This is a genomic window from Streptomyces sp. NPDC048255, assembly GCF_040652415.1.
Classification (GTDB): Bacteria; Actinomycetota; Actinomycetes; order Streptomycetales; family Streptomycetaceae; genus Streptomyces.
In genome coordinates this window covers 1-57,284 of record NZ_JBEZMA010000015.1, presented here as the reverse complement: position 1 = coordinate 57,284, position 57,284 = coordinate 1, and the positions used below count along the sequence as shown (strand labels likewise).

The 57,284-nt window shown below is 71.9% G+C and carries 47 protein-coding genes and 1 pseudogene (1 of these 48 running past the window's edge); 28 read left to right on the top strand and 20 right to left on the bottom strand.

What is annotated here, in order from left to right; genetic code table 11:
• The 3 genes from AB0D94_RS15035 to AB0D94_RS15025 form a co-directional block, all read left to right on the top strand.
• Nucleotides 1-1,720, top strand: partial view of a DUF3516 domain-containing protein gene (locus AB0D94_RS15035; protein WP_362051228.1) — the 3' portion only. The gene continues 803 nt to the left of window position 1, outside the view; the window shows 1,720 of its 2,523 coding nt (coding positions 804-2,523); its start codon lies off the left edge, out of view; its stop codon occupies nt 1,718-1,720.
• A 70-nt stretch (nt 1,721-1,790) separates the two neighbouring features.
• Nucleotides 1,791-2,699: an acyl-CoA thioesterase II gene (locus tag AB0D94_RS15030; protein ID WP_362051226.1), complete on the top strand. Its 909-nt coding sequence runs from the start codon at nt 1,791-1,793 to the stop codon at nt 2,697-2,699.
• 8 nt (nt 2,700-2,707) lie between these two features.
• Nucleotides 2,708-3,121, top strand: coding sequence for a YchJ family metal-binding protein (locus tag AB0D94_RS15025; protein ID WP_362051224.1), 414 nt, complete (start codon nt 2,708-2,710; stop codon nt 3,119-3,121).
• On the opposite strand, the gene AB0D94_RS15020 is transcribed toward AB0D94_RS15025, so the two are convergent.
• The 7 genes from AB0D94_RS15020 to AB0D94_RS14990 all read right to left on the bottom strand — a co-directional run bounded on the left by AB0D94_RS15020 (nt 3,085) and on the right by AB0D94_RS14990 (nt 9,648).
• Complete coding sequence (locus AB0D94_RS15020) at nt 3,085-3,933, bottom strand: DUF6397 family protein (protein WP_362051222.1); 849 nt, start codon at nt 3,931-3,933, stop codon at nt 3,085-3,087. The genes AB0D94_RS15025 and AB0D94_RS15020 overlap by 37 nt on opposite strands.
• A 113-nt stretch (nt 3,934-4,046) precedes the next feature.
• Complete coding sequence (locus AB0D94_RS15015) at nt 4,047-4,445, bottom strand: roadblock/LC7 domain-containing protein (RefSeq protein WP_266938345.1); 399 nt, start codon at nt 4,443-4,445, stop codon at nt 4,047-4,049.
• 161 nt (nt 4,446-4,606) lie between these two features.
• Nucleotides 4,607-5,227: an ATP/GTP-binding protein gene (locus AB0D94_RS15010; protein WP_362051219.1), complete on the bottom strand. Its 621-nt coding sequence runs from the start codon at nt 5,225-5,227 to the stop codon at nt 4,607-4,609.
• On the bottom strand, nt 5,227-5,616 hold the full coding sequence (locus AB0D94_RS15005; protein ID WP_362051217.1) for a DUF742 domain-containing protein: 390 nt from the start codon (nt 5,614-5,616) through the stop codon (nt 5,227-5,229). Before AB0D94_RS15005 ends, AB0D94_RS15010 begins: the two co-directional genes overlap by 1 nt.
• A 17-nt stretch (nt 5,617-5,633) precedes the next feature.
• Nucleotides 5,634-6,077, bottom strand: coding sequence for a roadblock/LC7 domain-containing protein (locus tag AB0D94_RS15000; RefSeq protein ID WP_266938340.1), 444 nt, complete (start codon nt 6,075-6,077; stop codon nt 5,634-5,636).
• On the bottom strand, nt 6,077-8,755 hold the full coding sequence (locus AB0D94_RS14995) for a nitrate- and nitrite sensing domain-containing protein (RefSeq protein WP_362051214.1): 2,679 nt from the start codon (nt 8,753-8,755) through the stop codon (nt 6,077-6,079). The genes AB0D94_RS15000 and AB0D94_RS14995 overlap by 1 nt, the downstream gene beginning before the upstream one ends.
• A 113-nt stretch (nt 8,756-8,868) precedes the next feature.
• Nucleotides 8,869-9,648, bottom strand: a complete 780-nt coding sequence (locus AB0D94_RS14990) for an MHYT domain-containing protein (RefSeq protein ID WP_362051212.1) — start codon at nt 9,646-9,648, stop codon at nt 8,869-8,871.
• 168 nt (nt 9,649-9,816) lie between these two features.
• Between AB0D94_RS14990 and AB0D94_RS14985 the strand changes: the two genes are divergently transcribed.
• On the top strand, nt 9,817-10,416 hold the full coding sequence (locus AB0D94_RS14985) for a methyltransferase domain-containing protein (RefSeq protein ID WP_362051210.1): 600 nt from the start codon (nt 9,817-9,819) through the stop codon (nt 10,414-10,416).
• 21 nt (nt 10,417-10,437) lie between these two features.
• Here the strand turns inward: AB0D94_RS14985 and AB0D94_RS14980 are convergent, their stop codons facing one another.
• On the bottom strand, nt 10,438-11,352 hold the full coding sequence (locus AB0D94_RS14980; RefSeq protein ID WP_362051208.1) for an oxygenase MpaB family protein: 915 nt from the start codon (nt 11,350-11,352) through the stop codon (nt 10,438-10,440).
• Between the two features lie 135 nt (nt 11,353-11,487).
• On the opposite strand from AB0D94_RS14980, the gene AB0D94_RS14975 reads away from it, so the two are divergent.
• The 3 genes from AB0D94_RS14975 (at nt 11,488) to AB0D94_RS14965 (ending at nt 14,025) form a co-directional block, all read left to right on the top strand.
• Nucleotides 11,488-12,267: a hypothetical protein gene (locus AB0D94_RS14975; protein ID WP_362051206.1), complete on the top strand. Its 780-nt coding sequence runs from the start codon at nt 11,488-11,490 to the stop codon at nt 12,265-12,267.
• A gap of 154 nt (nt 12,268-12,421) precedes the next feature.
• Nucleotides 12,422-12,922, top strand: a complete 501-nt coding sequence (locus AB0D94_RS14970) for an SAM-dependent methyltransferase (RefSeq protein ID WP_362051204.1) — start codon at nt 12,422-12,424, stop codon at nt 12,920-12,922.
• A 92-nt stretch (nt 12,923-13,014) separates the two neighbouring features.
• Complete coding sequence (locus AB0D94_RS14965; protein WP_362051202.1) at nt 13,015-14,025, top strand: polyprenyl synthetase family protein; 1,011 nt, start codon at nt 13,015-13,017, stop codon at nt 14,023-14,025.
• 71 nt (nt 14,026-14,096) lie between these two features.
• On the opposite strand, the gene AB0D94_RS14960 is transcribed toward AB0D94_RS14965, so the two are convergent.
• Together AB0D94_RS14960 and AB0D94_RS14955 are read right to left on the bottom strand one after the other, a co-directional pair.
• Nucleotides 14,097-14,651, bottom strand: a complete 555-nt coding sequence (locus AB0D94_RS14960; RefSeq protein WP_362051200.1) for an MOSC domain-containing protein — start codon at nt 14,649-14,651, stop codon at nt 14,097-14,099.
• A 20-nt stretch (nt 14,652-14,671) separates the two neighbouring features.
• Complete coding sequence (locus AB0D94_RS14955; protein ID WP_362051198.1) at nt 14,672-14,854, bottom strand: hypothetical protein; 183 nt, start codon at nt 14,852-14,854, stop codon at nt 14,672-14,674.
• A gap of 196 nt (nt 14,855-15,050) precedes the next feature.
• On the opposite strand from AB0D94_RS14955, the gene AB0D94_RS14950 reads away from it, so the two are divergent.
• The 4 genes from AB0D94_RS14950 (at nt 15,051) to AB0D94_RS14935 (ending at nt 22,491) form a co-directional block, all read left to right on the top strand.
• The gene (locus AB0D94_RS14950) at nt 15,051-17,993 is read left to right on the top strand and encodes a DEAD/DEAH box helicase (RefSeq protein ID WP_362051196.1); all 2,943 of its coding nucleotides are present in this window, start codon (nt 15,051-15,053) and stop codon (nt 17,991-17,993) included.
• On the top strand, nt 17,990-19,249 hold the full coding sequence (locus AB0D94_RS14945; RefSeq protein WP_362051194.1) for an SWF or SNF family helicase: 1,260 nt from the start codon (nt 17,990-17,992) through the stop codon (nt 19,247-19,249). Before AB0D94_RS14950 ends, AB0D94_RS14945 begins: the two co-directional genes overlap by 4 nt.
• A gap of 272 nt (nt 19,250-19,521) precedes the next feature.
• On the top strand, nt 19,522-20,913 hold the full coding sequence (locus tag AB0D94_RS14940) for a GAF domain-containing protein (protein WP_362051192.1): 1,392 nt from the start codon (nt 19,522-19,524) through the stop codon (nt 20,911-20,913).
• A gap of 54 nt (nt 20,914-20,967) precedes the next feature.
• A complete protein-coding gene (locus tag AB0D94_RS14935; protein WP_362051189.1) occupies nt 20,968-22,491 on the top strand; it encodes an aldehyde dehydrogenase family protein in 1,524 nt (507 codons plus the stop codon).
• 218 nt (nt 22,492-22,709) lie between these two features.
• Here the strand turns inward: AB0D94_RS14935 and AB0D94_RS14930 are convergent, their stop codons facing one another.
• Nucleotides 22,710-24,083 (bottom strand): DUF5685 family protein, encoded by a 1,374-nt coding sequence (locus AB0D94_RS14930; protein WP_362051187.1) that lies wholly within the window; start codon nt 24,081-24,083, stop codon nt 22,710-22,712.
• A gap of 499 nt (nt 24,084-24,582) precedes the next feature.
• Between AB0D94_RS14930 and AB0D94_RS14925 the strand changes: the two genes are divergently transcribed.
• The 3 genes from AB0D94_RS14925 (at nt 24,583) to AB0D94_RS14915 (ending at nt 27,847) form a co-directional block, all read left to right on the top strand.
• Nucleotides 24,583-24,960, top strand: coding sequence for an FKBP-type peptidyl-prolyl cis-trans isomerase (locus tag AB0D94_RS14925; RefSeq protein WP_362051185.1), 378 nt, complete (start codon nt 24,583-24,585; stop codon nt 24,958-24,960).
• Nucleotides 24,961-25,072: 112 nt separating this feature from the next.
• Nucleotides 25,073-26,581 (top strand): DUF4246 domain-containing protein, encoded by a 1,509-nt coding sequence (locus AB0D94_RS14920; protein ID WP_362051182.1) that lies wholly within the window; start codon nt 25,073-25,075, stop codon nt 26,579-26,581.
• A gap of 150 nt (nt 26,582-26,731) precedes the next feature.
• Nucleotides 26,732-27,847 (top strand): AI-2E family transporter, encoded by a 1,116-nt coding sequence (locus tag AB0D94_RS14915; RefSeq protein WP_362051180.1) that lies wholly within the window; start codon nt 26,732-26,734, stop codon nt 27,845-27,847.
• 174 nt (nt 27,848-28,021) lie between these two features.
• On the opposite strand, the gene AB0D94_RS14910 is transcribed toward AB0D94_RS14915, so the two are convergent.
• Together AB0D94_RS14910 and AB0D94_RS14905 are read right to left on the bottom strand one after the other, a co-directional pair.
• Nucleotides 28,022-29,536: a DHA2 family efflux MFS transporter permease subunit gene (locus AB0D94_RS14910; protein ID WP_362051178.1), complete on the bottom strand. Its 1,515-nt coding sequence runs from the start codon at nt 29,534-29,536 to the stop codon at nt 28,022-28,024.
• Between the two features lie 208 nt (nt 29,537-29,744).
• The gene (locus tag AB0D94_RS14905; protein WP_362051176.1) at nt 29,745-31,682 is read right to left on the bottom strand and encodes an ABC transporter substrate-binding protein; all 1,938 of its coding nucleotides are present in this window, start codon (nt 31,680-31,682) and stop codon (nt 29,745-29,747) included.
• On the opposite strand from AB0D94_RS14905, the pseudogene AB0D94_RS14900 reads away from it, so the two are divergent.
• A pseudogene (locus AB0D94_RS14900) lies at nt 31,608-32,357 on the top strand (agmatine deiminase family protein); the annotation flags it as partial. The gene AB0D94_RS14905 and the pseudogene AB0D94_RS14900 sit on opposite strands and share 75 nt — an antisense overlap.
• 202 nt (nt 32,358-32,559) lie before the next feature.
• A complete protein-coding gene (locus AB0D94_RS14895) occupies nt 32,560-33,645 on the top strand; it encodes a BTAD domain-containing putative transcriptional regulator (protein WP_362051174.1) in 1,086 nt (361 codons plus the stop codon).
• Here AB0D94_RS14895 and AB0D94_RS14890 read toward each other — a convergent pair whose 3' ends face one another.
• Entirely contained in the window at nt 33,646-34,311 is a 666-nt protein-coding gene (locus AB0D94_RS14890) for a cutinase family protein (RefSeq protein ID WP_362051172.1), read from the bottom strand.
• A gap of 159 nt (nt 34,312-34,470) precedes the next feature.
• Here AB0D94_RS14890 and AB0D94_RS14885 point away from each other — a divergent pair, with 159 nt between their 5' ends.
• Nucleotides 34,471-36,132 carry a peptidase M23 gene (locus AB0D94_RS14885; protein WP_362051170.1) on the top strand — a complete coding sequence of 554 codons (1,662 nt, stop codon included), beginning with the start codon at nt 34,471-34,473 and terminating at the stop codon, nt 36,130-36,132.
• A 132-nt stretch (nt 36,133-36,264) separates the two neighbouring features.
• On the opposite strand, the gene AB0D94_RS14880 is transcribed toward AB0D94_RS14885, so the two are convergent.
• Together AB0D94_RS14880 and AB0D94_RS14875 are read right to left on the bottom strand one after the other, a co-directional pair.
• Complete coding sequence (locus tag AB0D94_RS14880) at nt 36,265-37,344, bottom strand: alpha/beta hydrolase-fold protein (RefSeq protein ID WP_362051168.1); 1,080 nt, start codon at nt 37,342-37,344, stop codon at nt 36,265-36,267.
• A gap of 31 nt (nt 37,345-37,375) precedes the next feature.
• The gene (locus AB0D94_RS14875; RefSeq protein ID WP_362051166.1) at nt 37,376-39,835 is read right to left on the bottom strand and encodes a penicillin acylase family protein; all 2,460 of its coding nucleotides are present in this window, start codon (nt 39,833-39,835) and stop codon (nt 37,376-37,378) included.
• Between the two features lie 200 nt (nt 39,836-40,035).
• Between AB0D94_RS14875 and AB0D94_RS14870 the strand changes: the two genes are divergently transcribed.
• From AB0D94_RS14870 to AB0D94_RS14850, 5 genes are all read left to right on the top strand, one after another.
• A complete protein-coding gene (locus tag AB0D94_RS14870) occupies nt 40,036-41,550 on the top strand; it encodes a peptidoglycan DD-metalloendopeptidase family protein (protein WP_362051164.1) in 1,515 nt (504 codons plus the stop codon).
• 96 nt (nt 41,551-41,646) lie between these two features.
• Complete coding sequence (locus AB0D94_RS14865; RefSeq protein WP_362051162.1) at nt 41,647-43,677, top strand: family 43 glycosylhydrolase; 2,031 nt, start codon at nt 41,647-41,649, stop codon at nt 43,675-43,677.
• A gap of 496 nt (nt 43,678-44,173) precedes the next feature.
• Entirely contained in the window at nt 44,174-44,983 is an 810-nt protein-coding gene (locus AB0D94_RS14860; protein ID WP_362051160.1) for a serine/threonine protein kinase, read from the top strand.
• Nucleotides 44,980-46,425, top strand: a complete 1,446-nt coding sequence (locus AB0D94_RS14855; protein ID WP_362051158.1) for a serine/threonine-protein kinase — start codon at nt 44,980-44,982, stop codon at nt 46,423-46,425. The genes AB0D94_RS14860 and AB0D94_RS14855 overlap by 4 nt, the downstream gene beginning before the upstream one ends.
• A gap of 119 nt (nt 46,426-46,544) precedes the next feature.
• Entirely contained in the window at nt 46,545-46,925 is a 381-nt protein-coding gene (locus AB0D94_RS14850; RefSeq protein WP_362051156.1) for a helix-turn-helix domain-containing protein, read from the top strand.
• A 15-nt stretch (nt 46,926-46,940) separates the two neighbouring features.
• Here the strand turns inward: AB0D94_RS14850 and AB0D94_RS14845 are convergent, their stop codons facing one another.
• The gene (locus AB0D94_RS14845; RefSeq protein ID WP_362051154.1) at nt 46,941-47,348 is read right to left on the bottom strand and encodes a RidA family protein; all 408 of its coding nucleotides are present in this window, start codon (nt 47,346-47,348) and stop codon (nt 46,941-46,943) included.
• Between the two features lie 160 nt (nt 47,349-47,508).
• A complete protein-coding gene (locus AB0D94_RS14840; protein ID WP_362051151.1) occupies nt 47,509-48,243 on the bottom strand; it encodes a DUF899 domain-containing protein in 735 nt (244 codons plus the stop codon).
• 246 nt (nt 48,244-48,489) lie between these two features.
• Between AB0D94_RS14840 and AB0D94_RS14835 the strand changes: the two genes are divergently transcribed.
• Complete coding sequence (locus tag AB0D94_RS14835; protein ID WP_362051149.1) at nt 48,490-48,687, top strand: hypothetical protein; 198 nt, start codon at nt 48,490-48,492, stop codon at nt 48,685-48,687.
• 313 nt (nt 48,688-49,000) lie between these two features.
• Here the strand turns inward: AB0D94_RS14835 and recQ are convergent, their stop codons facing one another.
• Together recQ and AB0D94_RS14825 are read right to left on the bottom strand one after the other, a co-directional pair.
• Complete coding sequence (gene recQ / locus AB0D94_RS14830) at nt 49,001-51,037, bottom strand: DNA helicase RecQ (protein WP_362051146.1); 2,037 nt, start codon at nt 51,035-51,037, stop codon at nt 49,001-49,003.
• 113 nt (nt 51,038-51,150) lie between these two features.
• Complete coding sequence (locus AB0D94_RS14825; RefSeq protein ID WP_362051144.1) at nt 51,151-52,071, bottom strand: LysR family transcriptional regulator; 921 nt, start codon at nt 52,069-52,071, stop codon at nt 51,151-51,153.
• 72 nt (nt 52,072-52,143) lie between these two features.
• On the opposite strand from AB0D94_RS14825, the gene AB0D94_RS14820 reads away from it, so the two are divergent.
• The 5 genes from AB0D94_RS14820 to AB0D94_RS14800 form a co-directional block, all read left to right on the top strand.
• On the top strand, nt 52,144-53,643 hold the full coding sequence (locus AB0D94_RS14820; protein ID WP_362051142.1) for an amino acid decarboxylase: 1,500 nt from the start codon (nt 52,144-52,146) through the stop codon (nt 53,641-53,643).
• Nucleotides 53,644-53,897: 254 nt separating this feature from the next.
• Nucleotides 53,898-54,161 (top strand): hypothetical protein, encoded by a 264-nt coding sequence (locus AB0D94_RS14815; RefSeq protein ID WP_362051140.1) that lies wholly within the window; start codon nt 53,898-53,900, stop codon nt 54,159-54,161.
• Nucleotides 54,158-56,494, top strand: a complete 2,337-nt coding sequence (locus AB0D94_RS14810) for a heavy metal translocating P-type ATPase (RefSeq protein ID WP_362051138.1) — start codon at nt 54,158-54,160, stop codon at nt 56,492-56,494. The genes AB0D94_RS14815 and AB0D94_RS14810 overlap by 4 nt, the downstream gene beginning before the upstream one ends.
• Nucleotides 56,491-57,018 (top strand): copper chaperone PCu(A)C, encoded by a 528-nt coding sequence (locus AB0D94_RS14805; RefSeq protein WP_362051136.1) that lies wholly within the window; start codon nt 56,491-56,493, stop codon nt 57,016-57,018. Before AB0D94_RS14810 ends, AB0D94_RS14805 begins: the two co-directional genes overlap by 4 nt.
• A 108-nt stretch (nt 57,019-57,126) precedes the next feature.
• Nucleotides 57,127-57,284, top strand: a 158-nt coding sequence (locus tag AB0D94_RS14800) for a leucine zipper domain-containing protein (protein WP_362051388.1), incomplete at its 3' end; no start/stop codon positions are given.

Below are 57,284 nucleotides of genomic sequence, written 5' to 3'. Positions count from 1 at the left end.
TTTCCGCTTCACCACGAAGTTCGGCCAGAACCTCTCCCGCTACGTCCGGCACGGCATCGGCGTGCACCACGCCGGCATGCTGCCCAAGTACCGGCGGCTGGTCGAGAAGCTCGCCCAGGCCGGTCTGCTCAAGGTCATCTGCGGTACCGACACCCTCGGCGTCGGCGTCAACGTGCCGATCCGCACGGTGCTCTTCACGGCGCTCACCAAGTACGACGGCAACCGGGTCCGGACCCTGCGGGCCCGCGAGTTCCACCAGATCGCCGGCCGGGCCGGCCGGGCCGGCTTCGACACGGCGGGCTATGTGGTGGCCCAGGCACCCGAGCACGTCATCGAGAACGAGAAGGCCCTCGCGAAGGCGGGCGACGACCCGAAGAAGCGCCGCAAGGTGGTGCGCAAGAAGGCACCCGAGGGCTTCGTCGCCTGGTCGGACACCACCTTCGAGAAGCTGATCGCCGCCGACCCGGAGGCGCTGACCTCGCGCTTCAAGGTCACCAACATCATGCTGCTGTCGGTCATCGCCCGGCCGGGCGATGCCTTCAAGGCCATGCGCCACCTCCTCGAGGACAATCACGAGCCGCGCAAGGCGCAGCTGCGGCACATCCGGCGGGCCATCGCGATCTACCGCTCCCTGCTGGACGGCGGGGTGGTCGAGAAGCTCGACACCCCGGACGCGGAGGGCCGCACCATCCGGCTGACCGTCGACCTCCAGCAGGACTTCGCGCTCAACCAGCCCCTGTCCACCTTCGCGCTGGCCTCCTTCGACCTGCTCGACCCCGAGTCCCCCTCGTACGCGCTGGACATGGTGTCCGTCGTGGAGTCCACGCTGGACGACCCGCGCCAGATCCTCGCCGCCCAGCAGAACAAGGAACGCGGCATCGCGGTCGGCCAGATGAAGGCCGACGGCATCGAGTACGAGGAGCGGATGGAGCGGCTCCAGGACGTCACCTATCCCAAGCCCCTCGAAGAGCTGCTCCTGCACGCCTACGACGTGTACGCCAAGAGCCACCCGTGGGTCCGCGACCACCCGGTCTCCCCGAAGTCGATCATCCGTGACATGTACGAACGCGCGATGACCTTCACCGAGTTCACCTCGTTCTACGAGCTGGCCCGCACCGAGGGCATCGTGCTGCGCTACCTGGCCAGCGCGTTCAAGGCGCTGGACCACACCATCCCCGACGACCTCAAGTCCGAGGACCTCCAGGACCTGATCGCCTGGCTCGGCGAACTGGTCCGCCAGGTCGACTCCAGCCTGCTCGACGAGTGGGAGCAGCTGGCGAACCCGGAGGTGGAGACGGCGGAGCAGGCCCAGGAGAAGGCCGACCAGGTCAAGCCGGTCACGGCGAACTCCCGCGCCTTCCGCGTGCTGGTCCGCAACGCCATGTTCCGCAGGGTGGAGCTGGCCGCGCTCGACCACGTGAACGTGCTGGGCGAGCTGGACGGCGAGTCCGGCTGGGACGCGGACGCCTGGGGCGAGGCCCTGGACGGCTACTGGGACGAGTACGACGACCTGGGCACCGGCCCCGACGCCCGCGGCCCGAAGCTCCTGCAGATCGAGGAGGACCCGGCGCACGGCCTGTGGCGCGTCCGGCAGACCTTCGCCGACCCCAACGGGGACCATGGCTGGGGCATCAGCGCCGAGGTCGACCTCGCGGCCTCCGACGAGGAGGGCCGGGCGGTCATCCGGGTCACCTCCGTCGGCGAACTCGGCGCGCTCTGACCGCCCCCCGCAACCCGCCGGCTCCCGCTTCCCGCCGGCTCCGTCCGGACCTGACAGTGGAGAACCCCTGATGACGAACCCCGCCGAGAGACTGGTCGATCTGCTCGACCTGGAGCAGATCGAGGTCAACATCTTCCGCGGCGTCAGCCCGCAGGAGTCCCTCCAGCGGGTCTTCGGCGGCCAGGTCGCCGGCCAGGCGCTGGTGGCCGCGGGCCGGACCACCGAGAGCGACCGTCCGGTCCACTCGCTGCACGCGTACTTCCTGCGCCCCGGCATTCCCGGGGTGCCGATCGTGTACCAGGTGGAGCGGGTGCGCGACGGGCGGTCCTTCACCACGCGCCGGGTCACCGCGGTCCAGCAGGGCAAGACGATCTTCAATCTCACCGCCTCCTTCCATCACCCGGAGGAGGGCAGCATCGAGCACCAGCTGCCTCCTCGCCTCGACTTCCCCCACCCGGACACGCTTCCCAAGGTCGCGGACGAGATCCGCGAGCACCTGGGGGCGCTGCCCGAGGCGCTGGAGCGGATGGCCCGCCGCCAGCCGTTCGACATCCGGTACGTGGACCGGCTCCGCTGGGCTCCCGAGGAGCTCAAGGACGCCGACCCGCGCAGCGCGGTGTGGATGCGCGCCGTGGGCCCGCTGGGCGACGACCCGCTCGTGCACACCTGCGCCCTCACCTACGCCAGTGACATGACCCTCCTCGATGCCGTGCGCATCCCCGTGGAACCCCTGTGGGGCATGCGCGGATTCGACATGGCCTCGCTGGACCACGCCATGTGGTTCCACCGGCCCTTCCGCGCCGACGAGTGGTTCCTGTACGACCAGGAGTCCCCCATCGCGCACGGTGGCCGCGGTCTGGCCCGTGGCCGGATCTACGACCTGGAAGGCAGGCTGCTGGTCTCCGTGGTCCAGGAGGGCCTGTTCCGTCCGTACTCCCCCCGGCCGGCGGAGCCCGCCGGACCGTCCCCGAAGAGCTGAGCGCACCCATGCCGACCCCGGCCCCGACCCCGGCCCTCCCCTGCCCCTGCGGGCTGCCCGCCGCCTATCCGGAGTGCTGCGGCCGCTTCCACTCCGGTGCCCAGCAGGCGCCCACGGCCGAGTTGCTGATGCGCTCGCGCTTCAGTGCCTTCGCCGTGGGTGACACCGCCTACCTGCTGCGCTCCTGGCACCCCTCGACCCGCCCGGGACGGCTCGACCTGGACCCCGGACAGCGCTGGGAGCGCCTGGAGATCCTGGGTACGGAACGCGGCGGGATGTTCGAGACGGAGGGCTCCGTCGAGTTCCGGGCGCACTACCGCGAGGGGCGGCACACCGGTTCCCTGCACGAGCTCAGCGGCTTCTCCCGCGAGGCCGGGGCCTGGGTCTACGTCGGCCCCCTCTCCCCCGTCGACTTCGACTGACCGCGCGCGCCGGTCAGAGCGAACTCCAGGCTGGCCCGGTACCAGCTGATCTCCTCCGCCGGTTCGGCCTTCAGCAGCCGCAGCGCCACGGCCGCGGCGGCCGGGGCCTGCGGGTGCCCGTACGGCGGTGGCGGGGCCAGTGCGGCCAGGACGATCCGCTCCGCCGGGTCGGGCACTGCTTCCCACACCTCTTCCTCGGGGAGTACGGAGGCCAGTACGGCAGCGCGCTCCCACGGATCGGCGGTTCGTCTCAGCAGGAGCGCGACGTGCCGCCCGCGCCACTTCCGGGGGCGTAGGTCGGCCCTGGCCTCCATCAGTTCCCGGTCCGCCGCCGGCGCCGTCCCGCGCAGCAATGCGGGCTCCCGCTCGGCGAACTCCCTGAGTTCCGCGGCCAGATACAGCCATACGACGGCCCGGTACCGGTTGATCCGGTATCCCACCGGAGTGAGGTGCCCGCAGCGCGCGAGCCGGGTGAACCGGCTCGGGCCGACCCCCAGCACCTCCGCTCCGGCGTCCGCGCCTGCCACGGCCCTGACGCGCTCACGCAGCGCTTGCGGCCCGTCCGCCTCCGACCCGGACCGGCCCTCTGCCCTTGCGACCCGGTCCAGTTCGGCCCGCGCGTACCGCGCTCCGCCGCCGGGCGCCGACGGCGCGGCGCGCACGATCCCGAGCTGAACGGCCCGGGCGAACTCGCTCCGGCTCAGCCCAAGTTCCCCGGCGGCCTGCACACCGCCCACCAGTACGTCCGCATCCCCCGGCGCTTGCAGGCGCACGGCCTCGGCATCCCGCAGGGCGGTCTCCATCTGCATCATCACGGTCTCCCCCACCAGAAGTGATTACTCTGTGTGAAGACCGTAACTCAGCGCAACGACACCCCGCGAGGCCTGTGGACAACTCCCGCAACCGGCCCTCTTCCGAGGTCGGCTCAGCCGCCCGTGATACGCCGCTCCGTCACCCCGAGGTGCTCGCCCACCCGGTTGACCAGCAGCGTCATCTCGTACGCGACCTGCCCGATGTCGGATTCGGCGGCACTCAGCACGCACAGCGAGCTGCCCGCACCCGCCGCCATGACGAAGAGGACCCCGTCGTCGTACTCGACCATGGTCTGCCGGACCTCACCCGCCCGGAAATGCCGCCCCGACCCCTTCGCCAGGCTCTGCAGACCGGCCGCCACGGCCGCCAGGTGCTCCGAGTCCTCCCGGGCCAGCCCCGCGCTCGCACCCGTGACCAGGCCGTCGTTGGAAAGCACCACCGCGTGCCGGACCTGCTGGACCCTGCGTGTGAGGTCGTCCAGCAGCCAGTCGAGCTGCTTGTCCAGTGCCATCCCTAGCCCCTCCCCGTCGACGCGGCCGACGTGGCCGCGCCCCACCCCGCGTAGTCGTCCCGCAAGCCTTCCCCACCAGCGCCTTTCCGGCAAGGAGGATGTCCCCGTGGCGAAGAAGATGACTCAAGAGGACGGCCGTCCGGCCAGCCCGCCGGCCCGGTTCACACGGAGTCGGCCTGCGGCTCCACCGAGTCCAGCAGCCGGGCCGTGTGCACCCGCCCCGCGTACTCGACGAGCCTGATCAGCACTTCCTTCCCCGAGTCCTTGTCCCGCGCGTCACACAGCACCACCGGTGTCCCCTGCTCCAGGTCCAGCGCCCGCGACACCTCGGCCGCCCCGTAACGCCGCGCCTCCGTGAAGCAGTTGACGGCCACGACGAACGGGATGCGCCGGTGCTCGAAATAGTCCACAGCCGGGAAGCAGTCCTCCAGCCGCCGCGTGTCGGCGAGCACCACCGCACCGAGCGCCCCCTGCGACAGCTCGTCCCACAGGAACCAGAACCGGTCCTGTCCCGGCGTCCCGAACAGGTAGAGCGACAGTCCGGACCGGATGGTGATCCGGCCGAAGTCCATGGCCACGGTCGTGGTCGTCTTCTGGTCCACCCCGCCCGTGTCGTCGACCAGTTCGCCCGCCTCGCTCAGCAACTCCTCGGTGCGCAGCGGCCGGATCTCGCTCACCGCGCCCACCAGCGTGGTCTTGCCCACCCCGAAGCCGCCCGCCACGAGGATCTTCAGCGCGAGCGAGGCCAGTTCGGTGTCGGCTTCGGCATCGTGTTGTCCCATCACAGCGCTCGCAATCCCTCGATGACTTCCCGCAGAATCCGCTCGTCCGGCAGCTGGGCGGGCGGTACCGGCCTGCTCACCTTGACGTGCCCGCCCTCCAACAGGTCCCCGAGCAGGACCCGGACCACTCCCACCGGCAGATCGGCTTCGGCGGAGAGTTCCGCCACCGACTGCGTCTCCGACCGGCAGAGTCCGAGCAGCGCCCGATGCTCGGGGCCGAGCAGCGACTCGGCCGCCGGGTCGGCCCCCGCAGCGCCGCCGGTGTCTATGACGACCAGCGCGATCAGGTCGAAGCGGACCCCGTGGGGTCCCGGCTTCGTTCGCCCGCCGGTCATGGCGTACGGACGGACGAGGGGGCCCGCGTCGGCGTCGTACCACTGGCCGTTCATGTGCCGGACCGCCGCCCTCAGCCCGCGGCCGGCGGACGGGCCGCGAACCGGGGCGGGGTGTACAGGTGCTCGCCGACCCGCTTCACCAGCCGGGCCATCTCGTACGCGATCAGCCCGATGTCGGCGCTGGCGGCGCTGAGGACTGCCAGGCACGAGCCGTCCCCGGCGGCCGCGACGAAGAGGAATCCCTCGTCCATCTCCACCATGGTCTGGCGCACGCCCCCGGCGTGGAAGTGCCGGCCCGCGCCCTTGGCCAGGCTGTGGAAGCCGGAGGCCACGGCGGCCAGGTGCTCGGCGTCCTCCCGGCTCAGCGCGCTGGAGGCGCCGACCGCCAGACCGTCGTTGGACAGGACCACGGCGTGCCGGACCTCACGGACCCGGACCACCAGGTCGTCCAGCAACCAGTCCAGTTCGCCCGACCGGCGGACGCCGTCAAGGTCGATCCTCTGGTGTTCGATCATCACACTTCTCCTTCGCTGCCTGCGTGAGGGGAGTTCTCCCGGGCGCCGCGGACCCAGCCGTCCCGGTAGGCGGCCATCCGGTCCCGCGCCTGTTCCGGGCTGCGGCCGGGCGGGTCCCCGGGGACCCGGTCAGCGGCCGGCTCCTTCGCGGCCGGTGCCTCGCGCAGCTGGGGGACGAGGCTGGCCTGGCGCACCCGGCGCGGCAGTTCGGTCACCGAGGCCGGGGGCTGGGCCGGAGCCGTGGGCCCGGTGACGGCCGCCGTGTGCGTACGGGTTGCCGCGGGACCGGAGGGGCGCGGCCGCAGGGAGGACACCGGAGCCGGACGCGGCTGCTCCGCGGCGGGGGTCCGGTCCGCGGCCGGATTCCGGTCCGGGGTTGCGGTCCGGTCCTGGGCCGAGGTCCGGTCCGTGGCGGAGGTCCGGTCCGGAGCGGCGGTCCGGTCCCGGGGAAGGTGCCGGTCCGGGCCCGGGATGCCGCGTACGTCGTCCCGTACCGCCGCGGCCCGCGCGTCCTTCCGTACGACGTTCATGACGGTGGCCTGCTCCGCCTGCCTGACCTGCATGACCTGCGCGTCCTGGCGTCCCGGGCGGCGGGCCGGCGGCTCGGCCGGGTGTTCCGGGGCGGCGGCGCCGGTGGTGATCGCGCCCTGGAGCAGGGAGTTCGGCAGCAGCACCACGGCGGTGGTGCCACCGTACGGTGACGTGCGCAGGTGCACCTTGACACCGTGGCGGGCCGAGAGGCGGCTGACCACGAAGAGGCCGAGCCGGTCGCTGTCGAAGAGGTCGAGCGCCTCGGACTGCTCGATGCGCCGGTTGGCGTCGTTCAGGGTGTCCCGGCCCATGCCCAGCCCGCGGTCCTCGACCTCCAGGACGTAGCCGGCCCCGACGGGCTCACCACTGACCCGGACCTTGGTGTGCGGCGGGGAGAACTGGGTGGCGTTCTCGATGAGTTCGGCGAGCAGGTGCGTCAGGTCGGCGACGGCGCCGCCGAGGACCGCGGCCTCGGCGAGCTGGCGGACCTCCACGCGCGGGTAGTCCTCGATCTCGGAGACGGCGGCCCGGACGACGTTCGTCAGCGGGACCGGCATCCGCCAGGCCCGGCCGGGCGCGGAACCCGACAGGATGATGAGGCTCTCGGCGTGCCGGCGCATCCGGGTGGTGAGGTGGTCGAGGCGGAAGAGGTCGCCGAGCTCGTTCGGGTCGTCGGCGCGCCGTTCCATCGAGTCCAGCAGGGTGAGTTGCTTGTGCACGAGTACCTGGCTGCGGCGCGCGAGGTTGACGAACACCCCGGAGACCCCGCTGGCCAGTTCCGCCCGCTCGACGGCGGCGCTGAGCGCGGCCCGGTGGACCGTGGCGAGCGCCTCGCCGACCTGGGTGATCTCGTCGTCGGCCGGGGGCCCGGGCGGTGTCTCCGCCTCGACGTCGATGTCCTGCCCGGCGCGCAGCCGGTCCATCGCGTGCGGGAGCTTGCGGTGGGCGATCTCCAGGGCGGTGTTGCGCAGGGAGACGAGTTCGACGACCAGGGCGCGGCCGATGCGTACGGAGATGAAGAGGGAGGCGGCGACGGCCGCCAGGCCGAGCAGTACGGCGGCTCCGGCCGGGCTGAGTGCCCCCTCGGTGAAGGGGTCCGCGCGGTCGGCGGCCGCGGCGTGCGCGGCTTCGTCGATCTCCCGCATCGAGGCGCCGATGCCGGTGTGGGCGGCCTCCCAGCCGGAGGGAGCCCCGACCGCGTCCCGGGCCGTACCGGCGGCCAGCGCCCGGTCCTCGGCTCCGGTGAGGTCGGCGTAGGCGGCGCTCTTGGCCACGGACTGCCAGGCGGCCTGCTGGACGGCGGGGAGGTCCGCGGTGGCACTGGCGGTCAGGGCGCGGCGGGTCTCGACGGCTCCGGTCAGCCGCCGAAGCGTTTCGGCGGTGCGCGGGCCCGGCAGCGCGAGCAGCGCGTCCTCCCGGGCGAGGAGTTCCCGGGCGCGGGCGAATTCGAGCAGGACGCGGGCGTCGGGGCCGAGTTCGGCGTCCTGGCCGTCGGAGAGTGCCCCGGCGACGGCCAGGGCCGAGTCGACCACGCGGGTGTAGATCTCGTAGGCGGCCTCCGGGGTGGCCCGGCGGCCGGCGATGTCCTTGCGGGTGGAGGTGAGCGCGTCGGCGGCGGCGACGAAGGCGCCCAGGCGGACGACCACGTCGGTGCGGTAGCCGCCGGAGTCGGCGACGGTGTGCCGGTCGCCGAGGCGCAGCCGCTGGACGGCGGTGTCGGTGCGGCGGGCCTGCTGCTCCAGGGCGCCCTGGTCGGCGGTGGGATCGGCCAGCAGCCGGACCGCTGCGCGCCGTTCGGCCTGGAGCTCGCCGACGGCGGCGGCGACGGGGGTGCGTATCTGCGCGTCGACCCGCTGGACGCGGCTGAGACGGGCGATGTCCTGGGCGGTGCTGACGGTGGCGAAGGCCCACAGCGCGAGCAGCGAGACCACGGGGACCATCAGCAGGGAAACGATCTTCGCGCGGACGGTACGGGGGCGCAGCCGCAGCCGGGACCCGCTGTCGCGGGCCGGGGCGGGGGCGCGCTCGGGGGCGCGGGCCACCGGCGGCTCCTCGGCCGGGGGCCCGGCGTGGGCCCGGCGGCCGCGCGCCGCAGGCGCGGGCAGCCGCGGCGCCGCTGCTTCCGGTTTTCTGCGGGGTGTGCGCATGGGCTCCTCGTTCCGGGGCGGTACGTGCCGGTGCGGTGGTGCGGGGGTGGATGTGCGGGGGGGGCCGGACGTGCGCGGGCGATCGGGGCGGGGGCGATCGGCGGCGGTCGGCCTCAGTGCGCGGCCACGGGGTGGTCTCCGAGGTGCTGGGCGGAGGCGGAGGCGGCGCGTTCGTCGGCCGTCGGGGAGAGCGCGACGAACGCGGAAGTGATGAACAGGTAGGAACCGAGCCCGACGGCGAGCGGGAAGATGAACTGCATGGCCGTGGCGCCGGGCAGGGCGCTGTCCGAGGGGCTCACGTTGACGGCGACGGCCATCATCCCGGTGTAGTGCATGCTGCTGACCGCGGCGCCCATGACGAGGGAGGCGACGGCGACGGCCACCGGCGACTTGATGTTCAGCGCGGCCCACAGGGCGGCGGTGGCGGCCACGACGGCGATGGCCACGGAGAGTCCGACGGCGAGCGGCTCGTAGGAGATGTCACCGTGCAGCCGCAGGGCCGCCATGCCCAGGTAGTGCATGCTGGCGACGCCGAGGCCGGTGGTGAGGCCGCCGAGTACGAGGGACCGGCCGCGGTCCTTGCCGTAGCCGACGGCGAAGACCCCGGCGCCGACGACCAGCATGGCGACGAGCAGGCTGAGGATGGTCAGCGGCACGTTGTAGTGGATCTCGGTGCCGGTGACGTCGAAGCCGAGCATCGCGACGAAGTGCATCGTCCAGATGCCGGTCCCGATGGCGGAGGCCGCGGTGAGGAGCCAGTTGCGGCGGGAGGATCCGGTCGCGGCGAGCGCGCGGACGGTGCAGCGCAGCCCGAGGGCGGCGCCGATCGATGCCATCACGTATGACAGCGCGGGTGTCAGCCAGCCATAGGCGGCGTGGTCCAGGTGTCCCATGGCCACGGGACGCTAGTCCGGGTGAGGGCGCGAACAAGGGGCGCATTTCGAAAGCCGCTGGAACTGCTGGAATATGACAGAGATACGTTCATCTCCGATCACACGACGTACCACCTTGCGCACGGTGCGCACGCGCGCTGGCGCACGCCCGTGGGGGATCATGGGCGCATGAGCGAAGACCACACACACGTGCAGGAGTTCTTCGGGGCGCGCGCCGCCGCCTGGGACCGCAAGTTCCCCGAGGACGGGCCCGCCTTCGCGACGGCCGTGGCCGAGTTCGGGCTGCGCCCCGGAGACCGCGTGCTCGACGCGGGCTGCGGCACCGGGCGGGCACTGACCGCGCTGCGCGCCGCCGTCGGGCCCTCCGGGCTCGTGCTCGGCGCCGATCTCACCCCGCAGATGCTGGCCGCGGCGCAGCGGGCCGGGCGCGCCGCCGAGGGCGCGCTGCTGCTCACGGACGTGGCCCGGCTCCCGCTGCGCGACGGGGTGCTCGACGCGGTGTTCGCCGCGGGGCTCATCGCCCACCTGCCCGATCCGGGGGCGAACCTGCGCGAACTGGCGCGGGTGGTCCGCCCAGGCGGCCGGCTCGCACTCTTTCACCCGATCGGGCGAGCGGCCCTCGCCGCACGCCACGGCCGCGAGTTGACGCCGCAGGACCTGCGGGCCGAGCACAACCTCGGCCCGCTGCTGTCCGGTTCGGGCTGGGACATGACCTCGTACGCCGACGAGGACGCCCGCTTCCTCGTACTGGCGGTACGTCAGCCCTGACCTAGGGGGTGTCCGGGCGCGTCACATCGGGGGCTGGGCGTCGGCGCCGGCGGGGCGGCGGGGGTGCGGGACGGGGCAGCCGCCCGCGCCGGGCACCGGGAAGGTGCCGAGCTCGCCCACGTCGTAGCCGCCTGGGTAGCTCTTGATCTCCGGGTTCTGGCGCGCGTAGTGCGGGTGCTTGCGCGGCGGCAGCAGCCGTACCGCGCGCCCGCGCAGCCGCAGGGCGCCCCGGACCAGCCGCCGGACCCGGGGAGCGGGGCGGTCGAAGCGGAAGGCGTCCAGCAGGGGCTCGTCGAGCAGGGCGAGGCTCGCGCCGCGCACGGCGGGGGCGAGCGGCGCCGGGTACCAGGAGGCCATCAGGTCGAGGGTGGAGTCCGCGACCTCGCGCGCTCCCTCGTCCCAGCCGAAATGGGCTTCTTCGTAGGCGTTCAGGGTGGTTTCGAACTCCTCGAAGGAGGCCGGAATGTCCGTGATGCCCATGTGGCGGCCGAGGGTGGCGTAGTAGTTCGCCGTGGCCCGGCGCTCGTGGTGGGTCAACGGGCGCCAGCCGTACGCGTCGAGCCAGCGGGCCGGAATCACCACGAAGGTGCACAGGACGTACCGCATGTCCTCGTTGGAGATGTCGTAGCTGCGGTGCATCTGGTTGACGCGGCGGATGGCGGTGCGCGCGGTCTCGCTCTCGAAGCCGTGCTCCACCACCGCGTCGAGCAGCAGCGCCGTGTCGTCGTAGCGCTTCTGGGTCCGGCCGGTGAACTCCGCGGTCTCGGCCAGCAGGCTGCCGATGGCGGGCACGGCGTAGGTGCGGAACAGGGCGAGTTCCAGGGCCCGGGTGAAGTCCCAGGGGAACTCGTACGTGGCGGTGAGCCGGTAGATGGCGAGGAAATCCTTGTCGGGATCGAGCCGGAGGATCTCCCTCAGCCGGTCGTAACGCTGCACCGGGTGTCCCTTTCTGTGGCGGGTCCCCAACTCTACGTGCAGGTAGCGGGCTTGGAAATCGTCACCCTCGGGCTCTCGACGGGCGGGTTACCCGCTGGTTAGGGTGCGCCGACGAGAGAGCTACCGGGAGGCCACGTGTCCGACGACGAGGGGGGCGGCTCGCTGTACGTGCTGACCGCCGTACTGCTGACCCCCGCGCAGTTCCCGGGCATCCTGGGTGACGACTACCCCGAGGCCTGCTCGCTCCTCGGCGTTGGGCCGGCCCGGGAGGGGTACGGGCTGGTGCTGGGCCAGGACGAGGAGGGTGCGCGCTGGACGGTCGTCGTGGACGACGTCTCGCTCGTGGCCACCGCGATCGCCTCCTGGGACTGCGGGATGGACTACGAGCTGTCCCCCGACGAGCGGACGATCGTGGCCTCGCTGGCGGGCTGGCCGCTCGAACTGACGGTGGCAGCCCCCGGGATCCCGGAACCGCACGATCCGGAGCAGGGCGCGGACGGTACGGGTCGCGTGCCGCTGGCTCCGCCCTCGGCCGAGGCCTGGGGTCCGGTACAGCGGCGCATGGGTGCCGACCAGATCGCCCGGGAGTGGGCCGACTGGCGCGAGCGGGTGGCGACGGACGGCGGGGCGGCGGCCGCCGCGCATCCCGGGCTCGCCCGGGCACTCGACGAGGCCCTGGAGTACACCCGGACCCCGCCGCCGCCCGGGCGGGTGCGGTCCTCCTTCGCGGGCGAGGGGGCGCGGACACTGCGGGCCGACGGCCCGGGCTGGTCATTGGTGGGCCGTACCGACGGACCCGCCTTCGTCCTGCTGGACGAGGAGCCGAGCGAGGTGCTCCAGGTCCCGCACGACGGGGATCCGGAGCCGGCGCAGCTGCTGGCGGCGCTGGACCGCGTCGCCGTACGCCCGGCCTGAACCGTACGCGGACACACGGGCGCGAGCAGGCACGCGGATACGCGGATACGCGGATACGCGGATACGCGGATACGCGGATACGCGGATACGCGGATACGCGGATACGCGGATACGCGGATCTACCGATACACGGACACAAAGGGGAGCGTGGGCAGTGGAGTTCGAGCCGGTCGGCATGGTCGTGGGCGGCCGCACTGAGGTGGTCGACGACGACTGGGGGCGGGAGACGGCGGTGATCCGCCTGGACGGCCTCCGGTTCGGGCCCGAGGCACTGTACGGGCTGGAGGACTTCTCGCACGTCGAGGTGGTCTACCACTTCGACCGGGTGCCCGTGGAGAAGATCGAGACGGGCGCGCGGCACCCCCGGGGGAACCCTGACTGGCCGCTGGTCGGCATCTTCGCCCAGCGAGGGAAGAACCGGCCGAACCGGCTGGGCGTCTCGCGGTGCCGGGTGGTGCGGGTGGACGGCCTGGACGTCCACGTGGAGGGGCTCGACGCGGTGGACGGCACGCCCGTGCTCGATCTCAAGCCGTACATGGCCGAGTTCGGACCGCGCGGCGAGCTGCGTCAGCCCGAGTGGGCGACGGCCCTGATGCGCGACTACTACGCACCGAGCACGTCGAGCGGATCGAGTCATGACCGGAAATCGCTCTAGATCCCCTTCATCCGGAATGATCGAATCGGCGGCGTAATGCGACACAAAGTACGCACAACCCCTTGATTCGCCTTCAAGATGGAGGTCACCCCATGAATTCGATGTCCTACCTGGATGTGCACCGGAAGTTTTCCGAGGAAATCGACATGGAGGTGGCTGCCGCCCTCTCGCAGCTGGGCACGTCCTCCCGGACGACCAGGAACGCGGTCGCCGCACTCCTGCGGCACCGGCAGCTGAAACATCCCCTGACGGTGCTCCCACTGCTCGTCCACGCGGCCGAGACCGGAAACCCAAGACCGGCTCTGCCACTGTCCGCCATACATCTGCTGTGGTGGACGTCGGCGTGCTACATGGACGACCTGGCCGACGGACACAGCACGGAGATACCCGGTGAGCTCAGCGAGAACGAGGCCTTACTCTCGTCCGTCGTCACCGGCAACACGCTGCCGATCCAGATCATCCAGTCGCAGCGGATACCCGAGTCGGTACGCGGCGCCCTGACCACCGAGCTCGCGAACAGCTGGACCATCGCCGCCGACGGCCAGATGGAGGACATGCGCGGAGACATCGGCAGCGCGACGCGAAAATCGGTGGTCGAGACCTATCGCGGCAAATCCGGGGCACCCTTCGGGATGATAACGGCCATGGCCGCGATACTTTCCGGGGCGCCGGACGAGCGAATCGCGCTGTGGCGTGAGTTCGGCTATGTCTTCGGCATCCTGTGGCAGTTGTTCAACGATCAGGAGGACATCCTCTCCGGTCGCAACGAGGACCTGCTGAACGGGACCGTGACCTATCTCCTCGCCTGCGCCGCCGAGGACGCGCCGCTCCCGGCCCGCGCACACATCCTGAGTCTGTGCGCCGCCGCGGGAGGCTCCCGTGCGGCGAGGGCCGAACTGGCCGAGATCCTGCGGGGCCCGGCCCTCCTGCGCCGGTACCGCGAGGACATCGACGGCTTCCGCGACGAGGCGCACCGCATCCTGTGCCGGCTGGGCGGCGACGCGACCCATCTGCGGGTACTGCAGCACCTCGTGGACCACGCGGCCCAGATGCTCTTGCAGGCGGAGCTGGTCCCCGTCGGTGCGGCCTCGGGCACGTACTGACCCCAGGGGGCGCCTCGCCGCACCAGCCGGGGGACCCCGGACCCACACGGGCCGGGGTCCGCCGCCGTGCGTCAGACCCGGTCGAGCGGGGTGTGCGGGGCGGGAGGCAGCGTCACCGTGATCGAGTCGCCGGGGCGGATCGTACCGCCCTGCCGGACCACGCCCATGATGCCCGCCTTGCGGACCAGGCGCCCCAGCTCGTCCCGGCTCACGACCTCCTTGAGCAGCCCGTGCTGGAAGGCGTCGATCTGGAGGCACGGGTTGCGCAGCCCGGTCACCTCCACCACCGCCTCCTCGCCGAACCGCAGCAGGGCGCCGGTGGGCAGGCCGAGGAGGTCTATGCCCTCGGTGGTCACGTTCTCCCCGAGCTGGCCGGGCTCCACGCTGAAGCCGGAGCCCGCCACCTCGTCGAACAGCTCCCGGTGGATCAGGTGCACCTGCCGCAGGTTCGGCTGCGTCGGATCCTGCGCCACCCGGGAACGGTGCTTGACCGTCACCCCGCAGTGCACGTCCCCCTCGACACCGAGCCCCGCGAGCAGCGTGATGCTCTCGCGCGTGGGCTTGGTGAACGAGTACACGCCGTTGCTGCTGACCGCAGCCACCTGGGCCATCTGTGCCGTACTCATGAACGTCCCCCCTGCCGCCGTCAGCGGCCGATCTGCTTCCTGGACACACCCCGCAGTCGACGGCGCTGGGAGGAGTCCAGCAGCAGGTAGGCAGCCGCGGGCACTCCGATCAGGACCAGCAACCCCGCCCAGAACCCGACCGTCCAGAACAACACGATGGCTGCCACGACCCCGGCAACCGCGACCTTTCCGCTGGTGGACATCTGCGGACACCTCCTCCTGATCGTCGACTACTACTCCCTCAACGCGCCGCCGCATCCGCGCGTTCCCGAGCTCAGGGACGGCGTGCGCAGTGACCGGTTCCGAAGTGACTGGTTTCACGGCCCAGCTCCAGCCGCCGGACGGTCGCCGTGGGTTACTCTCGGCCGCCCGTACCCAGTGGTCAAATTTGAGGAATACGTGCTGACCGAGATCTCCGGCCTCGTCCACTGCTCCACCGTCTTCCTTCCCTCCGACCCCGCCCGCGGCGGCCGGATCGCCTTCTGGCCGACGACCGACACCCTGACCCACCCCGCCCCCGCTCGCAGCACCGCCCTTGGCACCGTCGAAGAGATCACCGTCGTCACCCCCGACCTGCGCCGGGCCACCGTGACCGCGCTCGTGCTCGCCGTCGACGAGGCCTTGCCGCTGCTCACGCGCGTCAGGGCCCACGCCGCCGGGACCGAAGGCGCGGATGCGGGACCGGACGCGAGAACGGACGCGCAAGCGGAAGCCGAAGCAGGAACAGGAACAGGAACAACAGCAACAGGAGGAGGAGCGGACCGTTCCGCCGCCTTCTGGGGAACCGCCGCGCTCCTCGCCCTGCGCTTCGCCGCCCGCGGACAACTCCTGCCCGGCCTGAGCCCCGCCGGCCACGACGCCTGGCGGATCGGACCGCTCGACGCCGCCGACCTGGCCGAGGTCCGGGAACTGGCGGCCGCGATGCCGCCCGCAGCCCACTGCGTGCCCCTGGACCAGCCCGGCCCGCCCCGGCTGCCCGCCCCCGAGCCCCTGCTGCGCGCCTTCCTCGACGCCGTCGCCGACACCCTGCCCCGCTCCCCCGCCGCCCCCGCCGCCGCCGGCGGGCCCGCCTACGCCGCCCGCCCGCCCCGGCTCCACCCCGAGCTGCGCGACTGGGCCGAGGAGGTGGCCGCCGGACACGACGCCGGCGTACGGATCTCCCTGCGGATCGAGCTCGACCGCGCGCCCGAAGCCGCCCCCGCCTTCCGGGCCGTCCTCCAGATGCACAGCCCCGCCGACGCCGGCCCGGTCGCCGACGCCGTGGACGTCTGGGCCGGATCCGGAGCCGCCGCGGCCGCCTTCGGGCCCCGGGCCCGGATGGGCGCCCTGCGGGCCCTGCGCCGCGCCGCCCGGCTCTGGCCGCCGCTCGCCCCGCTGCTCGGCGCGGCGGTCCCCGACTCCGTCGAACTCGCCGACGAAGAGGTCTCGGAGCTGCTCGGGGAGGCCGCCGTCGCCCTGGCCGCCGACGGGGTACAGGTGCACTGGCCGCGCGAGTTCGCCCGTACCCTCAGCACCCGCGCCGTCGTGCGCTCCCCCGGCTCCCGCCTCCCCGACTCCGGCCCGTCCGGCCTGCTCTCGCCCGGCGCCCTGCTCTCCTTCAGCTGGCGCTACGCCCTCGGCGGCCAGGACGACCTCACCCGCGCCGAGCTGGACCACCTCGCCGAGGCCGGCCGCCCCCTGGTCCGGCTGCGCGACCAGTGGGTCCTGATCGACCCGGCCGAGGTCCGCCGGGCCCGCGCGCGACAGGACCGCGAGGTCCCGGCCGTCGACGCGCTGGCCGCCGTACTCACCGGGTCGGCGGAGATCGACGGCAAGCGGGTCGATGTGGAGGCCACCGGTCCGCTGGAGCGGCTGCGGGCGCTGCTCGCCTCCGGTCCGGAGCAGGCCGACGGGCCCGGGGCCCCGCCGGGACTCCGGGCCGACCTGCGCGGATACCAGCTGCGCGGCATGCGCTGGCTGGCCCGGATGACCTCGCTCGGCCTCGGCGCCTGCCTCGCCGACGACATGGGCCTCGGCAAGACCGTCACGCTCATCGCGCTCCACCTCCACCGCGCCCAGGACCCCGCCACCGCCGGACCCACGCTGGTGGTGTGCCCCGCCTCGCTGCTGGGCAACTGGCAGCAGGAGATCGAGAAGTTCGCGCCCGGTACTCCCGTACGCCGGTTCCACGGCGCCGGCCGCAGCCTCGCGGGCCTCACCGGCGGCTTCGTCCTCACCACGTACGGCACGATGCGCCTGGACGCGCCCGCACTCGCCGCCGCCCGCTGGGGCATGGTCGTCGCCGACGAGGCCCAGCACGTCAAGAACCCGCACTCCTCCACCGCGAAGGCCCTGCGCACCGTCCCGGCCGCGGCGCGCGTGGCCCTCACCGGCACCCCCGTCGAGAACAACCTCTCCGAGCTCTGGGCCGTCCTCGACTGGACCACGCCCGGGCTGCTCGGCCGTCTCGGCACCTTCCGCACCCGTTACGCGGAACCCGTCGAGAGCGGCCGCGACCCGCAGGCCGCGGCCCGGCTGGCGGCGCTCGTCCGGCCGTTCCTCCTCCGCCGCAAGAAGTCCGACCCGGGCATCGCGCCCGAGCTGCCGCCCAAGACCGAGACCGACCACACCGTCACGCTGAGCCGTGAGCAGGCCGGGCTGTACGAGGCCGTCGTACGCGAGACCCTCGCCGCGATCTCGGAGGCCGGCGGCATGGAGCGGCGCGGCCTGGTGGTCAAGCTGCTGACCTCCCTCAAGCAGATCTGCAACCACCCCGCGCAGTTCCTCAAGGAGTCCGGTGCGCGCGACCCGGGCGCCGGCCCCCGCTCCGGCAAGCTGGAACTGCTGGACGAGCTGCTCGACACGATCCTCGCCGAGGGCGGCTCCGTCCTCGTCTTCACCCAGTACGTGGCGATGGCCAGGATCCTGGAGAAGCACCTCGCCGCACGCGGGATCCCCTCCCAACTGCTGCACGGCGGGACCCCGGTCCCGCGCCGCGAGGAGCTCGTGGCGGGCTTCCAGGCCGGCCGGGTGCCCGTCTTCCTGCTGTCCCTGAAGGCCGCGGGCACGGGGCTGAACCTCACCCGGGCCGGCCACGTCGTCCACTACGACCGCTGGTGGAACCCCGCCGTGGAGGAGCAGGCCACCGACCGGGCCTATCGGATCGGGCAGACCCAGCCCGTCCAGGTCCACCGCCTGATCGCCGAGGGCACGGTCGAGGAGCGCATCGCCCGGCTGCTGGAACGCAAGCGGGCGCTCGCCGACGCCGTCCTGGCGGGCGGCGAGGCCGCGTTGACCGAACTGACCGATGCCGAGCTGGCGGAGCTCGTGGCGCTGCGCCCGACCCTGGGGAGTGACGGATGAGCAACGGCGAGCACCGGCAGGAGAGGACCTTCCCCGCGCTCCCGCCCGCCCCCGGACGCGGTTTCGCGAGCACCTGGTGGGGCCACGCCTGGCTGCGTGCGCTGGAGGACAGCGCGCTCGACGGGGAGCAGGTCAGGCAGGGCCGCCGGTACGCGCGCGCGGGCGCGGTGGGCGCCGTGTCGGTGCGTCCTGGCGGGCTCACCGCGGTGGTGCGCGACCGGGACGGCACGGCGCACCGTACGGACGTGCTGGTGCAGGAGTTCACGGAGGCCCAGTGGGACCGGCTGCTGGGGCTGGCGGCCGCGGAGTCCGGGTACATCGCGGCGCTGCTGGACCGGGAGGTGCCGCCGGAACTGGCCGAGGACGCGGCGGCGGCCGGGGTGGAGCTGCTGCCGGGCATCGGCGACCTGGACCCGCGCTGCGACTGCGGCGAGTGGGACCACTGTCCGCACACCGCCGCGCTCTGCTACCAGGTGGCTCGGCTGCTGGACCAGGACGCCTTCGTGCTGCTGCTCCTGCGCGGGCGGGGCGAGCGGGAACTGGTGGACGAGCTGGAGGAGCGCAGTACGGCGGAAGCCTCCGCTCCGCAGGAGGCCGCACCGGAGGGGGTCGCGGCGGCGGAGGTGTACGCGGCGTGGGAGGCGACGGCGACGCGCCCGGCGCAGCCCCGGTTGCCCGCGCTGCCGGACGCGCCCGGCCAGCCGCCGGCGCTGGACACCGAGGCCGAGCCGGAACTGGACGTGGACGCGGTGGAGTTCCTGGCGCAGGCGGCCGCGGCCGAGGCGTACCGGCTGCTCGCCCGGGCCCTGGCTCCGGGCCACGCCGAGCGCACCCTTCCGCCCCCGCCCACTGCTGCCGAGGACGCCGTACGGCTCACGGCGGAGGCCGAGGACTTCCGGGTCCGCTCCCGCCTGGCGGCGGCTACCGGAAGGAACCGGGCCGAGATGGAACTGGCCGTACTGGCCTGGGGCTTCGGCGGGACCGGGGCCCTCGCGGCGCTGGAGGACGACTGGACTCCGGACCGGGCCACACTGGCCGTTGCCCGGGCGGCGCTCGCCGCGGCCTGGGCGGACGGGGCCTCGCCGGAGCTCCGCCGGGTCCGCGCCCGCTGGACGGAGGCGGGCGCCGACCGCCAGCTCCGGCTCGGCCGGGAGGGGCGCTGGTGGCCGTACCGCCGCGAGGCCGGCCGGTGGATCCCGGCGGGCCCGTCGGCCCCGGACCCGGCGTCGGCGCTGACCGCGCTGGACCCGGTGTAGGGCGTCTCCTCCGGATCCCGCCGGGCCGGCGGCTGCGGGTGCCCGACTCCATCCCGCCGGGCCCGCGCTGCGGGCGGCCGCCGCCGCTTCGGCGCCACTCCCCGGCCCGCGGCCGCGTGCGGCCGGGGGCGCCGGTCGGCGTACCCAGCGGCAGACCCGTCGGCGTACCGGCCACGGCGCTGGCCGACGCACGGCTTGTCGGGGCCCCGGACCGGGACGACGATGGGGGCGCCGTGCGCGACCTGGGCAGCGCGGCACCACGGGAGGGCGACATGGACGATCCTGCGGTGGCGCTGCCGGGCGGCGCGGATCCCGCCGCGCGCACGCGCGAACTGCGCCGGGCCCACGCCGTGTTCACCCGGGACGGGCGGGTCGAGTCCCCTGTCCGGGCGGTCATCGCGAGGTCCTGGCGGCGGTGCGCCCGGGCCAGGGTCAGCCCGGAGTGCGCCCCGCGGGTGGAGCTGGCGGAGGCGCAGCTGCGGGGGTACCGGGAGGAGCACCCGCTGGCCCGGGTGATGCCGCTGTTCCGGGACCTCGTCGGGGCCTTCGCCGCGCAGGGGGCGCACCTGTTGGCGGTGTGCGACGCGCGGGGCAGCCTGCTCTGGGTGGAGGGCGAACCGGGCACGCTGCGGCGGGCGGAGCGGCTCGGCTTCGTGCCGGGGGCGCACTGGGCGGAGACGGCGATGGGCACCAACGCGCCCGGCACGGCGGTCGCGGTGGGCGAACCCGTGCAGGTCTTCGGAGCCGAGCACTTCAGCCGCCGGGTGCACCCGTGGACCTGTGCGGCGGCGCCGGTGCGCGATCCCCGGACGGGGCGGCTGCTGGGCGCGGTGGACATCACCGGCGGCGACGGCCTCGCCCACCCGCACTCCCTGGCCTTCGTCCAGGCGGTGGCCCGGGCGGCGGAAGCCCAGCTGGCCCTGCTCGACCCGGCCCCCGGCCCGGTCCCGGCCCCGGTCCCGGCCCCCGCCCCCGCCCCGCCGACCGCGCCGCCGGCGTCCGCGACGGCGCCGCGGGACACGCTCGCCGCCCTCGGCCAGGACGAGGCACTGCTGGTCGGCGGCGGCCGGGTGACCCGGCTGGGCCGGCGGCACAGCGAGATCATGGCGCTGCTCGCGCACCATCCGCAGGGATTGTCGGGCGAGGAGCTCGCGATCGACCTGTACGAGGACGAGTCGGTGTCACCGGTCACCCTGCGCGCCGAAGTGTCACGGCTGCGCGGGCTGTTGGGTCCCCGGGCTCCGCTCTCGCGCCCGTACCGTACGGCCGGTCCGCTGGAGGCGGACTTCACCGTCCTCACCCGGCAACTGGCTTCGGGCGCCGTCTCCGCGGCCCTCGCCCACTACCCGGGCCCGCTGCTGCCCGGCTCCACCGCGCCCGGCATCGTCCGGCTGCGCCAACGGATCGAGGACCAGGCGCGGGCGGCCGTGATCGCCCGGGCGGACGCCGGGCTGCTGACCGACTGGGTGTGCAGCCCGTGGGGCGCGGACGACCCGGAGGCGTGGAGCGCCCTGGCGGCGGCGCTGCCGCAGGAGGCCCGCTCGGCCGCGCTGGCCCGCGTACACGCCCTGGACCGCGAACTGGGCGCCCCGCGAGGCGACTCGGCGCGGCGGCCGGGCGCCCCGCGGCGGCGTGCAACGTATCCGCAACCTGTCCGCTCCTAACCTCCTGCCGAGCGCCGTCCGGCAGTGGCCGGCGCCCGGCAAGGGGAGGACACCATGGCCCGTTACGCTGCGCCCGGTACCGAGGGGGCGCTCATGTCGTACGCGTCCCGCTACGACCACTTCATCGGCGGCGAGTACGCCCCGCCCGCCCGCGGCCAGTACTTTGCCAACCCTTCCCCGGTCAACGGCCAGACCTTCACCGAGGTCGCGCGCGGCAGCGCCGAGGACGTCGAGAGGGCCCTGGACGCGGCCCACGCCGCCGCCCCCGCCTGGGGCCGGACCTCCGTCGCCGAGCGGTCGGGCATCCTGCTGCGCATCGCGGACCGGATGGAGCAGAACCTGGAGGCCCTCGCGGTCGCGGAGACCTGGGAGAACGGCAAGCCGGTACGGGAGACCCTGGCGGCGGACCTGCCGCTGGCCATCGACCAGTTCCGCTACTTCGCGGGCGCGCTGCGCGCCCAGGAGGGTGCGCTCAGCCAGATCGACGACGACACCGTCGCCTACCACTTCCACGAACCGCTGGGCGTGGTCGGCCAGATCATCCCGTGGAACTTCCCGATCCTGATGGCGGTGTGGAAGCTGGCCCCCGCGCTGGCGGCCGGGAACACGGTCGTCCTGAAGCCGGCCGAGCAGACCCCGGCCTCGGTGCACTACTGGATGAGCCTGGTGGCCGACCTGCTGCCGCCGGGCGTGGTGAACATCGTCAACGGCTTCGGGGAGGAGGCCGGCAAGCCGCTGGCCTCCAGCCCGCGCGTGGCGAAGATCGCCTTCACCGGGGAGACCGCCACGGGCCGCCTGATCATGCAGTACGCGGCCGAGCACCTGAAGCCGGTCACCCTGGAACTGGGTGGCAAGAGCCCGAACCTGTTCTTCGACGACATCTGGTCGACCGACGACGACCTGCGTGACAAGGCCCTGGAAGGCTTCACCATGTTCGCCCTCAACCAGGGCGAGGTGTGCACGAGCCCGTCGCGCGCCCTGATCGAGCGGGGCCGCTACGGGGACTTCCTGGACGCGGCGGTGGCGCGCACCGAGCTGATCGTGCCGGGGCATCCGCTGGACACGGACACGATGATCGGCGCCCAGGCCTCCGAGGAGCAGCTGCGCAAGGTCCTGTCGTACGTGGAGATCGGCCAGCGGGAGGGCGCGAAGGTGCTCACGGGCGGCCGTCGCCAGGAGCTCGAGGGCGAACTGGCGGGCGGCTTCTACGTCCAGCCCACCATCTTCGAGGGTGACAACCGCATGCGGATCTTCCAGGAGGAGATCTTCGGCCCGGTGGTGTCCGTGACCGCGTTCGAGGACTTCGAGGACGCGGTCCGCATCGCGAACGACACGGCGTACGGCCTGGGCGCCGGCGTCTGGACCCGCGACATCAACACGGCGTACCGCGCGGGCCGCGCGATCCAGGCGGGCCGCGTCTGGACGAACTGCTACCACGCCTACCCGGCGCACGCCGCCTTCGGCGGCTACAAGCAGTCGGGCATCGGCCGCGAAACCCACAAGATGATGCTGGAGCACTACCAGCAGACCAAGAATCTGCTCGTGTCGTACTCGCCGAAGAAGCTCGGCTTCTTCTAGAGGGACGGCAGGACGCTGATGTTCCTGGACACCGAGGCAGGCGTGGACCAGCGCAAGGCCGTCGAGGCCCGCAAGACGACGGAGCGCCGCATAACCGCCAGGTGCGCAGGGGTCGCTGACACCGCTCGGCACTGCCGGTGAGCGGCAGGCACACCTGGACTCCACCAGAGAGTCCCGCACCCGGTTCTCCGCCGGGACCGGGTGCGGCTCACCTTCGTTCAGTCGCAGCAGTCGCAGCAGCACTTGCACGGGTTGCAGCAGCCACCGCCACCGGAGCAGCCGTCACCCGAGCCACCACCGGAGCCACCGGAGCCACCGGAGCCACGACCGCCGCCCGAACCGCCAGAGAAGCCACCCGAGTTGCCTCCGCCATGGCCGCCGAACCAGCCGTCACCCCCTGAACCATCCCTGCCGGAACCATCCCGGCTCGAACTGCCGTTGCGGTTGCCGTCGCCGAACTGCCAGGGTTCTCCGTCATCGACGTTGCAGCGGCAGCAGTTGAAGCACAACCTGCAATCGGCGCACAACTGGCGCCACTCGCGACACCGCTGACACTGCCCCTCCGGCGGCCGGCCCGACGCCATCGACCCGCCCTCGGGGGCCGCGCCCGCAAGCGCCCCGACGCCGCAGGCCGTGCCGGTACCGGTCCCCGAGGGCGCTTCCGTCGCCGTAGGGCGTTCCAGCCAGGGCAGCACGCGCAGGCCCCGCGCCCGGGGGCGGTGCTGATGGCGACGATGCCCAGGCTCGAAGACGCGATCGACGGCACGCTCCAACTCGCCACCCAGAAGTGCCCGTACCAGCCGTCCGTCGACGAACATGGCGTCGGACAGGGCGAGTCGGATTCCATGGACGGCGTCGTCGCAGAGTCGGCGCACCTCGGCGAGGTCCGCGCCGGTCACGGTGATCGGGTTCCACGCACCTGATGCCTCGTCTGCGGCCAGGTCCTCCACCGCGTCCAGCAGATGCGCCAGCCGACCGAACAGACGGCCGGCTTCCGCCAGCGGTTCGACGTTGCCCGGGCGATCCGTGAGCACCGCGGTGTACGCGAAGGCGGCTGCGGTCGCCGTCTCCGTGGGCTCCGTGACCGTCAGCAGCGAGCCACCGGGGCCGGTGGACCGCTCGACCTCCGGCTGGCGCTCGACCGCCCCGATGAGCACGGCGGTGTCGAAGCCGAGTCGTTCGCCGCCTGCGGCGCCCGCACGGTCCCAGCCGTGGGCGATCCGGCGGGCCGCCAGCGCCACCGGGCGGCGCCCCACCAGGCCGTCGCCGTCGGCCACATGGTCACGTATCTTCGCCGCGGCCAGCACCAGCGACACCGTCGCCGCCAGCCGCGCACCCTCACCCTGCGCCACGTCCGCCGACCGCATCCCGCGCAGCGGGCACGGACCGGCACCCCGCCGCCAGTCCCCGGTACGCTCCGACTGCGCCTCGGTCAGCACCGAGACGATCAGGCCATCGTAGTTCGTGGCCACCCTCGCGAACTGTCCGTACTCGCTGCGCAAAGCGAGGCACAGCCCACACAGATGCGCCATCCACTCGGTACGCAAGCCCTCGCCCAGGCGATGACGGCATGGCCTGATGATTCCGAACACCGAAGTTCTCCCCCGTAGGAACAGCTACCCGGACGCATCCAATCGGACGGATCACGGACGCAAGACTGCACATGAGCCACGGCGGCGTGACGTCAACCGCACGTGACATCAACACGCGGCCGACATCCTAGATGGTTCCTTCCGAGGGGTGTCTGCGGAGACGAGTACGACAGTGTCCGAGGTCGTTGCGCGACGAACAACCAGGACGCCCGCGCAACAGCCTTCCCGAACATCGTCGGCCCCGCGCGTCTGCTGATGCCGACGATGCAGCCCCCGTACCCCCGGTCGATCATCCGGCAGGCAGCCTCCGCCCGCAGTGCGGGGCCGGCGTCGGGCAGGACGCGTCCCTCACCGGCTACCGCCGGTGAGGGACACTCCGTGGGGTTTGATGTACTTCAGTCGATCAGCGTTCTCGGTGGCGTGACCGTCTACTGCATGGAGTGACCGTGCGCCCGGCTGGTCCGTACTAGGGATTCCGGCGGAGAGTAAAGAGGCTGCGATGAGTGAACTGACGAAGCCCGAGATCGAACTTCCCGAGGGTGATGCTCCCCAGGAGCTGACGATCCGCGACCTCGTCGTCGGGGACGGGCCCGAGGCGAAGCCGGGCAGGGTTGTGCGGGTTCACTACGTCGGGGTCACCTTCGAGTCCGGAGTGGAGTTCGACGCCTCCTGGGACCGGGGCCAGCCGTTCAAGTTCGCCGTGGGTGGTGGCAGGGTCATCAAGGGCTGGGACCGGGGACTCAGGGGGATGAAGGTCGGCGGTCGGCGCGAGATCATCGTTCCCCCGCGCCTCGGCTACGGCAACCAGTCCCCCTCGCCGTTGATCCCGGCGGGCTCCACGCTCGTCTTCGTGGTGGACCTGCTCTCCGTGGTCTGAGGAGGGCGTGATTCGCTCCCAGGCCGCCCCGATGACGGGGGCCACGGCTGGGGTGTCAGTCCGCTGAAGTATCCTTCCCGCCACCGCACACCGCCTGGGAGGATCAAGAGAATTGACTGGCCTGTCTGCTTTCCCGCTGCCGTTTCACGCATCCCGTTCCCTGGCATTCGCGACACCCCGAACGCTGCGGGAACTTGAGATGATGCAGTGCAGCTCACACATACGGGCGAAGGCGGGGTGGTTCGACAAGATGAACGATGCCGACATCGTCGCCCGGTGGACGCAGGAAGCGGTCGCCCAGGGCCTCACCGAAGCGCAGGTTCGTTACGTGCTCGCCGAACTCGAGCATTACGCCGCGCTGCGGGACGGACGAAACGGCGTCGAGGTGTCCGCCGTCGACGGGGTATGGCAGTCGGACACACTGGTCGACGACAAGCTCAGATCCCGGCTGCACGAGGCGGTTCAGGTTCTGGAACAGGTGCCCGAAGCAGAACAGGACTGGCATCCCGGATCCGACGGCCAGGTACTGGATCTGGTCCATCCCTCACTGTTCTGCCTGGTGAGAGAGGTGAGCGGGGCGCCCGAGCGGGCCTGGCAGAATCCGACGGACCGTTACTCGAAGTACGAGTTCTCGGAGAAGTTCCAGTGGCTTCCCACGGATGTCGACGTCAGTGACGACGGCGATGTCTCTTTCCGTTCGTACATCAACAACGTCCACCCCGAGACCCACCGCGAACTTGTCTCCGCCCTGGCGGACTTGTTCGCGCGCATGCGCCCGCTGCTGGAGAACGTGCTCACCGATCTGCGCCACCCCCGGCCGCTGCGGATCGAGGCCGATCCTTACGGGTGGTACGACTCGGAGCCGGAGTATCCGAACAAGTCCTCCTACAGCGACGACGAGGCCTACGCGGAAGCCCGACGCGCGTGGGGACAGGCCCACGACGACTGGTGGGAGAACCGCCGCCCGGTCGTCCCGGACGCCCCGGCCTTCACCCCGCCCGAGTTGCCCGATGCATCCGCGCGAGTCGACCTGCGCGGTCGCCGTCTCCAGGTCATCGTCAAGCTCGCCACCATTCACCTCACCCCGGACAAGCCCGAGTACCCCGGTGGTTCCTGGCACGTCGAGGGGATGATGAACGAGCGGATCGTCTCCACCGGCATCTACTACTGGGACAGCGAGAACATCACCGAAAGCCGGCTGAGTTTCCGGGCGGCACTCGACGACCCGAACTACGAACAGAACGACGACGACGGTCTGCGTGAGGTCTACGGCCTGGAGGACGAGGACGCACTGAACCAGATACTGGGATCGGCGTCGACCCCAGCGGGCCGCTGCCTGGCGTTCCCGAACATCCTGCAACACCGCGTCGGCTCGTTCCGCCTCACGGACACCACCCGCCCGGGACATCGCAAGATTCTCGCGTTCTTCCTGGTCGACCCGTCGGAAAGGATCGTCTCGACATCCGACGTACCACCGCAACAACCATGGTCCGACACCTCGACCATGACGCTCGAACAGGCGAAGAACTACCGCGAACAACTCATGCAGGAACGCAAGTTCTTCGTCGACGAACACAACGAGCAGCTCTACGAACGAGAATTTTCCCTCTGCGAGCACTGAACCCGTTCATCCGGAACACGTGCAGGTCAGGGCGGTGTGCGGTCGGCCCGGACGATGGCGCGGATCCCCTGACAGGCCTGGTCCGGGGCCGGAGGATCTGCTGCCGGTGCCCGGCAATGGGCCGGAGTGCGGAGTCCGTAGGGTGGGCCCATGTCTGCCACGTTGAGTTCCACGAAAGCCGCCGCCGCTCTGCGCACGGCGGCTCGCGTGTCCGCCGAGTCGTTGTTGGTCCTGCTGATAGCCGGGGTGGCCCTGTGGATCATGGGTCGTATGTGGTCGGTCGTCTGGCCGCTCGTCGTCGGGCTGTTCCTCACGACCCTGACCTGGCCGCCGGCTCGTTTCCTGCGGCGGCACGGCTGGCCTCCCGCGTTGGCGGCAGGGGTCGTCACCGTCTCGTTCATGCTGGTCGTCGCCGGCATCGTCGCGCTCATCGCGGTGCCCGTCGCATCCCAGTCCGGGGAGCTTTCCAAGGGCGTGGTCGAGGGAATCCAGCGCTTGCGTGAGTGGGCGGCCGGGCCGCCGCTGAACATCGGCGACGACGAGATCTCCGGCGCCTTCGACACGGCGATGGCCCGCGTCCAGAACAGCATCGGCAGCATGGTCACCGCGGTCGCGACCGGCGTGGGCACGGTGTTCAACGGCGTGATCACGGCCGTCCTCGCCCTCTTCCTGATGTTCTTCTTCCTGAAGGACGGCCCCCGGTTCGTGCCGTGGCTCACCCGCCAGCTCCCCGGGCGACTCGCCGTCGACGTCCCGATCGTGGCGGAGCGGAGCTGGGACACCCTGGGAACGTTCGTGCGCAGCCAGGCCCTCGTCGGTCTCCTCGACGCCGTGTTCATCGGCCTGGGTCTGTGGATCCTCGACGTCCCCCTGGTCCTTCCCCTCGCAGTGCTGACCTTCGTCTCGGCGTTCGTGCCGATCGTGGGCGCCCTGTTCGCCGGCTTGGTCGCGGTTCTCATCGCGCTCGTGTCGAACGGCGTCACGGACGCGCTGATCGTTCTGGCGATCATCGTCGTGGTCCAGCAGTTGGAGGGAAACGTGTTCCAGCCCATGATCCAGAGTCGCGGACTCGGCCTGCACGCCGCCGTCGTCCTGCTGGCGGTGACGCTCGGCGGCAGCCTGGCCGGCATCGTGGGCAGTCTGCTCGCCGTCCCGTTGGCCGCGCTCATCGCGGTGTTCTGGAACTACCTGCGTGAGCAGCTCCGTGACGAAAGGCCGGAACCGGAGCCCGCCGAGGCCCACACCCCCGTCCCCGTCACGTCGTGACCCGACGGCGGGCCACCCGCCGGTCCCGCTGTGCGGGCCCGAAGGCGGGTGGCCTCTGGTCGTCCCCGGCGGGGCCGACACCGCCGTTCGCCGTGTGCTACCGGACGAACCACGGGGCCGCAGTCGAAGCCTGCGCCCTTCGTCCGGCGAGCACCGGGCCGATCGTCCAGGGCGTCAGGCGGGCGTGTGGGCGTCTTTGTTCGTCGTGGTGCCGTCCTCGTCCTGGGCCTCCGACGCAGCGGGCTGTTGCGGAGCGGGCGGGGTGCGGACCAGTAGCGCGACCAGCACGGCCACGGCCGCGAGTACGGCGCCGACGCCGAATCCCCAGCGGATGCCCGTGGCCAGGGCGCCGGTGGCGTCGGCGCCGTCGGCCGCCGCCGACGCGGCGCGGCCCGACATGACACTGATCACCAAGGCGGTGCCCGCGGCGGCCGCGACCTGTTGCAGCGAGCCCAGGATGGCGGAGCCGTGGGGGTAGAGGTGCGGCGGCAGTACGGAAAGGCCGGAGGTGAAGACGGGGGTGAAGACGAACGCCATGCCGGTACTCAGTGCCACGTGGAGGACGAGCACCAGCCACGGCGAGGTCTCCTCGCCCGTGAGGGCGAACAGCCCGAGGCAAACCGCCGTGAGGACGGCTCCGGGTACGACCAGGCGTGGTGCGCCGAGTCGGTCGTAGAGCTTGCCGACCTGCGGGCCGAGCAGGCCCATGGTCAGGCCGCCGGGGATGAGGAGCAGCCCGGTCTGCAGCGAGGTCAGGCCGCACACCTCCTGCAGGTAGATCGGCAGCACGATGAACGCACCCATGAGCGCCATGAAGGACAGGCACATCAGGCCCAGCGCCACGGAGAAGTGCCGGAATGTCAGGGTGCGCAGGTCCAGCAGCGGGGTGGAGGAGCGCTGCAGGGCCAGTTGTCGCCATACGAACAGGCCTACGAGCACGGCGCCGGCCAGGGTGGTGGCCTCCGGGGGCACGGGGGCCTGGGCCGCGTTCTCGGCACCGAGCCCGCTCAGGCCGTAGACCAGGGCGCCGAAGCCCACTGCCGCCAGGGGAATGGACATCCAGTCGATGGGGGCGGCCTTCGGCTCGCCGACGTTGACCAGTTTGCGCCGGCCGAATATGGCCATGGCTCCGGCGATGGGCAGCACGGCCAGGAACAGCAGGCGCCATGTCCCCAGCTGCAGCAGCACGCCGGAGACCGCGGGCCCGAGGGCGGGTGCGACGGAGATGACGAGGGTGATGTTGCCCATGACCCGGCCGCGGTCCTGCGGGGGTACGAGGGTCATCAGCGTCGTCATGAGCAGCGGCACCATGACGGCGGTGCCGCCGGCCTGGATGACCCGGGCGACCAGCAGCACGGGGAAGGCGGGTGCGGCCGCGGCCAGGGCCGTTCCGGCGAGGAACAGTGCCATGGCCAGGCTGAAGGCGGTTCGGGTCGTCACGCGCTGGAGGAACCACCCCGTCACCGGGATGACGACAGCCATGGTGAGCATGAAGGCCGTGGACAGCCACCCTGCGGCGGCTGCGGTGACGTCGAACTCGCGCATGAGCCGCGGGATCGCGTTGACCATGATCGTCTCGTTGAGGAGGACGACGAACGTGGACAGCACGAGAATCCGCAGCACGGCGGTGACGCGGGCGGGCGAGGGGGTGGGGGTTTCGTGTGGTGCGGGCATGGTGCCTTCCGTCATGTGAGTGTCCTCCGCGCGTAGCGGTCACACTGACAGACTGCGGCGCCGGGAAGAACTCATCGGTATTCCCCGATCCTGTCGGTGCCGCCGCCGAAGCTCAAACCATTTTGCCGAACCGGAACGGCCAGGACGTGCCCTCTGAAGCAGGCCGGCGCCGAGATCTACGCCGCCGGTCGGCCGGGCCCGCCGAGGTCGCGATGGGCCGTGATCAGCTCGGTGGCCGGGGGAGATCCTGATTGACGAGCGGGTCCTCGTCTGCCGCGACGCGAAAGAGCCAGGCCAGGTCGAGGGCGGATCGCCTCAGCATGCGGTCGTTGAAGTCCGCGTACTCCTGCTTCGCCGGGTCCAGGCGCCCTCCCCAGGGGTCTCCCCAGCCCTTGTCGTCGAACTTCTTGTTGGTGAACTCGAAGAACGCGCGGGCGCCTCCGCCGAGCGGGAGATGGATCGCCAGCCCCGGTTTCCTCAGCGCGGAGATCGGGTGGACGCGGCTGATGATCTGCCGGTTGTGATGGTCGGTGTCGCCGGTCCACACCCGGAAGCGGGCGTCGGGGGTGAGTTCGGGATCGTTCTCGTCACCGTCTTCGATCCGCCAGGTGCCGATGAGGGTATGGTCACGCTCCCAGCCGCCGTACTGGGGTGAGACCCAGGAGCCGATCGTTACGTACCACTCCAGCCCGCGGTCCGGTACCACCGTGGTGGTGAGGGTGTGCCTGACCGGCTTGGACTCGTCGCTGTTGTCGAGGCCCTGCAGGACGAACGTCGTCGCCCCGAACAGCTTGTGGGATTCCCAGACGCGCTTGCCGGTGACGTCGACGCCGGCCGGGTGGGCGGCGGACAGATCCGGTACCCGATGTTCGGGCCCTCCCACACCAGCCGGGCCGGTTTGCCGTACGACGGCTGGATCGGCTCCGGCCGGAAGTGCCGTGGCGTGTCCGGTTCCGGCGGGGAGGTCTCCTGTTTCCGGACGGTGAGCGTCGTTTCCGCCATCTGCGGCCCGGTGTCGACCGTCAGGTCCTCGATGATGCCGATCTCGGCCTGCGATGTCCTGGCCGGAGGGCGGGAGACCGTCGAAGGCGGTCTTGAGCGTCTGCTCGGGGGCGGCTGCCCAGGCGGCCCGGGTGGTGAGGGAGTTGGTGACGGTGCCCGCGCCGCCGAGTCCGGCCTGTACGAATCCGGTGCGGTCGAGGGCGAGGGACAGGGCGCGGCGGACGCGGACGTCGCCGAGCGGCCCCTGCATGTCGGTGATGTTGACGTTGACCGTGCTCAGGCCCTCGCCGAAGTAGAGGGTGCCGGTGCCGCCGGCACGCAGGCGGGCGTAGCTCTCGGTGGGGATGAGGTAGCCGCCGTCGACCTCGCCGCTGAGCATGGCGTTGGTGCGGGCTGAGGGGTCGGTCAGGACGCGGAAGACGGCCTTCTTGGACTTGGGCCCGGTCCCCCAGTAGCCGTCGAAGCGGTCCAGTTCGATGGACTGGCCCTTGTTCCAGGTGCCGAGTCGGAAGGGGCCGGTGCAGGCGAGGCCGCCGGTGGTGCCGTAGTCCTCGCCCGCTGCCTCGACGCCCTCCTTGGAGGCGACCACGCCGGCGGCGGTGGCCATGTACTGCGGGAACTGGGAGTCGGGCTTCTTGAGCTTGACGGTGACCTGGAGCGGGCCGGGCTTGGTGACGGCGGTGACGTTCTGGAAGACCTGGGCCCAGGCGGCGGCGTTGTCGGGGTCCATCTGCCGGCCCAGGCTGAAGACGACGTCGTCGGCGGTCATCTCCTTGCCGTCGTGGAAGCGGACGCCGGGGCGGAGGTCGTAGACCCAGGTGGTGGGGTCGGGGTTGGCCGCCTTCCGGGCCAGGCCGGGCTCCGTGGTGAGCGACGGCGTCCAGCGCATCAGGCTCTCGCACACGTTGGACAGGATGGTGTCCTGCGGGTAGTCGAAGGCCATCGTGTAGTCGAGGGTGGGCGGCTCGGCGTAGACGGCCCAGCTGAAGGAGTCGATCTCGCCGCGGGCCGGGGGCGTGGAGGCGGAGAGGCTGACGTCGGTGACCCCGCCGCCGTCGCCCTTGGGCGGGCCCGAGCAGGCCGTGTCTTCGTCGAGCAGGACGGCAAGGCCGTCGGGGTCGACTTCAATTTCAACGGCTGGGGCAACAAGCAGGAGCACAAGAACGACGGGGTGGTCGGCCGCGACCTGCTCCAGAGGTACGGGATCCCCCGGGTCCAGGCCCCCCTCGTCGCCGAGGGCGGTTCCTTCGAGCCCGACGGCGAGGGCACCCTGCTGATCACCGAGAGCTCGATCGTCAACGACAACCGCAACCGGGGCAAGAACCGGGACACGATCGAGGCGGAACTCAAGCAGACCCTGGGCGTCGAGAAGGTGGTCTGGCTGGCCGGCGTACGCGGTGAGGACATCACGGACGCCCACGTGGACAGCCTGGTGCGCTTCGCCGCGCCCGGTGTGGTCCTGCTGGACCGCGCGCACCCCAGCACCCCGGCGGACTCCTGGTCGCGCTACGCCGACCAGGCGAAGTCCGTCCTGTCGAAGACGACGGACGCCCGCGGCCGGCGCTTCGAGGTCATCGACCTTCCGCAGCCCGACCTGAACCGGATCACGGGAGAGGGCGACGACTTCGTGTCGACCTACGCCAACTTCTACATCGCCAACGATGCCGTCTTCATGCCCAGGTTCGGGGACCGCAAGGCCGACGACCGGGCCCGCGCCGTCCTGCAGGAGCACTTCCCCAAGCGGGACGTCGTGCCGGTGGCGATCGACACGAGCCCCTCTGGCGGCGGCATCCACTGCTCGACCCACGACCAGCCCGGCAAGCCCGCCGCCTGACCGCGCACAGCGCCCAGCGCCCAGCGCGCGTCCACCCCCCACCGGCGAAAAGCCCTGCGCCCGGCGTCGTAGTGGCCGTGCGGAAGGAGGCCCGGTCGCGCGTGTCACTCCGGATCGTTCCGGATGCCTTGCCCGACGCTCCCCCCACTACCTTGTCGACGGCGCCCGTCAGACCGACCAGGCCGGAGCCCGGGGAGCAGCGATGCCGACGACCGTCACCACCGACCGCCCGACCGCCACCGTGCTCGGGCATCAGGAGCTCAAGGTGCTCTCCGCGGTCGGCTGCGGCCTGCGGGACGACGAGATCGCCGCCGCCCTCGCCCTCCCCGAGGTCTCCGTGGCCGAACACCTCGCGCGGATCCTCGTGAAGCTCGGTCTGCGCGACCGGGCAGCCGCCATCGTCCACGCCTTCGACTGCGGCCTGGTGGCACCCGGACGCGGCCCCCGCACCCGGTCGGTGAGCCCGGTAGCGCGGACCGCCGCCGGCCGGGCGGCCGGCCCGAAGGTACGGATCTCCGTGCTCGGACCCCTGCAGGCATGGCAGGACGGGCAGCCCCTGAACCTGGGGCACCTGCGCCAGCAAGCCGTACTGGCGGCGCTGGCGCTGTGCGCGGGACGGACCCTCAGCCAGCAGGAACTGCTCGACGACGTATGGGGGATGGAGTCCCCGGTCGCGAACGTGGTGCCGGTGTACATCTACCGATTGCGCAAGACCCTGCGCATCGGGAGCAGTCCGGACTCGGTCATCGAGCACGCCCGGCACGGCTACCGGCTGGTGCCCGGGGCGGTCGACGTGGATGCCGCGCGTATGGAGGAACTGGTCACCGGCATGGGCACGGCCGATCGAGCGGGTGAACCGACCGAGGCGGTCCGCCTGTGTGCCCAGGCGCTGGAACTGTTTCGCGGGGAGCCCCTCGCCGGTCTGCCCGGGCCGCTCGCCGAACTGGAGCGCCTGCGGCTCACTGAGCGCAGGATCGCCATCCTGCAGCGGAAGTTGGAGTGGCAGCTGCGGCTGGGCCAGGACTCGGAGGCAATCGCCGAGCTGTTCGCCCTGTCCGCGGCCAACCCCCTGAACGAACCGGTGGCCGCGATGCTGATGCGGGCTCTGTACCGTAACGGCCGCCAGGCCGACGCGCTGACCGTGTTCGGCCGCGCCCGCCGCAGCCTGGCCGACGAACTGGGCGTTTCTCCCAGTCGGATGCTGCGGCGGACGCACGAGATGATTCTGCGCGGTGACGAAGCCGGCCTCGCTCTCACTCCTCCGGCCGGCCGCTCCACCTGCCCGTGATCACCAGGAGGCGGGATACCAGGCGCCGTTGTACCACTGCTCGTTGGCGCTGTCGTTGTGGTGGTCCATGTTGAAGTCGTGGGGGTAGTTGTTGACGTGGTTGGCCGGGTAGGTCCAAATGCCGGCGGACTCGTCGCAGACGTAGTCCCAGTGGCAGATCGTCTTGACCGGCACGTTGCCGTAGAACCTGTCGGCACCGGCGAGCGGGGCGCCGATGATGCCGCCGAACGGAACGGATCCGCCGTTGGCGCCGGGATTGCCCTGACGCTTGGGGTCCGCGATGAGAACGGCGTTGACGTTGTCGAACGTCTGCCAGTTCTCGGTGACCCAGATGTGCACCACCGCGGCGCCCAGGGAATACCCGCCCATCTTGACGTGCTGGCCCGGGCACGCGGCGCGTTGGTCGCGGACCAGCCGGTTCAGTTCATTGACGCCGGCCCGGGCGCTCGCACCGTTGGGAATCTGCGTGGGATATCCGACGTGCTGCTGAATGTTGCCGCTGAAGCCGTCGTCGTACCACTTGCTTCCCGTGCCACCCACGACGATCGTGTACGTGCCCTCGCACGAAGCCGTCGCCGCTGCTTGCGCCGTGGAGCCCTGTGCCACTGAAAGCCCGGCTGTCAGCAGAAGTCCGGCCAACGCGGCCGTGATCCTCTTTGCTCGCATTTCGATCCTCCTATGTGCTCGGCCTACGTGTGACGACATTGGCAGAGGCCGATGACATCCCGATGAAACGCGTACGGGCACCGATTCCATCGGCATTTCATCGGTGCCTTCTACTGTCGGCCGCTCCGACTACCGGAGTTCACGACGGAAAGGCACACGATGGAAAGAATCGGCTTATACCGGGTGTTCACCAGACTGGCCTTGGTGGCCGCCCTCTGGGCGTTGGTCATGGGGATGACCACCTCGGCCGCCGTCGCCCAACAGGACCCCGTTCCGGGCCCGGGCGACGAACGCTCCGGCGTATCGCGGTACTTCAGCGGCCCGCAGGGGCTGGCCATTCCGACCGTGCCCTGCGATCCGGCCGGCCCGTCGGCCACCGACGGCATCATGGCCGACCAGCTCAACCCGCAGCTGAACGCGGCGATGGCCGGCCATCTGGACGCCTACAAGATGTCCTGCGCCCGGATGGTCACGCAGGCGGTGAAGGACCGCGGGCTCAACCCGAGGGCCGCGACGATCTCCATCGCCACCATCATCGTCGAGACCAGCATGAACAACTACTCCCAGGCCGTCGACCACACCAGCCTCGGTCTGTTCCAGCAGCAGGACTGGTGGGGCACCCGGGAGCAGCGGCTGAACCCGACCTACGCCACCAACGCCTTCCTCGACGCGATGGAGCAGCAGTTCCAGGGCGGCTCCTGGAACAACTACGAGATCGGCCACGTCGCCTGGAACGTCCAGAAGCCGCGCGAGGACCTGCGCTACAAGTACCAGGTCCAGGCCGGCGACGCGGAGCTCATAGCCAACGCGCTGTGGGCCGGTACGGGCGGCGGTCCCAAGCACCCGTACGCCTCGGGTCGGGTGGTCTCCGGGCGGTCCGCCGACGGGCGCCTCGAAGCCTTCGCCGCCGGGGCCGACGGCGTGTACCACGCGTGGCAGACCGAGGTGAACGGCGATTGGTCGCAGTGGCGGTTCGCGGGCGGTCCGCGCAACGCGCAGCTGGCGGTGGCGTCCAACGCGGACGGCCGGCTGGAGCTGTTCGCGCTGTCGGACAGCACCTTCGACCACATGTGGCAGACCGGGCCCAGCGCGGGGTGGTCCGGCTGGGCGAACTTCGGCGGCGGAGGGTACCGAGTGGCGGCGGGCACCAACGCCGACGGCCGCATCGAGGTGTTCGCCTCCAACACCGACGGAGTGTTCCACCGCTGGCAGACCGCGCCCAGTGGCAGTTGGGCCCCCTGGGACGGCACCGGCGGTGGCCCGGCCAACGCGCGTCTCGCCATGGAGAACGCGCCTGACGGTCGACTCGAGGTGTTCGCGCTGTCGGATTCCACGTTCAAGCACCTGTACCAGACCGGCGTCAATGGCGGCTGGTCCGCCTGGGACGACTTCGGCGACGGCGGAAAGGCGGTCGCCGTCAGCTACAACCAGGACGGCAGGCTCGAGGTGTTCGCCTCCAACGCCACCGGTGTGTTCCACCGCTGGCAGACCGGCCCGAGCTCGTGGTCGGCGTGGACGGGAACCGGCGGGATCTCCAACGCCGAGCTGACCACCTCGCGGTCGGTCGACGGCCGGGTCGAGGTGTTCGCGATCAACGCCGACACCGCGAGCCACGCCTGGCAGACCGGCCCGAACGCGTCGTACTCGCAGTGGGAGACCTTCGGCGGCGGTGGCACCGGGATCGGTGCGGGCAACAACGCCGACGGTCGCATCGAAGTGTTCGGTACCAGCCACGCCGGCGTCTATCACCGGTGGCAGAACGGGTTCACCACCTGGTCGGAATGGGCCTGGCTGAACGATTCCGGTCCCGCGGTCAACTGATCGCCGCGATGTGGATCCGCCACCGCGGAGGCCCATCCGGGAACGAGGACCCGGGCGTATGACGTCGGATACGGAACACACCCTGCTGCACAGCAGGGTGTGTTCCGTGTGCTTCGGCGAGACCTGGGACGGTCAGGAGGCGAAGGCCCTTTCCAGCCTGGGAATCAGGTCCCGCAGGTCCTGTTCCCAGCAGCCGCTGTTGTGGCCGCCGTTGCACTGGGTGCCCCAGCCGGAACCGTCACCGTAGTTGACGTAGTAGTAGGGCATGCCCAGGGCGTCCATGCGGGCCTTGACGTTCTTGGCCGCGCCCGAGACCCAGAACTCCATGTCGACGGGCGAGCCGCCGCCGTCGCCCGTGTAGATGGAGACCCCGATTCCGGCGAGCCTGTCCATGTGCTGGGACGGATCGACCTCGTTCCACCGCCAGTCGACGTTGAACACTGGGTAGGGCGACCCGAACAGGGCGTCACTGTCCACACCGGGCTTGTACGGGGAGTCGTTGGGGTCGCAGTAACCGGATGCCGAGGCGCACACCGCGCCCAACGCGTCGGTGACGGACGCGACGACGGCCATCCGCAGGTCCATGGACCTGGCCGACAGGTCGATGTCCCCCGACAGGGACGCGGTCTGGCCGAACAGGTCAGGACGGGCCTGCGCGTAGTGGAAGGCCCCGAACCCGCCCATGGAGATGCCGGCGATGGCCCGGGCCTTCTTGGTGGCGATGGTCCGCAGGTTCGCGTCGATGAACGGAATCACCTGCTTGAGGTGGAAGTTCTCCCAGTTCTGGGCACCGAGCACCGTCTTCTGGTTGAGCCAGTTGGCGTACCAGCTCCGGGCGCCGCCGTCCGGGATGACGGTGATCATCTCGTTCGACATGCTCAGCGCCGGATAGTTCTGCTGGATCGGGTCGTCGGGCGACCCGTGGAGGAAGTACATCACCGGGTAACGCCTGCCCGGATCGTCGTAGTAGCCGCTCGGCAGAATGATCTTGATGTGCTGCTCGCCCGCGACCTCGGGCGTGGTCACCGTCAGGTAGAAGTCGGTGGCGCTTCCTGTCGCCGTGCCGACCTGGGTCAGGCCGAACCCGTTCGCCATCGGTGGCGGTGCGGTGCCGCCCTCAGCGGCCTGTACCGAACCCGCCGGCGCGACCATGGCTACGGCGGCGACCATCCACGCCACCGCCAGTCGCCACCAGTTCGCTCTCCTTGTCACAGCGTTCCCCCTCGTGAGGTTTTCGGCATGCTCAGTCAAGAACCTTGATCTGCAATTCCGGTGAGGCCGCGATCTGTTCCTCGGTGAACCGCTCGGTCACCCACTGGCCTGCCGAGAACAACTTGGTCTGATCGGAGTAGTGCGGCGAGTTCGGGTCGGCCGACTGGGAGTAGGCCATGACGGAGAACGCCTGGGGCGGGCCGTCGGCGGTGAACCGCACCTGCTGGATGAAACTGGAGCCGAAGACGATGTCCAGTTTTCCGTCGACCTGGCCGGGAGTGATCACGTTCAGCACGCCCAGCTGGCTGATCGAGCCGTGGATCGGGATCTGCTCACCACCGCGGGTCACCTTCTGGACGTCCGACAGCGGGGCGTTCAGTGGAATGCCCGCCTTGCGCAGCGCGAGGACGGCCCGGCCGAACGCGTCGCGGACGGCGGAGCTCCCCGCATCGAGCGAGTTGGGCGTGTGCACCGGGTCCTTGGGGTCGAAGGGAACCCGCCACGGCAGTTTCTCGACCCCCTGGTTGCCGAGCAGGAAGGACCAGTAGTTCGCGAACAGCCAGGATCCCCGGCTGGCCGCCGTGTAGTCGTGGTCCTTCCAGGCGGCCAGGACCGGACACGCCTCGCTCACGTTGACCAGGTTGCCGTCCACCAGGATGAGCCCGAAGGGGAGGTTCCGGCACATCGTCACCGTGGCGTCGAGGGCCAGGTCGGCCGCCCTGCTGTTGTCGGCGAACAGCAACTTCCCCATGGTCTCCGGTGTGAAGCCCTTGCCCGGCAGGCCGTCGGTGCCGTTGATCCGGTTCTGCGCGGTCAGGATCAACTCCTGGGTGCGCAGGGAGCGGGGCGCAGCGGTGTCTCCCATCACCCTGGGGAACGCGAGCGGTTCCGCGGGGTTGGCCAGCCAGGGGCTGTCGTTGGCGTTGCCCACGAAGTCGGACCGGATCAGGCGCGGCTGCTTGTGCGGGTCCAGCAGTCCTGGCGCGACCGCGTTCGGGTCATCGGGCCAGTCGCACGCGCTGCGCTTGCCGTCGAAGATGGAGATCGGCGGCACGTTCGGCAGCCGTAGCGACTGGTTGAAGAGCAGCTGCCCGGTCAGGGTGAGGCACGACTGCGCGTGTTCGTCGGTGATGTTCGGGGTGGCCTGGATGTCCGCGTACAGCGCCTTGCCGTTGCGGTCGGAGGCGACGGTGTTGAAGAAGGGGACGCCCTGCGTGGTCTCCAGGGAGTTCACCACGTCGCCGACGTCCTTGGCCTGGTCGAGACGGAACCAGGTGTTCAACGCCCGCAGGTTGTCCATGTTCACGTCGCGTACCGCGTGCGCGCTGACCACCCAGGGCAACGAGACGCCCTGCATCGACGTGGTGACCGGGCCGTAACGGGTGGCCCACAACGTCCTGCTGACCTTGCCGATGGAGCCGTCCGCGTTCAGCACGTCGATGCCGACCTGCTGCGAGGTCATCTTCTCCCAGGCGCCGTCGACCAGGTACATGGTGGGATTCAGCGGATCCACCTGTACGTCGAACAGCCCGAACGGAGCCACCGTGGCGACGGTGTGGCTCCAGGCGACATCGTCGTTGTGCCCGATGTTCACTGCGGGGAATCCGAGCAGGCTGGCCCCGGAGACGTTGAGCTCTCCCGGGATCGTCAGCTGGCTCTGCCACATCCGGTTCTTGCCCTGCCACGGAAAGTGCGGGTTGGCCAGCAGCATGCTGGTGCCGCCCGACACGCCTTGCGAGCCGACCGCCAACGCGTTGCTGCCCATGCTCTGTTGGCGGCTCACCGCCATCGCGTCGCGGATCTCCGTCGCGGTCTTCGCGGGTGAGGACTCCGGGGGCGCGGCGGCCGGCGCCCCCGGGGGTGCGGCGTTCACCTGACCGTCCAGCAGCGCGTCGGCGCTGCCCATGATGATCTCGGCGTGCGCGTGCCGGTAGACGTCGAGTTCCGTGATCGGCCGCACCCAGGCCGCACCGCGGCAGGCCGGGTCGGAGATGTTGTTGACGCCCGTCTCGGCCAAGTACCTGTTGTATCCCTGGACGTAGCCGCGAATGGCCTCTTTGACCTCCGGCTCGGGGCCGTTGGGGGCGGGCTGGTCGAGCAGCCGTTCCACCACCCGGTTGTCCTTGATCCGCTGGAAGTACAGGTCGCTGTTGAGATTGGTGGTGCTGTTCTGGTTCTGGCCGGGGCTCGCCCTGCCGTCGGGTCCCAGGTGGCGGGACCTCTGGGCGTTGACCATCAGATAGGTGTCGGCCAGGGTGCAGATGTTGTCCTTGGCCGCCGCGTATCCGTAGCCCGTTCCCAGCCCCTCCCAGTTCGAGGCGATGATGTGCGGGATTCCGTACTCGGTGTAACGGATCGTCGGCTTGTCCGGTCCCTGTGCGGCGGCGGCCGATCCCGTGGCCGTCGCCCCGGTGGCCGCCATCGTGCTCATCACCGCCACCGCGGCCGTGACCGCCATCGGCAGCCTCGCTCTGAATCTCCTCCGCGCCATCGAGCCGTCCTTCCCGTGGGGTACAGGCCTTCGTCTGAACGCCGCCACGCTAAGGAGGACCGATGAAATCTCGATGATGTCGCGCCGCGCTCCCGCCTGTCAGTCCGTAACCTTCCGGGTTCACCCGGCCCCCGCGCCCTTGCTAGCTTCCAGACCTCCCGTCCCACTGACCCCGAGATCGCCAAGGGGAGGAGCCTCTCGTGCTTCCTGGACTGTCCCGACGCGTCATCAACTGTGTTCTCGCGGCGGCGGCCGCCCTCCTGCCGGCGCTGGTGGCCACGACTCCGGCCGCGGCCCGGACCGTCGATTCCGCCGCCGCGTGCCCGGCCGAAGGTTTCGTGTCCCAGCACTTCCACAGCCGCCACAACGGCGTCGACATCGCCGCCAACGTCGGTACGCCGATCTATGCCGTGGGCGACGGTGTGGTGACCATCTCCGGGTACGTCAGCGACTACGGCCAGTGGATCCGCATCCTGCACCCCGACGGCAGGGTCTCCGAGTACGGGCACATGTCCCGGCGGGACGTCTCCGAAGGCGACCACGTCGTGGCCGGCCAGCAGATCGCCCTGGTGGGCTCCGAGGGGAACTCCTCCGGTCCCCACCTGCATCTGCGGATCTGGGCAGACCAGCCCCCCTCCTACGGCATCGACCCCGAGGCCTACCTCGCGGAGCGCGGCGTGATCCTGCCCTGCAAACCGGGCACCGGTCCACGGCCCAAGCCGTTGGTGTATCCGGCGGAGTCGGGCCGGGTGGTGTCGGCGCGGTCGGCGGACGGGCGCCTGGAGGTCTTCGCCTCCGGTGCCGACGGCGTGCACCACGCCTGGCAGCAGGAAGTGAACGGCAACTGGTCGGCCTGGGAATCGCTCGGCGGACCGGCCGACGCCGAGCTGGCCGTCGCGCCGAACGCGGACGGCCGCCTGGAGATGTTCGCCCTCAACGGGAACACCTTCCAGCACCGCTGGCAACTGTCGCCCTCGGGCGGCTGGTCGAACTGGGAGAGCTTCGGCGGCGGGGGCAAGGACACCGCGGCAGGCGTGAACGCCGACGGCCGCATCGAGGTCTACGCCTCGGGGCCGGCCGGGGTCCTGCACAGGTACCAGACGGCCCCGAACGGCAGCTGGTCCGAGTGGGAAGGCACCGGCGGCGGCCCCACCGACAGCAGGATCGAGATGGAGAAGTCACCGGACGGCCGCCTGGAGGTGTTCGCCCTCAACGGCACCAGCTTCCAACACCAGTACCAGACGGCTCCCAACGGCGGATGGTCCCCGTGGGACACCACCTTCGGTGGCGGCGGCCACGACCTGACCACCGACCACAACGCCGACGGGCGCCTGGAGGTCTTCGCCTCCGGACCGGTGGGCGTGTTCCACAAATACCAGACGGGCCCGGCCAGTTGGTCACAGTGGGAGCCGACCGGCGGCCCCGCCGACTCGCAGCTCACCAGCGAACGCACGCCCGACGGCCGCGTCGAGGTCTTCGCCATGAACGGCAGCACCGCCATGCACACCTGGCAGACCGCCGCCAATGCCCCGTTCAGCGACTGGGCCGCCTTCGGCACCGGAGGCACCGAAGTCACCGCGGCCACCAACGCCGACGGCCGGATCGAGATCTTCGGTGCCAGCAACGCCGGCACCTACCACAAATGGCAGACCGGCTTCTCCACGTGGTCGGAGTGGATCTGGCTGAACGACAAGGCCGGCCCCGCCCTCCCCTGACCCGTCCCGGACCGCCCACCCACCCACCCACACGACCCGTGGCCGGCCGTGCCCCGTAACGGCACTGCCGGCCGCACGGTCCCGCTGGAGAGACTCATGCTTCCGATCAGCAGACGGAACCTGTTACGGGGCGTCGCCGGGGCGGGCACGCTCCCGTTCCTGGGCGCCGGCCGGGCCGTGGCCGCGACCTCTGAGGACGTACCGCCGCCCCGGTGGGTCGGCGCGGGACCCTTCGCGTACGTCTACGATCCGTCCACCTCCGCCGGCCCGCGCTATCTCAACGACCACACAATGATCAAGGCTCAGGGCCGCTGGCACCTGTTCAGCATCGTCGGGGACAGCGCGCCTCGCGGTGAATCCCCGGACAGCACGGCGGAGATCTCCTTCGCCCACGCCTCCGCGCCGAGCCCGCACGGGCCGTGGACCACCCACGCCGACGCGCTCACCGTCGACCCGTCCTATTTCGGCGAGGAACACCTGTGGGCGCCGCACGTCGTCGAGGCGGGCGGCCGGTTCTGGATGTTCTACGCCGCAGGCGGCGAGAGCGGTGCCGCGATCAACCTCGCCACCTCGACCGACCTGTTCACCTGGACCCGCGAGCCGTCCGGCCCGCTGTTCCGGGGGCTCGCGGCGCGTGACCCGATGGTGCTGCGGGTCGGCGGCGAGTGGGTCATGTACTACACCGAACTCTCGGGCGCGGGCGGCCACCATGCCGTGGCCTACCGGCGCTCCGCCGACCTCCTTCACTGGAGCGGTCCGGGCGTCGCCTTCACCGACGCGAGCACGGACGCGACCGTATCGGTCACCGAGTCGCCGTACGTCGTGGAACGGGACGGCTGGTACTACCTGTTCATCGGGCCGCGGGGCGGCTACGAGGGCACCGACGTACTGGCGTCCCGGAACCCCTTCCACTTCGACCTCGCCGGATACGCGGGACATGTGCCGGGTCACGCCGTCGAGGTGATCGCCGACGGGGAGTCCTGGCACGCCAGCGCCGCGGGCTGGTTCCGGCACGGGCTGTACGTGGCGCCCCTGTACTGGCGGGACACGCCACTGCCGTGGCAGAGCCCGGACAACCCGGTGGCCGGGCTCGACCTCGACGGCCGCCTCACGGTGTTCGCGCTCGACGCCGCCGACCGCTCGATGCTGCGGCGCGTCCAGACCGACCCGCACACCGACACCTGGGCGCAGTGGGAGCCCTTCGGGGGGCCGGCCGGTGCGGTTCCCACGCTCGGCCACAACGCCGACGGCAGGCTGGAGGTGTTCTCGCTCGCCCCGGGCGGCGCGAACCTGCACCACAGGGTGCAGCGGCCGGACGGCGGCTGGCACGCCTGGGAGGAATTCGGCGGCCCGGCCGGCGCCGCCCCCGCCGTCGCCCGCAACGCCGACGGCCGGCTGGAGGTCTCCGCCCTGAGTCCCGGCGGTGCCTCCGTCGCGCGGCGACGCCAGGGATCACCCGGATCCCTGGCCTGGGACCCGTGGGAGCCCGGCTTCTGCGGGGCCGCCGGCGCACCTCCGGTGGTCGTGTCGAACGCCGACGGCCGGCTGGAGGTGTTCGTCCTCTCCCCCGGCGGTTCCGGGATCCACCACCGGTGGCAGGAGGCCCCGGACGGCCCCTGGACCGCCGGATGGCACCGGTTCGGCACCGCGGCCGGCGCCGCGCCGCGGGTGGCCAGGGACGGCAGCGGCCGGCTCACCGTCACCGCGATCGGACCGTCGGGCGTGGGGACCTTTGCCCGGCGGCAGGCCGTGCCGAGCGGCGGCTGGGACGGGTGGCTGCCGCTGTTCGGCTGGAGCGCCGCCGCCCCGGCGTCGGCCGCCAACGCCGACGGCCGGCTGGAGGCGTTCTCCCTGACGCCCGGCGGCGCCCGGCTCAGCCACCGCTGGCAGGTCGCACCGGGCGGGAACCCCCATCCCGGCGGGGAATTCGGCGAGCCCGGCCTCCGGCTCGCCGGCACGCCCACGGCCGCGCTCGACGCCACCGGCCGGATGCACGTCTTCGCCGTCACCGCCGAGGGCCGGATGCGGATCCGCGTCCAGGACCGGCCCAGTGGCGGGTGGCGGCCGTGGACGGCCTTCGGCGATCGCACGGTCGCCCCCCTCGTGCCGGGCAGTCCCGCTCTCTGAACGCGGAGTCCGGATCGCGCCAACTGAACAGCGGAAACGGTGCTCCGGTCGGGCTGCGAAACTCCCGAACCGCCGTTCCGCCCCTCGGTACACGGTGACTTTCCCCACTGTGGCGGGCGCGCGACGAGGCATCCGCGCCCCGCACAGCAGGTCAGGTTCCGCGCCCCGGCCTCCGGCACCGGCGGGCCGTCTCCCCTCACCTCGGCCTGAGATGTCCGGCCGAACCGCCCGGCAGGAGCCCGGGGAACGCCCCAAATCGCCGCTCCTGCGGCAGAGTCGTGGTGACCTGGGGGCACGGCGAGGGGCACCCTCGCGGGGCGCGTCGCCGAGCGCCCGCGGAGCACGGCTCCGGGAGCCTCCTCGCCGCCGCCGGCGCCCGCAGCCTGCCCCGCCGGCGGTCCCGACCGAAGTGGCCGAAGTACGCCGGTGAACTCCCCTGAGAGATGAGTATCGTTCCGCTCGTCCGACAAGTGCGACGCGTGGAACAGGGGGAACGGTGAGCGGCGTAGTCGTCCATCTGCCGCGGGGAAGCGGTGGCGCCGACGGCGGCGAACCGTGCGGTGACGCGGTGACGTTACGGCTCGGCCCCGGCGAGGTCGCCCGCTTCGGACGGGGCTCCGCCTCGGTCCCCGTCGAACTGCGCCTCGCCGACGCGGCGATCTCCCGGCTCGCCGGGGAGATCCGCGTGACCGACGACCACTGGCAGCTGACGAACCACAGCACCACCCACAGCTATCTCGTGGAGAATCCGGAGGGAGCGGGGGAATACCTGAGGGTTCCGCCGCGACGGGTCGGGGCGCCCATCCCGTTCGAGTTCGCGCGCGTGGTGCTGCCCACCCGCAGTGACGTCGCCGTCTCCTTCCAGGTGTTCGCGCCCGACCACATCTACCTGGACCCGGAGGCCATGGGCGTCCCCTGGGGGAACCGCACGGTCACCGCGTACTCCCTGGACGAGACGGCCACGTACTTCCTCGTCCTCGTCGCGCTCTGCGAACCGCGCCTGCGCGACCAGTCCCGCGTGGCGGTCCCCACCACTCCCCAGATCGTCGAGCGGCTCAGGTGGCACGTCGGCTGCGGCGCGCTCACCGCGCGGGCGATCAGCTCGCACATCGACTACCTCGCCGAGGAGAAGCTGCGCATCGGCGTCCTGGACACCGGCGAACGCGGCAAGGGCGACCGCCGCAACGGCAAGCGGGAGGAGATCGTCGGGCTCGCGCTGCGGTTCGGGCTCGTACGGGAAGAGCATCTCGCGCTGCTGCCGCCCCTGACCGGGGCCGGCGGGCGGGAGCGGCAGGCGGAGCGATGACACCGCCGCACGGCGGCCCGAGCTGCACCACGGAGTGCGACCGCACGGACCTGCTCCCGTCCGGCTACCAGGTGGGAGGCTGGATGGTCACCGAGCTGATCGGGTCCGGCGGCTGGTCCACGGTCTACGCGGCGCGGCCGGCCGACGGGCACCCGGACCGGACCGGCGGGGCCCCCGCGGGCCGGCCGGGTCAGGGCCCCACCGAGGTCGCGCTCAAGATCATGCCGACCGCCGGGCTCGCGCCGCGCCAGGCGCGCAGGATCGTGGAGTCCGCCCGCCGCGAGGTAGAACTCGGGCGCAGGGCGGGGCATCCACGGCTGATCGGCTTCCTGGAGACCTTCGTTCTCGCCGCACCGGACCGGCCCGCCCTGGACGGCGCGATCGTGCTGGTCATGGAAAGGGCCGCGGGCAGTCTGCGGGAACTCGTCGACGCCGGTGTCCCCGAGGCCGATCGCGGCCGGCTGATCGCAGGGATCTGCGAGGGACTCTCCCATCTCCACCGGTCGGGCTGGGTCCACGCCGATCTCAAGCCGGAGAACATCCTCCTGGGCACGGACGGCTCCGTGAAGCTCTCGGACTTCGGCCTCGCCACCGAGCTGACGGGGACGCACGGGTACGCGCCCCCCATGGGCACCCTGGACTACCTGCCGCCCGAGCGCTGGAGGGCGCCCCTCGGGGAACTCGGCGTGCAGGTCCGGCCGAGTGCCGACATCTGGGCCCTGGGCATCGTCATCCACGAGGTGTTCGCCTCCGGTGGCTCACCGTTCTCCGGCGCCACACCCATGGCGCGGGGCGCCGCGGTCCAGGAGTACGGCGCGGGGCGGGCCCCGCTGCGCATGGACCACGCCCTGCCACCGTTCTGGCGCGCGCTGGCCGCCGACTGCCTCGCCCCGACCCACGCGGCGCGCGCCCCGCACACCGCCGACAGCCTGCTCGCCCGCATCCGCGCGCAGCAGGGGACGCGCGGGACGGGGACGGGACGGCTGCACGTCCGGGCCCGCGCCGCCGTCCTCGCCACCGCGCTCTGCGGGATCGCCGGCGCGAGCCTGTGCTCGGACGCGGTACGGGTGAGCTCGTCCGCAGCTCATGGCCGTGCGGGCGTGACGGCCGGCACGATCCGGGTGTTCAATGCGGAGCGGGTCTGCCGGCAGCGGCCCGACCGGGACCCGCAGTGCAGTCTGGGCCTGGCGATCGATCCCCTGAAGCCGTACGCCGCGGACAACGTCGTACCGACCCGGGTGTGGCACGGCGACGTCCTCGCCGCCGAATGCCAGTGGGCCGACGGGCAGCTCATCATCGACGAGGAGGACCGGCGGTCCACCCGCTGGTTCCGCGTCCATCTCCCGGCCGGCTCCGCGCCCCCCGCGGCGTGGCTCCCCGCCGTGCGCACCAAGGAACGGCCGGCGCTGCCGGGGTGCCCGCACCCCACGGCCGTGCGCTGACGCAGGGCGCCGCCCTGCGCCGTCGTCGCAACGCGCTCGCTCTCTTGTGGTTACTCAGGAACCGTAGGAGAGTGGGCGCTGACATCGAAGAACGCACGTCTCGGCGACTGGGGAACCGTATGGGGACCAAGCAGTTCACGGGCTCGCCCGACGAAGCGGACCTGAGGCGCGCGGACTCCCTCGCGCGGGAGATCTTTTCGGACGTCGCCAACAAGTGGGCGCTCCTGATCATCGAGGCCCTCGGGGAGCACACCCTGCGCTTCGGCGAGCTGCGGAACGCGATCGAGGGCATCAGCCACAAGATGCTCACGCAGAACCTCCGCATGCTGGAGCGCTACGGCCTGGTCGAGCGGACGGTGCATCCCGTCGTGCCGCCACGGGTCGAGTACACCCTCACCGAGCCGGGCCAGGCCCTGCGGGTGACGATCGACGGACTGTGCGACTGGACCCACCGGTACCTCGGTCACATCGAGGCCTCCCGTCACCGCTTCGACGCCTGACGGCCCCGGCGCGGTTCAGTCGAGGACCGCGGTGACCTCGATCTCGACGAGATGCTCGGGTACGTCCAGTGTCGCGACGCCCAGCAGCGTGGCCGGCGGGACCGGGGTGACCCCGAGCTTCGCGGCGGCCCGCGTGATCCCCTCCATCAGCAGGGGCATCTTGTCGGGGGTCCAGTCGACGACGTAGACCGTCAGTTTGGCCACGTCGTCGAACGAGCCTCCGGCCGCGGCCAGGGCCGTGGCGACGTTGAGGTAGCACTGCTCCACCTGCGCGGCGAGGTCGCCCGCACCGACGGTGACCCCGTCGGCGTCCCAGGCGACCTGCCCGGCGACGAAGACCAGCTTCGACCCGGTCGCGACCGACACCTGCCTGTAGGCGTCGACCTGCGGCAGTCCGCCCGGGTTCACCAGAGTGATGGCCATACCGACCGCCTCCTCCATGTCATGCGCGCCCGTCTGGGCGCGGTCTCCTGTGGTTTCTCAGGAACCATAAGAGAGTGACCGCTGACCTGGAAGAACGCACTTTTCGGTGACTGGGGAACCTCATGGTGACCAAGCAGCTCACCGGCTTGAGGACGACCTCTCACGTCCTCCCGTACTCGTCGTGGCGGCGCAGCCAGAAGAGCGCCTCACCGTCCTCGTGGCGTCCCATCGGCGTGCGGTCGAGGAGGCCGTAGTAGGCCATGGCAGGCTCAAGCCCGCGCGCCGTGGTGACGTAGGTCCGGTAGACGGTGCCGTCCGAGAGCACGTAGGAGCTCAGCCCGGGCACCTCGGTGACGTACCCGAGCACGTCGGTGCCGGACAACTCCGCCATATGGCTCTCGATGGGCGGGATTTCGCCCGCGAGGAACGGCCTCAGCTCCTCCTCGGTGTTCAGGAAGCCGAGGTCCCGGTTGAAGTCGGCGCCGACGGTGGAGACCCAGGTGAAGCTCCAGCCCATCCGCTCCCTGTACGCGAGGAGTTCGTCGATCGGCGCCCGCGAGGAGCAGATCAGCGTGACGTCGCGGGCCTTGAGGTGAACCACATTGGGGTCGAGGGTGTCCGCGATCGAGGAGCAGACCGTGCATCCGGCCGTGTACGGCGGGCCGAACATGAAGTGGTAGACGAGCAGTTGCGCACGACCGTCGAAGAGGTCCGCGAGCGACTTGGTCCCGTCCTCGGTCTCGAAGCGGTAGTCCTTCTCGACCGGCACCCAGGGAAGCTCCCGTCGCTTGCGCGCGAGTTCGTCGCTGCGCCGGGTGAGTTGCTTCTCCTCCGCGAGCAGTTCCTCTCGGGCAGCCTCGAACTCCTCCTGTGTGCCGACCTTGTGCTCGGGCATGGCCTTTCCCTCCTCTGTCGGGAGAAGAACACCGCAACGCGGTGGGCGGTCGCCCGCCGCGGCTGCCGGCAGCGCCTGCACCGGCGCACCCGTCCGGCCATATGTCCACCGTACGCGCCCGTACGCGCCGTACGCGCGCGGCGGCGGCCGCGAGGCACCCCCTGTGCCGGCCTCCCGGGTTTTGGGCGTTCCGGTTCTGTGATCTGCTGGAGATGTCGCCGGACCCGCGTCCTTGGGAGGCGTCCCATGCCGCACCTCCGCCTGGCCCCGCCGGCACCCACGCGGCCCGGAGTTGTCCTGCCCGCGCGTGATCTGGCGGTGGCCTGGTTCCTGATGCTGCTGCCGGCCGCGTCGGCTTGGATGCTGACCGTGGGCCGGTCCCGCCACATGGGAACGGAGCCCGGCACCATGGGCCTGGCACTCCCCCTCTTCCTGCTGCTCTGAGTGGCCGGCTCTCGCGGGTGGGCCGGCCGGCGGGCACTGCCGAAGGGCGTGGGTCGGTGTTCAGCCGCGGGCGGCCTGCTTGATCAGGTCACCCGCTGGGTCGCAGCCACGTCGCCTTCCAGCGAGAGCGTGGGGTTCTGCACGATGGCCACGTGGTAGCCGTCGGCCTTGAGGGCGTGCACCGCCCGGGAGTTGGCGTCCCGCGTCGCCCCCGCTCGGCGCTGCGTGCAGGATGGACCCCGCGCATCCGCGGACGCTGCGGGCGACCGGGCGCGACCAGCACCGGACCGGCGGTACGGAGGCCGGGGAGCGGCTACTCCCAGTCGTCCCAGGGCGGGTCCAGCTCGTCCAGGTCGAAGGGTGGCTCGTCGGCGGACGAGGCCGCGGGGTACGCCGGGGGCGCCGCCGCCGGGACGGGCTGCGCCTGGGGCACCACGGCCGGGGCGGGCTGCGCCGGGGCCGGCTCGGCAGGGTCGGCCGGCTCGGCAGGGTCGGCGGGCTTGCATTCCGCCAGGGTGTCGAGGACGCCCTGCCCGTACTTGGTGAGCTTGGCCTCGCCGACTCCGCCGATCGTGGCCAGCTCCTCCACCGTCGCGGGGAGGCGTGTCGCGATCTCCCGCAGCGTCGCGTCGTGGAAGACGACGTACGCCGGTACGCCCTGCTCGCGCGCCGTCGCGGCCCGCCAGGAGCGCAGGGCCAGGAAGACCGGCTCGGCCTCGGCCGGCAGGTCGACCGGGACCCGGGCGCCCTTCCCGGAACGCGAACCGGACTCCTTCCGGGCCGGGGCGGCGGGCGCCTTCTCCTTGCGCATCGAGAGGCTGCGGCGCCCGCCCAGCACCTCGCCGCTCTCGTCCGTCAGCACGAGCGTCCCGTACTCGCCCTCCACCGCCAGCAGCCGCAGCGCCAACAGCTGCCGTACGACCCCGCGCCACTCCGCGGTGCCCAGGTCCGACCCGACGCCGAACACCGAGAGGGCGTCGTGGTCGAACTGGATGACCTTGGCCGTCTTCTTGCCCTGCAGGATGTCGATGATCTGGCCGGCGCCGAACTTCTGGCGCCGTTCCTTCGCCAGCCGCCACACCGTGGACAGGAGTTTCTGCGCCGCGACCGTCCCGTCCCAGGACTCGGCCGGCGTCAGGCACGTATCGCAGTTGCCGCACGGCCCGCCGAACTGCCCGAAGTACTCCAGCAGCCGCGCCCGGCGGCAGTCGACCGTCTCGCACAGCGCGAGCATGGCGTCCAGGTGCATGCCGAGCGACCGGCGGTGCGCCTCGTCGCCCTCGGAGCCGTCGATGAGCTTGCGCTGCTGGACCACGTCCTGGAGGCCGTACGTCAGCCACGCCGTGGCCGGCTCGCCGTCGCGGCCGGCGCGGCCGGTCTCCTGGTAGTAGCCCTCGACCGACTTCGGCAGGTCCAGGTGCGCGACGAAACGCACGTCCGGCTTGTCGATGCCCATGCCGAAGGCGATCGTGGCCACCACCACGACCCCGTCGTCCCGCAGGAAGCGCGCCTGGTTCGCGGCGCGCGTCCGCGCGTCCATCCCGGCGTGGTACGCCACGGCGTCGATGCCCTGCTCCGCCAGGAACGCCGCGGTCTTCTCCACCGAGGACCGCGAGAGGCAGTAGACGACCCCCGCGTCCCCGTCGTGCTCGGTCCGGATCAGCTCCAGCAGCTGCTTGAGCGGGTTGTTCTTCGCGACGATGCGGTACTGGATGTTGGGCCGGTCGAAGCTGGCCACGAAGTGCCGGGCGTCCTCCAGGCCGAGCCGCGCCACGATCTCGGCGTGGGTGGCCTCGGTGGCCGTCGCGGTCAGCGCGATCCGCGGCACCTTCGGCCAGCGCTCGTGCAGCATCGACAGCGCGAGGTAGTCGGGCCGGAAGTCGTGACCCCACTGGGCGACGCAGTGCGCCTCGTCGATCGCGAAGAGCGACACCTTGCCCCGGTCGAGCAGCCGCTGGGCGCTCTCGGTGCGCAGCCGCTCGGGAGCCAGGTAGAGCAGGTCCAACTCGTCGGCGAGGAAAGCCCGCTCGACGGCCTGCCGCTCGTGCGCCTCCTGCGTCGAATTGAGGAATCCGGCCCGCACCCCGAGGGCGGTGAGCGCGTTCACCTGGTCCTGCATCAGCGCGATGAGCGGCGAGATCACGACGCCCGTGCCTTCTCTGACCAGCGCCGGAATCTGGTAGCAGAGCGACTTGCCGCCGCCGGTCGGCATCAGTACGAGGGCGTCGCCGCCGTCGACGACCTGCTCGATGATCTCCTGCTGCTCGCCGCGGAAGGAGCTGTAACCGAATACGCGGTGCAGCACCTGCAGAGCATCGGAGATCTCGGGGGAAGCGTCGGGAAGGGCCATTCACGAAGCCTATCGGCACCCGCCGACACCCCGGCTCCGTCCGTCCGAACCTGTGGACAACCCCGGCCGGGCCGCGCTCGCGCTCACGGGCCCGGCTTCCCGGTCCACCCCGCTCAGCCGGTACGGGCCCAGCGGTCCGTGATCAGCGCGGCCTGTTCCAGCAGCGCCGCGACCAGTTCCTTGGCGCTGCCGGCCGCGGTGGAGCGCAGCACGGCCACGCTGATCTCACGGGCGAGGTCAGGCCCGGCCAGCGGGCGTACGACCAGGTCGGGGCGGGGAGCCCCGAGGGCGAGGCGCGGGATGAGGGCCACGCCCGTGCCGGCGGCCACCAAGCCCTGCACGACCGCGTAGTCGTCGGTGCGCATGGCGTGGACGGGTTCGAAGCCCTGTTGGGCGCAGGCCCAGGCCAGCACCCGGTCGCAGGGGTCGTGCGGGTCGGCGGCGCCCACCCACGCCGTGTCGCGCAGCTCGGTGAGGGGGACCCGGTCCAGGGCCGCGCACGGGTGGTCCTCCGGCATGACCAGCAGGAGCGGATCGGCCAGCAGGGGGTGGAGCTCGAACTCGTCGTCCAGGTCGAGGCGGTCGCCGGGCTGCGAGAAGACGAGGGCGGCCTGGAGCTCCCGGGCCCGCAGTCCCCGGAGGAGCAGCGGGAGTTCGCCTTCGGTGAGGGAGATGTGCACGCCCTGCTGGTGGAGCCGTTTGACGGCGGGTGCGAGCAGCAGGGCGCCCGCGGTGGGGAAGGTGCCGATGTGGACGGTGCGCGTGCCGCGCTCCGCGAGGCCGCGCACCTCCAGCTCCGCGTGGCGCAGGCGTTCGAGCACGGCCTCGGCGTGCGGCAGCAGGGCCTCCCCGAGCTCGGTGAGCGCGGCGCCGCGCGGTCCGCGCTGGACGAGACGGGCGCCGAAGTGGTTTTCCAGGGCGGCCAGGTGGTGGGTGATCGTCGGCTGGCTGTAGTGCAGGGCGCGGGCGGCGCCGGCGAGCGAGCCCTCCTGGGCGATGGAGCGCAACACCTGCAGATGGCGTACCTCAAGCATATAGACAGGGTATGGAGGGATGAAGAAAAGTCCACCGTTCCTCAATATGCGGCCGGGTGTCACGCTCCCTGGGTGAACAAGCGAACCACCCCTCCCCCGACCCGGTCGCCCGCTCCCGATCAGCTGCGCGCCCCGTACGCCGAGGCCCTCCTGGCCCATGCGGGACGGGACTGGCTGCGACTGAACGTCCCCGGCCACGCGGCTGCCCGCGGCTCGGACCTCGCCGCCCGCTTCGGCTCCCGGGTCACGGATCTGGACTTCCCGCCGCTGCTCGACGGCATCGACCTCGGCGCCGACACCCCGCTGGACGAGGCACTGGCTCTGGCCGCCCGCGCCTGGGGCTCGCGGCGCACCTGGTTCCTGACCAACGGTGCCTCCCAGGGCAACCAGATCGCCTCCATGGTCACCCCCGCCCTGGGCCGCACCCTGGTCGTGCAGCGCAGCGTGCACTCCAGCGTCGTCGACGGGCTGGTGCTGTCCGGCCTGGACGCCGTCTTCGTGCAGCCTTCCGTCGACCCCGTACAGGGCATCGCCCACGGGGTGACCGCCGAGGACGTGGCGGAGGCGCTCGACCGGACACCGGACGCCGCGGCCGTGTACGTCGTCTCCCCGAGCTACTTCGGGGCGGTGGCCGACGTGCGCGCCCTCGCGGACACGGCGCACGCGGCCGGCGTGCCCCTGATCGTCGACGAGGCGTGGGGCTCGCACTTCGGCTTCCACCCCGCGCTGCCCGCGGGCGCGCTCGCGCTCGGCGCGGACCTGGTCACCTCCAGTACGCACAAGCTCGCCGGAAGCCTGACGCAGTCGGCGATGCTGCACCTGGGTGACGGACCGTTCGCGGACCGGCTCGAACCCCTGGTGGACCGGGCCTTCCGGCTCGTGCAGTCCACCAGTGCGAGCGCCCTGCTGACCGCCTCCCTGGACATCGCCCGCCGGGCTCTCGTCGCGGGCACCGACCGGATCACCGGCTCGGTCGAGGCGGCGGACAAGGTACGGGGCGTCGTCCGCGCACTGGGCCGCTACCAGGTGGTCAGCGACGGCTTCCCCGCATTCCCCGACATCATCGCCGCCGATCCGCTGCGGATCGCCGTCGACACCCGCGCCGGCGGCATCACGGGACACGAGGCCAGGCGGCTGCTCTCCCGCGACCACCAGATCATGGTGGAGGTCGCCACCGACTCGGCGATCGTGGCCGTGATCGGCGCCGGGGCGGCGCCGGACACCGACCGCTTCATCGAAGCCCTGCACTGCCTGCCGTCCCCCCTGGCCGGCTCCGGCGCCGACGCCGCCGGGCAGGCACCGCTGCCCCTGCCGCGGCCGGGCCCCGCACTGCTCACGGCCCGCGAAGCGTTCCTCAGCCCGGCCGTCGTGGTGCCCGCGGCAGAGGCGGTCGGCAGGGTCAGCGCCGACACGCTGGCCGCGTACCCGCCCGGCATCCCCAACGTGCTGCCGGGCGAGGTCGTCACCGCCGAGACCGTCGACTTCCTCCGCCGCACCGCCGCCGCGCCCGGCGGCCACGTACGCGGGGCCCTCGACCCCGCCGTCTCCCACCTGCGGGTCGTCGCGCCCTGACGGCGCGACCCGGTCCCGCCCAGTCCGGTCCGGCCCGGGGACTCGAAGGCAGCCGACTGCCCGGCCACCGTGACGCGGCCTCGCTCCGAGGCGGGTTGAGGAGGCCTGCGGTTACCGGGAACTCCCCGGCCGTTCGGGGCGACTACCTCGCAGGCGGCCCTCGGGCCGCCGGGGCCGCCCCCTGCGGCGGTCCTCCGTACCGAAGCACCGAACAGGCGAGGGGCGCCGGACCGGCGCCCGTTCATGGAGCGACGATGGCGCAACGGCAGCAGTCCCCCGACGGCGTGTACTCCTCACCGGGTCGGCTGTGGCTGCCGCCCCCGGCACTCACCGGGTTCCTGGTGCTGCTGGTCCTGATGTTCGCCGCCTCGTACGGCATCGGCTCCCTGGCGGGTCCGGTCGCGCCCGGCATCCACCCGGGCGGTGGCGGCAGCGGCCCTGTGGTCGGCGACCTCCCGGGCACCGGCCGGCACGGGCACGGCGGCGCGCCCGCCGTGCCCTCGGGAGGCGGGCGATGACCGCGGACACGACTGCGTCCTCCGTGAGCACCGACCTGATCGTCGGCGGCATGACCTGCGCGGCCTGCGTGAACCGCGTGGAGAAGCGGCTCGGCAGGATCGACGGGGTCAGCGCCACGGTCAACCTCGCCACCGGCCGGGCGCGCGTGAGCCATCCGCCCGGCATCACCCCGCACGAGCTGGTGGCCGCGGTCGAACGCGCGGGGTACACCGCCGAGCTCCCCCCGCCTCCCGAACCGCGGGCGGGGAGTGCGGAGCCGGATCCCGGGGCCGAAAGCGCCGAGGGCGCGGAGAACGCCGAGGGCGTGGCGGACGCCCAGGGCGCTCGCCGCGAGCGCGAGCGGCTGCTGATCACGGTGCTGCTCTGCGCCCCGGTGCTGATCCTGTCGATGGTCCCCGCCCTGCAGTTCCGCAACTGGCAGTGGTTGTGCCTCATGTTCGCCGCGCCCGTGGTCGTCTGGAGCGCGTGGCCGTTCCACGTCCGCGCCCTGCGCGGACTGCGGCACTCGGCGGCCACCATGGACACCCTGGTCTCCCTCGGCGTCACCGCGTCGTTCGCCTGGTCCGTGTACGCGTTGTTCCTCGGCGGCGCCGGCCGTCCAGACATGCGGATGCCCTTCACCCTCCTCCCCTCCGCCGGCGGGGAGGTCGCCCACGTCTACCTGGAGGCGGCGGTCGGCGTACCGCTCTTCGTCCTGACCGGCCGCTTCCTGGAAGCGCGGGCACGCCGCGGCACCGGGGCGGCGCTCCGTTCGCTGTCCGCGCTCGCCGTGAAGGACGTCACCGTACGGGAGGGCGGGAAGGAGCGGCGGATCCCGGTCGGCCGACTCCTGGCCGGCCAGGAGTTCGTCGTCCGGCCGGGCGAACGCGTCGCCACGGACGGGGTGGTGGTCTCCGGGAGTTCCGCCCTGGACCTGTCGCTGGTGACCGGTGAGAGCGATCCCGTCGAAGTCGGCCCCGGCCGGCCGGTGACGGGCGCCGCGGTGAACGCCGGAGGGCTGCTCCTCGTACGGGCCACCGCCGTCGGCGCGGACACCCAGCTCGCCCGGATCACCCGTATGGTCACCGAGGCCCAGGCCGGGAAGGCCGCGGCGCAACGACTGGCCGACCGGGTGGCGGGGGTCTTCGTACCCGTGGTCCTGGCGCTGGCCGTCACCGTCCTCGGCTTCTGGCTGGGCGCGGGTGCGGATCCGCAGCCGGCGGTGACCGCGGCCGTGGCCGTCCTCGTCGTCGCCTGCCCCTGCGCACTGGGGCTCGCCACGCCCACCGCCCTGCTGGCCGCCACCGGCCGGGGCGCCCAACTGGGCATCCTGGTCAGCGGACCGCAGGCGATGGAGGCCCTGCGGCACGTGGACACGGTCGTCCTGGACAAGACCGGCACCCTCACCACCGGGCAGATGACCGTCGCCCGGCTGACCCCGGCACCCGGCGGCCTCGGCCGGGAGGCCGTGCTCCGGCTGGCGGGAGCCGTGGAGCAGGGCTCGGAGCACCCGCTCGGTACCGCCCTGGCCGCCTACGCGCGGCGCGCCCAGCCGGACCAGGAGCTACCGCCGGTGACGGGATTCCGGGCCAGGCCCGGTACGGGCGTCACCGGCGTGGTGGACGGTCACGTGGTCGAGGTGTCGGCCCCCGGGACCGGTCTGCCCGACGCGCTGGCGAAGGCACTGGCCGCTGCCGAAGCGGCCGCGCTGACGCCCGTTCTCGTACGGGTCGACGGCGCCGACGAGGCCCTCGTCGCGCTCGGAGACCTCCTGCGGCCAGGGAGCTACCGGGCCGTCGACCGGCTGCGGCGGCTGGGCGTCGAGCCGATCCTGGCCACCGGTGACCGCGAGGCCACGGCCCGCGCCGTCGCGGCCGAACTCGGCATCGTACGGGTCCACGCCCGCTGCACCCCGGAGGAAAAGGCCGGTCTCATCCGGCAGTTCAAGGCGGAGGGACGGCGGGTCGCGGTGATCGGCGACGGTGTGAACGACGCCGCGGCGCTGGCCGGTGCGGATCTCGGCATCGCGATGGGCACCGGCACCGACGTCGCGATCGGGGCCTCCGACGTGACCCTGGTGCGCGGCGACATCGAGGTCGTCGCCGACGCGGTCCGCCTGGCCCGGCGCACTCTCGCGACGATCCGGGTGAACCTCGTCTGGGCGTTCGGGTACAACCTCGTCACCGTTCCCCTGGCCGCCGTCGGCTGGCTCAACCCGATGGTGGCAGCCGCCGCGATGTCGGCCAGTTCGCTCCTGGTCGTGGGCAACAGCCTGCGCCTGCGGGGCTGGAGACCCGTGAACCGCCCGGCCGCGTCCGGGGTCCGCCGTACCCGGGGAGGGGTCGCACGATGAACGGTTCGGACCGGCCGGCACCGCCGGAGGACTGGCGGCCCACGCGCCGCCGTCTGCGCGGTACGTTCCTGGCCGCGGCGGCGCCCGTCATCGCCTGCCTGGCCGCCCTGTGCGGGCTGACGGCCTGGGCCGCGGCCGGGGCGGCCGGGACCCCGCCGCGCATCGAGATCGGCGCGGCACGGGTCTTCCTGCCCTATGCGGACAAGGAGAACACCGCCGCGTTCTTCCAGATCTCCAACCGGGGCGGTGCGGACGACGAGTTGGTGTCCGTGACCTCCCCCGCCGTGGATCGGGCCATGCTGAGCCGGCACGACAGCACCGGTACGGGGGCCGACACCATGGCGATGACCGGCCCGGTCACGGTCCCGGCCGGGGGCACGGTGGCCATGTCCCCGTTCGGCCTCGACGTGATGGTACGGGTCCGGGCCCGCTGGCAGGTGGGCGAGGGCGTCCCGTTCGTCCTGCACTTCCGTCGCAGCGGCCCCGTCGAGGTGGTCGCGTTCGTGGTCCGGCCGGGCAGCTAGGTGTGTTGTCCGGGGACGTTGGTGACACGCGTGCTGGGTGCTTGAACGGGTGAGGGCCTTCTGGCTCGGTGGGGATTGCGACATCTCGACCGACTCCAGGAGGCCCTCGTGCCCCACCGTAACGCCCCGCTGACCGAGACCGGCCGGTTGCGGCTGGCCCGCTGTGTCGTCGACGACGGCTGGCCCGTGCGGCGGGCCGCGGAACGCTTCCAGGTCAGCCACACCACCGCCGCCCGCTGGGCCACTCGCTACCGCACGCTGGGCGT

Excerpts from the sequence above, each read along its gene's own strand:
- AB0D94_RS15030 (WP_362051226.1), top strand. The coding sequence starts at position 1,791 with ATGACGAACCCCGCCGAGAGACTGGTCGATCTGCTCGACCTGGAGCAG.
- AB0D94_RS15025 (WP_362051224.1), top strand. The coding sequence starts at position 2,708 with ATGCCGACCCCGGCCCCGACCCCGGCCCTCCCCTGCCCCTGCGGGCTG.
- AB0D94_RS15020 (WP_362051222.1), bottom strand. The coding sequence starts at position 3,933 with ATGATGCAGATGGAGACCGCCCTGCGGGATGCCGAGGCCGTGCGCCTG.
- AB0D94_RS15015 (WP_266938345.1), bottom strand. The coding sequence starts at position 4,445 with ATGGCACTGGACAAGCAGCTCGACTGGCTGCTGGACGACCTCACACGC.
- AB0D94_RS15010 (WP_362051219.1), bottom strand. The coding sequence starts at position 5,227 with ATGGGACAACACGATGCCGAAGCCGACACCGAACTGGCCTCGCTCGCG.
- AB0D94_RS15005 (WP_362051217.1), bottom strand. The coding sequence starts at position 5,616 with ATGAACGGCCAGTGGTACGACGCCGACGCGGGCCCCCTCGTCCGTCCG.
- AB0D94_RS15000 (WP_266938340.1), bottom strand. The coding sequence starts at position 6,077 with ATGATCGAACACCAGAGGATCGACCTTGACGGCGTCCGCCGGTCGGGC.
- AB0D94_RS14995 (WP_362051214.1), bottom strand. The coding sequence starts at position 8,755 with ATGCGCACACCCCGCAGAAAACCGGAAGCAGCGGCGCCGCGGCTGCCC.
- AB0D94_RS14990 (WP_362051212.1), bottom strand. The coding sequence starts at position 9,648 with ATGGGACACCTGGACCACGCCGCCTATGGCTGGCTGACACCCGCGCTG.
- AB0D94_RS14985 (WP_362051210.1), top strand. The coding sequence starts at position 9,817 with ATGAGCGAAGACCACACACACGTGCAGGAGTTCTTCGGGGCGCGCGCC.
- AB0D94_RS14965 (WP_362051202.1), top strand. The coding sequence starts at position 13,015 with ATGAATTCGATGTCCTACCTGGATGTGCACCGGAAGTTTTCCGAGGAA.
- AB0D94_RS14960 (WP_362051200.1), bottom strand. The coding sequence starts at position 14,651 with ATGAGTACGGCACAGATGGCCCAGGTGGCTGCGGTCAGCAGCAACGGC.
- AB0D94_RS14955 (WP_362051198.1), bottom strand. The coding sequence starts at position 14,854 with ATGTCCACCAGCGGAAAGGTCGCGGTTGCCGGGGTCGTGGCAGCCATC.
- AB0D94_RS14945 (WP_362051194.1), top strand. The coding sequence starts at position 17,990 with ATGAGCAACGGCGAGCACCGGCAGGAGAGGACCTTCCCCGCGCTCCCG.
- AB0D94_RS14940 (WP_362051192.1), top strand. The coding sequence starts at position 19,522 with ATGGACGATCCTGCGGTGGCGCTGCCGGGCGGCGCGGATCCCGCCGCG.
- AB0D94_RS14935 (WP_362051189.1), top strand. The coding sequence starts at position 20,968 with ATGGCCCGTTACGCTGCGCCCGGTACCGAGGGGGCGCTCATGTCGTAC.
- AB0D94_RS14925 (WP_362051185.1), top strand. The coding sequence starts at position 24,583 with ATGAGTGAACTGACGAAGCCCGAGATCGAACTTCCCGAGGGTGATGCT.
- AB0D94_RS14915 (WP_362051180.1), top strand. The coding sequence starts at position 26,732 with ATGTCTGCCACGTTGAGTTCCACGAAAGCCGCCGCCGCTCTGCGCACG.
- AB0D94_RS14910 (WP_362051178.1), bottom strand. The coding sequence starts at position 29,536 with ATGACGGAAGGCACCATGCCCGCACCACACGAAACCCCCACCCCCTCG.
- AB0D94_RS14895 (WP_362051174.1), top strand. The coding sequence starts at position 32,560 with ATGCCGACGACCGTCACCACCGACCGCCCGACCGCCACCGTGCTCGGG.
- AB0D94_RS14890 (WP_362051172.1), bottom strand. The coding sequence starts at position 34,311 with ATGCGAGCAAAGAGGATCACGGCCGCGTTGGCCGGACTTCTGCTGACA.
- AB0D94_RS14885 (WP_362051170.1), top strand. The coding sequence starts at position 34,471 with ATGGAAAGAATCGGCTTATACCGGGTGTTCACCAGACTGGCCTTGGTG.
- AB0D94_RS14875 (WP_362051166.1), bottom strand. The coding sequence starts at position 39,835 with ATGGCGCGGAGGAGATTCAGAGCGAGGCTGCCGATGGCGGTCACGGCC.
- AB0D94_RS14865 (WP_362051162.1), top strand. The coding sequence starts at position 41,647 with ATGCTTCCGATCAGCAGACGGAACCTGTTACGGGGCGTCGCCGGGGCG.
- AB0D94_RS14855 (WP_362051158.1), top strand. The coding sequence starts at position 44,980 with ATGACACCGCCGCACGGCGGCCCGAGCTGCACCACGGAGTGCGACCGC.
- AB0D94_RS14850 (WP_362051156.1), top strand. The coding sequence starts at position 46,545 with ATGGGGACCAAGCAGTTCACGGGCTCGCCCGACGAAGCGGACCTGAGG.
- AB0D94_RS14845 (WP_362051154.1), bottom strand. The coding sequence starts at position 47,348 with ATGGCCATCACTCTGGTGAACCCGGGCGGACTGCCGCAGGTCGACGCC.
- AB0D94_RS14840 (WP_362051151.1), bottom strand. The coding sequence starts at position 48,243 with ATGCCCGAGCACAAGGTCGGCACACAGGAGGAGTTCGAGGCTGCCCGA.
- AB0D94_RS14835 (WP_362051149.1), top strand. The coding sequence starts at position 48,490 with ATGCCGCACCTCCGCCTGGCCCCGCCGGCACCCACGCGGCCCGGAGTT.
- recQ (WP_362051146.1), bottom strand. The coding sequence starts at position 51,037 with ATGGCCCTTCCCGACGCTTCCCCCGAGATCTCCGATGCTCTGCAGGTG.
- AB0D94_RS14825 (WP_362051144.1), bottom strand. The coding sequence starts at position 52,071 with ATGCTTGAGGTACGCCATCTGCAGGTGTTGCGCTCCATCGCCCAGGAG.
- AB0D94_RS14815 (WP_362051140.1), top strand. The coding sequence starts at position 53,898 with ATGGCGCAACGGCAGCAGTCCCCCGACGGCGTGTACTCCTCACCGGGT.
- AB0D94_RS14810 (WP_362051138.1), top strand. The coding sequence starts at position 54,158 with ATGACCGCGGACACGACTGCGTCCTCCGTGAGCACCGACCTGATCGTC.
- AB0D94_RS14805 (WP_362051136.1), top strand. The coding sequence starts at position 56,491 with ATGAACGGTTCGGACCGGCCGGCACCGCCGGAGGACTGGCGGCCCACG.